This window comes from Thermosynechococcus sp. QKsg1 (assembly GCF_031586415.1).
In the GTDB taxonomy this organism is placed as follows: Bacteria; Cyanobacteriota; Cyanobacteriia; order Thermosynechococcales; family Thermosynechococcaceae; genus Thermosynechococcus.
On sequence record NZ_CP134200.1, the window covers coordinates 1,741,772 to 1,798,598 of the forward strand.

Below are 56,827 nucleotides of genomic sequence, written 5' to 3' on the forward strand. Positions count from 1 at the left end.
GCTCTCATCGCGCCACAGATATTTGCCTCAAAGCCCTAGGAATAATGATTCTCGCCTCAGTGCTGCTGTGGGTGCGATCGCTCTTTGGCATTGTCTTCATGACGTTGGTGGGGATTGCCATTCTGCTGGTGGCCTATCGCGGCAATCGCTGGCTCAAGGGCATTTCGATTCAATTCCTTGGGGTGCAGGCCTGTATTAGCACATTTCAGCAGGTGGACTACCTCTTTACCTATGCCATGCCGGGGGGGCAGCTTTCCGATACAGGGCTTCTCCAACAGTACCTCTGGCTCCCCTATTGGCTGTGGGGGGCGCTGATTTCTGTGATGACCTTGGGGTTGCTGCTGTGGAGTCTCAAGGTGGCCTATACCCGGTCTAAGTAATGCCCCAGCGGTGTCGCCAACGACTGGTGGATTCACGGTTAGCGGTTTGTTGCTCCGCTTGGCGGCGCGATCGAATCATCTCCGCACTATCCCGCAGGTGCGGATCGCGGTAGGGAATACCCGCGCGGGTTTGCAAATGTTCCTGCTCCATCAGCGACAGGGGAATAAGCTGATCGGCTTGCCAGCGAGCCACGGTTCCCTGTGCCCATTCATGGCTGTGCTGGGGGGCAACAATCGGCAGCGTCCCAAGGTGTAAACCCGCCGCCTGCAAAGCGGCACGAACGGCAGCAGCACGACAATAGGTGGCCAAATGCCCCGCAGGCGCCAAACACTGAGCCACTAGACGCAAAAATTCTACCGTCCAGAGTTGCGGACAGCGCTGCGGTGAAAAGGGATCAAGAAAAATCGCATCTGCTTGGAATCCTTGGCGAACAAGGTCTTGAATGGTTTGGCGGGCATCACCAATTAAAAGCCGTGCCTCACAGGAGGGGGTGGTCACCTGCTGTTGCTGAGCGAGTCCCTCAAGAATCCCTTGAACCGATGCTGGCCAAGGGGGCATGACCGCTAAAGCTGCTTGGGGAACGCCCAGATCCAGTTCTAGACCGATGACGGTGACCTGACAGGTGGGATTGTGCTGCCAAATAACCTCTAACGCAGCGGCTGTGTTGTAGCCCAAACCATAGCAGATGTCCAAAAGGCGCAGATGAGACGCTTGGGCTTTGCGGGGCAGATCGGTGGCGATCGCGAACTTTTCAAAGGCTTCCTGACGCGCTCCCCCAAGACTATGGAACGTTTCGCCAAACTCTGGAGAATAAAACGTAAAAGAGCCGTCTGCTGTGGGTTGGGGTTGCCACATTGAGTGCAAGGCAGCAGCTAAGTTTTGGGAATAGGCCATCACTGGGTTTGCGTGGGGGGCTCTGGTTGGGGGGCAGGTGGTCGGTTCATGGTCACAACGCCAATTCCCGTGATCAAAAGGACAATGACGATGCCGCCAACAATCAGTAACCAAGGGGGAGAGGATTTAGGGGCGGGTGCTGACTCTGGGGTAGCATTGGCTGGCAGCGATGGGGGCGTGGCATTAAATTCCGTTTCTTCTTCTGCACCTTCCTCAGCTTGGGTAATCGTTGAGGTCATGGGCACGGCCTTAATGCTGTGATAGTTGACGCTCTTCAAATACTTAATAAACTCCGCCTCGCCCATGGACACAGTGGCATAGTGCGCCTTAACGGATCCGCCAAAGTTAATTTCATCTCCATCTTTTAGCTCATGGCTTTGCACCCGCTGGCCATTCACTAGGATACCGTTGGCACTGGGCTTACCATCGGCATTCCCATCCACGACGCGATAGCGATAGCCATTTGGTGAGGGAATCCGCAGCAGCAGGGCGTGTTGCCGTGAAACCGTATGACCATGAATCACGATCGCATTGGTGACATCGCGGCCAATGGAGTAGGTTGCCGCATCTAAAGGGATCGTGCGCTTACCCGTTTCATCCTCAATGTTGAGTAGATGGTGCTCACGGTTACCACTCATGGGAACAACTTAGATTAATTGACGATTGCTAATCAATATCTTAGCCTGAGGGCTAGAATTCCCAAAGATACTACAAAAGCTAAGGGCAACAATCATCCCCTCTCAACATCAGGAACTAGAACCTAAACGTGGAGCGCAAAACTCCGACCCCTATTATTTAGATAGAACATTTATCGTTCTAAATAATCAGACTAGCACTCTGTGTCATAATGCCAAAATCAATTTATTCGCAATTTATTCGATCTGTTCGATAATGTAGAGCGATAGGTGAGGCCGATTTTCACCTACGCGGTTTCCTGAGCCACCAAAGGAAAGAGGCGCACAGGGGCTAGGGCTTGCAGTTGTTGACCGAGGCGAAAGGCTTGGGGTTCGTAAAGTGCGAGGGTCAATGTCGCAGGCAGTTGCTGGATAAAGGTGCGCGATCGCGGCAGGGGCAGACCCGTAATCTTGGTGATCAGATTGCCAATTTCTAGGGCAGCTTCCGCGTTGCGAGGATGACCGACCCAAAGCCGCCAGAGACGGCGGGGCGCCATTTTGCCCTGTTCAATGCGCCGTAGGCCATCAATGGTTGCTAAAACAATCAGGCGATCGCCCGCCGTGAGTTGCAGCGTATCACTGGGCAAAAACTGATGACTGATCTCACCGCCGAGGAACTGCTCATGGCGATTGTAGAAAATGGGGATGACTGCATAACCATAGGCCACCTCGCCAATCAACTTGCCCTCAAGGGTGTCGCCGGCAGTAACGGTGTAATCGGCAATCAGTACCGTCTGCTGATCAATTTGAAACAGACCCAACATTGTTTCGCCAAAGGCGGCACCGGCAAAGGCCTCAGCAGCAAGGGCATAGGCACAGAGGGGGCGGGCACGGGGTAGGAGATCCCGCAGATCATTAGTAAGGCTGGGATCATAGATGCCAATGACCAACCCAATGGGGGATTCCCGCTGCTCCGTGGCTTGGCGGGCAATTAGGGCTGCCTCTAGATTCAACATTTCATCAGCAGTGGTGAGAACCACACTTTTGGCGGTCTCCAAATGGGATTGGGGGAGCTTTTCTGGAATGTTGCCAAGGAGCATGGGCAGGTCTTCAAAAAGCTGAGTTTGCTCTGGGTTGTCCACCAGTAGCACGAGGGGTTGACGGAAGGCACGTAGGATTTGCACCACCTGTTGACCAATGCGATCTAAGCCAACAACAATCACGTGATCCGCCGTGGGCAGGGGGGGACGTTTCTTGAGAAAGTCAAACCGCGCTTGCAGCAGCTTTTCCGCCAAAAGTCCCAAGACACCGACAATAAAGAGGAGACTAACGATCGCCACCAAAATACAGACCACCAGCAGCCAAGGGGGAATCGGATCGTTTTCTAGCCCGCCAAAGACATCGCCAAAGCCCCCCAAAAGGAGAATAAAGCCGGCAGCAAAGGCCTTTTGCCATGTGAGTTCGGGGACGTTGTAGCGCAGCAGGATCGCGGTCACAAGCCACAGACCACTGCCCATCCAAAGGCCATTGAAGATCAACTCACGAGAGCGATCGCCATGGATCCACTGCCAGAATTGTTCTACCTGCTCAGGCAGTTGGCGCACCTGCTGAATGAGGCGCTGGATGGGATTGGGGTCAGGGATGGGCAAGGATTTCACCACTTCTACCCGTTCAATCCAAATCGGGCGATCGCCCACCTCAAAGAGTAAATCCGGTGGCCAATGGTTAAAAAGGCGGTGGGGACGAGTCGGCTGGAAGATTGAGGATTGGGAATGGCAGGCGCGAATACTAATCAGGCGTTGGTGACGGCGCTGCCAGCGGTGGGCAGGCGTACCCACGAGGGGACTCTCAGCGGTAATCGTTTGTTGCAACACCCGAAACTGCTGACCCTCAATCGTAAACGCAGCAAGGATATTTTCCTCAAGGGCTGCAAGGGCGAAGGCAGGAGCTGGTAGTTCCGTGGGATTGAGCGCCACAAAGCTCCCCAGTTTTTTCTCTAGAAGGGCGTTGAGATTATCGCGACTAGAGCGCACCACAAGATGGACATCGGGATTTAAGCGCCGAGCCACAATCGCCGTGGCAATATTGGTGGCCTCATCACTCGTAACTGCTAATAAGGTACGACAGCGATCAATCCCAGCCGCTTTCAGAACCGCCTCTTGCCGGCAATCACCGATGATCACAGGTTCACTGAGCAACTCCGTCAACTGCGGAATTTCCCACTCAATGTTGGCGTGGCGTTCAATGGCACGAATCTCTAGGGTCAAATGCTCACCTGCAAAGCGGCGCAGACTTTGGATACAAAATTGCCCCAAACTGCCAAGGCCGCAGATAATAAAGCGATCGCCCGCAGTCGTTTCGCCTATTTGAGTGGCCTGCGGTGTGGCTGAGGCAACAGACCAGGATGTCCACCAGTAGGGAAACGGTTGACGAGGCTCAGCAGCAAAAATAAGAACACTACCCCGTTGCCACTGCTGCCAAAGGGTCTTGCCCCACCTAGATAGGCGATCTAAATCTCTTGGCTCTAAAGTTGTCGATTCAACCCAGATGCTGAGGTGGCGATCGCCGATATCAATGAACCAAGTGGCCTTGCTGCCCAACAGTTGGCGCAGTTGGCGGTCAATGACATCCTCAAGGCTGGCCATAGCCTCCTAGCCAAAATGGGACAGCAACTCCTGTGGATCCAACTGACGACCAATCACCACCACACGAGTTTGGCGTGACTCTGCCGCTTGCCACGGGCGATCGTAAAACAAGTCTAACCGTTGACCCACCCCTTGCACCACCAGACGCATCGGCTTGCCCTCAATGGCCGCAAAGCCCTTAACGCGGTAAATGTCAGGTACTTGCAGCAATCGCTCGAGGGATTGACGTAGGCGTTGCAGATCCCAAGCCCCCAGCTCTAAACAAACCGCTTGAATCTCCGCGTCGTGGTCATGCTCCTCCTCAAAGTCATGATGGCTGGGTCGCTGCCCCAAATTCTCCTCCACCGCTGCATTAAATCCCAGCAGCAGATCCGCCGGCACCTGTCCTTGGTGAGCCGCCAGCAGCTTAATCCGTGGGGGCAATTGAGTGCGCAGTTCAGCGATGAGCAGCTCTGCCTGATCGGGAGTCAGTTGATCCGCCTTGCTGAGGATGACCAAGTCGGCACAGGCCAGTTGATCATTAAAGAGTTCCTCAAGGGGGGTGTCCTCATGCTCCAAGCTAGGATCAGCGGCCTTTTGGGCAAAGAGCGCCTCCAGATCAGCACTCACTTGACCAGCTGCTAAGGCAACGCCATCCACCACTGTCACCACCCCATCAACGGTTGCCGCATGGCGCACCTCCGGCCAACGAAAAGCCATCACGAGCGGCTTGGGTAAGGCGAGTCCAGAGGTTTCAATCACAATGTGATCAATCTCCTGCCGCCGTGCCAAGAGGGTCTGCATCGTTGGCAAAAATTCCTCCTGCACTGTGCAACACAGACAGCCGTTGGTGAGTTCCCAAATGCCCGCTGTGCGATCGCAACAGGACTGCAACAACTCGCCATCAATACCGACATCGCCAAACTCATTCACAATCACAGCAATGCGCCTGCCCGCTGCCTTCTGAAGCAACTGCCGAATCAGGGTCGTCTTACCACTGCCAAGAAAGCCGGTAATAATCGTGACTGGGATTTTTGCACTCATTAAAATGCCTCAATGTTGGGAAAGTCTTTGAGTTGATGAGCCGCTTCCCCACAGGTTCGCGGTGTCGGAAACACTTTTTCAGGGTTGGCCAGACGTTTGGGATCAAAGGCGCAGCGCACCTGCTGCATCGTTTCTAAATCTGCTGGGCTAAACATCTCACCCATGAAACAGGCCTTATCACTACCAATGCCATGTTCCCCAGAAATACTGCCCCCCAAGCGCACACAGAGCTTGAGAATTTCCCCCCCCAAGGCCTCCACCTCCGCAAGCGCGCCCGGTACTGCCTGATCGTAGAGAATCAAGGGATGCAGATTGCCATCCCCAGCATGGAAGACATTGGCAATGCGATAGCCACTGCGCTGACTCAGTTGTTCAATTTCCCTGAGGACGGTGGCCAGTTGACTGCGGGGAATCACCCCATCTTGGACAAAATAATTGGGACTGAGACGACCAGCAGCCGCAAAAGCCGCTTTGCGCCCTTTCCAAAGGCGGAGGCGATCTTCAGCTTCTGTAGCAACGGTTACATGGCGTGCCCCCTGTTCATAGCAAATACGTGTGACTCGCTCCTGCAAAATCGGTACTTCTGACTCCAAGCCATCGACTTCCACCAGCAAGACCGCGCCGGCATCGCGGGGGTAGCAATTGGTGGCCACCACGTCCTCAACGGCATTGATACTCAGGTTGTCCATAATTTCCATGCCAGCGGGAATGATACCGGCACGGATAATGGCGGAAACTGTTTCCCCGGCCGCTTCAATGGTGGTGAAGTCCGCCAATAGCACAGCGATTGCCTCCGCCTGTTTGAGAATGCGCAGCCGAATTTCCGTGGCAATCCCGAGAGTGCCCTCAGACCCGACAAAAACCCCCATAAGATCATAGCCGGGCATTTCTGGCGCCGCACCCCCCAGTTCAACAATCTCACCATTGGGCAACACCACCGTCAGTCCCAGCACATGATTCGTGGTCACGCCATACTTCAGGCAATGGACACCGCCGGAGTTCTCGGCGACATTGCCGCCAATGGAGCAAATAATTTGACTGGAGGGATCGGGGGCATAGTAAAACCCCTGATCGGCTACCGCTTGAGTGACCCACGCATTAATCACCCCCGGCTGCACCACCACCTGCTGATTGGCCAGATCAATGTCTAAAATCTGGTTCATGCGAGAAGTGACGATGAGAATCCCCTCGGTGTGGGGTAAGGCTCCCCCCGATAGCCCCGTCCCTGAGCCACGGGCAACAAAGGGAATCCGATAGCGATCGCACACCTTGAGGATGGCAGAGACTTGGGCAGTGGTTTGCGGTAGCACGACCAGTTTGGGTCGTTGCCGATACATGGATAGCCCATCGCACTCATACACAAGGGCTTCTGCTGCATCACTGATGACGCTCCCCTTGCCGACAATGGCTGTTAGCTCCTCTGTGACCCGCTGCCAAGGGGTAATTTGCTGTAGTGTGGACATCCCCAGTGCTCTGAAACTGCCTTCTTTTATCCTAAATTGGCTCTCCTTTGGAAAAATGGGGGCAGGGGGGATTTGACATTTCTTTACTGAATAGTTATAAAATTATATTTAGGATCACTAAGCTGAAGTAGTAACCGTTTTAAGTCTAGCTTTCAGGCTGAATGAGTCCCCTCACGCTTTACCCCATAAAGGAGTCCGCTATGCTATTTCGCCAACTCTTTGACTACGACACTTGGACCTATTCTTACCTGATTGCCGATGAAGCCACGGGTGAGGCCGCCTTGGTGGATAGCGTCCTTGAACAGGTGGATCGGGATGTGCAGTTAATTGAGCAATTGGGGTTGAAACTGCGCTACTGCCTCGAAACCCATGTCCACGCCGACCACATTACCGGGGCGGGCAAAGTCCGCGAACGCACAGGCTGCAAAACCCTTGTGCCCGAAAATGCCCATGTGGACTGCGCCGATGGCTATATTAAAGACGGTGAAGTGATTCACGTCGGTAGCATTCCGATTCAGGCGATCGCCACCTTGGGGCACACCGATAGCCACATGGCCTTCCTCGTGAATGGCACCCACCTATTGACAGGGGATTCCCTCTTTATCCGTGGCTGTGGCCGCACTGATTTCCAAAGTGGCGATGCAGGCGCAATGTACGATGCGGTAACACAGCGGCTCTTTACACTACCGGATACCACATTGGTCTATCCCGGCCATGACTATCGCGGTCACACCGTTTCCACCATTGGTGAAGAAAAACGCTTTAATCCCCGCTTTGTCGGTCGCGATCGCCAGCAGTTCATTGAGTTCATGGCCAACCTGAACCTGCCGGATCCTAAGAAAATTATGGAAGCGGTGCCCGCTAACCAACAGTGTGGCATGGTTGCCGCTGCCGTCTAGTCCTTTGACCCCTGATCGCCCCTGTCTAGCCAACCCTGAGTAACCACTGGAGAACCAACGACTATGACCACAACAACGACTGAGTCTCCCCTCATTTCTGCGGCTGAACTGCACGATGCCCTGCAACGCCAGCAGGTACTGCTCATTGATGTGCGGGAGCCAAGCGAATACAACAATGCCCACATTCCGGGAGCGCTGCTCTGTCCTTTGGCCAATGTGAAGGAACTTGAACCCCCCTGTAATTCTGACACCCCGGTGGTGCTCTACTGTGAATCTGGCCGGCGATCGCGCATGGCCTGCGAAATCCTTGCCCAGCGGGGGTTCGCAAACCTGAAAAACCTTGAAGGGGGCATTCAACGCTGGCAACAGGGGGGTTACCCGGTCAAGGGTGCCGTCCGCGCCCCCATTAGTCTGATGCGGCAGGTGCAAATTGTTGCCGGCAGTCTGATTCTCAGCGGGGTGATTCTCGGCTTTGCCGTTCATCCGGGGTTCTTCTTCCTAGCAGGTTTTGTCGGTGCTGGCTTGGTCTTTGCCGGTGTCACAGGAGTCTGTACCCTGGCGCGGCTGTTGGCGCTGCTGCCCTTCAATCGCCCACAGGTGAAATAACAGCCCTTTTCTGAAGCATGAAAAACAGAGAGATGAGATCCTCTCCTACCCTAGCTTGCAAAGTGGTGAGCGTGATAAATCTTAGTGAAAAGGGCTGTAACCCATGCTGAGCTACTGGATAGGGCATGGTCTGGCGATCGCCATCGGCTTGAGTCTGGGTCTATTGGGGGGCGGCGGTTCTGTCCTTGCCCTGCCAGTGCTGGTCTATGTCATGGGCATTGAAACCAAGGTCGCGATCCCGATGACGCTTGTGATTGTCGGCAGCGTCAGTTTACTGGCAGTGATTCCCCAGTGGCGGCGCGGCTACGTTAATTTGCGTCTAGCACTGATTTTTGGTTCCGCAACCATGATGGGTGCCTATCTCGGGGCGCGACTGGCAGCCTTGCCTTGGATTACCGATACGGTGCAACTCTTACTCTTTGCCGTTGCCATGATGGTGGCGGCTATTTTAATGATTCGGCGGCAACAGCGTCCCCCTGCCCCTGAACTCACCCCGCCGGAAAGTTCTCTTGAAAGCCAGCTTTATGCCCCCCCAGTCTGTAAGTACTGTTGGCTGTGGCTACCCACCGAAGGCATTGGTGTGGGTATTCTGACGGGGTTGGTGGGAGTGGGTGGGGGATTTGCCATTGTGCCTGCCCTTGTTTTATTGGGCAAAATTCCAATGCGGCAGGCGATCGGCACCTCCCTGTTGATTATTGCCGCCAATTCCGTGGCTGCGGTTTGGGGCTATCTGGGCACAGTGAGTTTGGATCCACGCTTGACCCTGACGCTCACCTTAGCCTCTGCGGGTGGTTCTGTTATCGGTAGCTATCTCAGTCACCGCATTTCTGCCAAGCGACTGCAGCAGGGCTTTGGTTACTTCTTAATTGGCATTGCGGCCTTTGTGATCCTGAAAACCCTACTGGCACCTCCCCAGCGCAGCAAAAGTTCCTCCCTACCGCCGAGGCACTACCTTACTGCATCGGTTCCCGCAAGACCAAGCCGCACCTAAGACTCTGTTTCAGGAGTCTCTGCAGCACTCTGCTGTTGCCCAATTTGATTGAGTAGCGAAAGAACGCGACTGCCCCGTTCCAGCGATCGATCCTCAATAAAGACGACCTCCGGTGTCCGCCGCAGGCGAATGCGTTGCCCCAATTCCCGTCGCACAAAGCCTGAAGCCGCCTTCAATCCAGCCATCGTTGAGCGGCGTACCTCGTCGGTGCTGTAGATACTGACGAAGATCTTGGCGTGCTGCAAATCACCGGAAACTTCCACATCGGTGACACTGACCATGCCCGCCCCCACGCGCTCATCGCGGATTTCATACATTAACAACTGGCTTACTTCCCGTTTGATTAATTCTGCTACCCGTGCCACCCGTCGTTCGGTCGCCATGGCGGGCCTCCTTTTCTCGGTTGTTGGCAAAGACTATCCTGCAACTCTCCTATCTTATCAAGACAGCTATCCCTCTGTTTCTGGTTGGCGGGCGATCGCTCAAGACTTTTATGGCAGCAACCGCTGGCAGTAGTGTTACAAAAGTTAACATTTCTTGCTGACGTTCTCTGCAAGTTGAGGACTGAATTTCCTGCTCTCTTGCTAGATTGCCACCCCTGCTCAAAAATGAGAAAGCTGAGAAACTAGGCAACAATCACCTTGATATTTCGTAAGAATTCCGCTATCACGTTAATATAGTTCTCCCGCAGCAAATGCTGATGGGAAGCTTAACCTACCCTTGGTGAACGCCAACAGCAACTAGGTAAAACCACCTACTAGCTCAAGCGTTAGCGAGGGATGGGTTTCTTATTTATGAAGCCAAATTAACAGGATGCTGGAGCGATCGCTCCTAAGTTTTAGAGAGCCGATCACGCCCTACCAGCAACTGTAAGGTTCTAAATCTGGCATCTATATCTGCAAGAGGATTTAATTCCATGACGATCGCAATTGGACGAGCGCCAGCAGAACGGGGATGGTTTGACATCCTCGACGACTGGCTCAAGCGTGACAGATTTGTCTTTGTCGGCTGGTCAGGCATCCTGCTGTTTCCCTGCGCCTACCTTGCCCTCGGGGGCTGGCTGACCGGTACCACCTTTGTGACCTCTTGGTACACCCACGGCCTCGCCTCCAGCTACCTCGAAGGCTGCAACTTCCTCACCGTTGCCGTTTCCACCCCCGCCAACAGCATGGGGCACTCCCTTCTTCTCCTTTGGGGTCCCGAAGCCCAAGGGGACTTCACCCGCTGGTGCCAACTCGGTGGTCTGTGGACCTTTATCGCCCTCCACGGCGCCTTTGGCCTCATTGGCTTCATGCTGCGGCAATTTGAAATTGCTCGCTTGGTGGGCATCCGTCCCTACAACGCCATTGCCTTCAGTGCCCCCATTGCCGTCTTTGTCAGCGTCTTTTTGATCTATCCCCTGGGGCAATCCAGTTGGTTCTTTGCCCCCAGCTTTGGGGTGGCTGCCATCTTCCGCTTCCTGCTGTTCTTCCAAGGGTTCCACAACTGGACTTTGAACCCCTTCCACATGATGGGGGTGGCCGGTGTGCTCGGCGGTGCCCTGTTGTGTGCCATCCACGGTGCCACAGTGGAGAACACCCTCTTCCAAGATGGCGAAGGCGCCAGCACTTTCCGTGCCTTTAGCCCCACCCAATCGGAAGAGACCTACTCGATGGTGACGGCGAACCGGTTCTGGAGCCAAATTTTTGGGATTGCCTTCTCGAACAAGCGCTGGTTGCACTTTTTCATGTTGTTTGTGCCCGTAACGGGGCTGTGGATGAGTGCGATTGGCGTGGTGGGTCTGGCGTTGAACCTGCGGTCTTACGACTTTATTTCCCAGGAGATTCGGGCCGCGGAAGACCCTGAGTTTGAGACGTTCTACACGAAGAACCTGCTCTTGAACGAGGGCATCCGCGCTTGGATGGCGCCCCAAGACCAACCCCATGAAAACTTTGTCTTCCCAGAAGAGGTACTCCCCCGTGGTAACGCTCTCTAGTAACTCGATTTTTGCCACCAATCGCGACCAAGAATCCTCCGGTTTCGCGTGGTGGGCCGGTAATGCTCGTCTGATTAATCTCTCCGGCAAACTCTTGGGTGCTCACGTCGCCCACGCTGGCCTGATCGTTTTCTGGGCCGGTGCCATGACCCTGTTCGAGTTGGCTCACTTCATTCCTGAGAAGCCAATGTACGAGCAAGGGCTGATTCTCATTCCCCACATTGCCACCCTTGGTTGGGGCGTTGGCCCTGGGGGTGAAGTCGTGGACACCTTCCCCTTCTTTGTGGTCGGGGTGGTGCACCTGATTTCCTCTGCTGTTCTCGGCTTTGGTGGGGTTTACCATGCCATTCGTGGCCCTGAAACCCTTGAGGAATACTCCTCCTTCTTTGGCTACGACTGGAAAGATAAAAACAAAATGACGACGATCCTCGGTTTCCACCTGATCGTCCTCGGTATTGGTGCCCTGCTGTTGGTGGCCAAAGCCATGTTCTTTGGTGGCCTCTATGACACTTGGGCACCCGGCGGTGGCGATGTCCGCGTCATTACCAACCCCACCCTTGACCCCACGGTGATCTTTGGCTACCTGCTGAAGTCTCCCTTTGGCGGTGAGGGCTGGATCGTCAGCGTCAACAATCTTGAGGACGTTGTCGGTGGTCACATTTGGATCGGTTTGATCTGCATTGCTGGTGGTATCTGGCACATTCTGACGACGCCCTTTGGTTGGGCACGCCGTGCCTTTATCTGGTCTGGGGAAGCCTATCTGTCCTATAGCTTGGGCGCCCTGTCCATGATGGGCTTCATTGCCACCTGCTTTGTCTGGTTCAACAACACGGTCTATCCCAGTGAATTCTATGGTCCTACGGGTCCAGAGGCCTCTCAGGCTCAGGCAATGACCTTCTTGATCCGTGACCAAAAATTGGGTGCGAACGTCGGTTCGGCTCAAGGCCCCACCGGTCTTGGTAAATACCTGATGCGCTCTCCCACGGGTGAAATCATCTTCGGTGGTGAAACAATGCGCTTCTGGGATTTCCGTGGTCCTTGGTTGGAGCCGTTGCGCGGTCCCAATGGTCTTGACCTCAACAAGATCAAAAATGACATTCAGCCTTGGCAAGAGCGTCGTGCCGCTGAGTACATGACCCATGCACCTCTGGGTTCTTTGAACTCCGTGGGTGGTGTGGCCACGGAAATCAACTCGGTGAACTTCGTGTCACCCCGCTCTTGGCTGGCTACGTCCCACTTTGTCTTGGCCTTCTTCTTCCTAGTGGGTCACCTGTGGCATGCGGGTCGTGCCCGTGCCGCGGCGGCTGGTTTCGAGAAGGGGATTGACCGTGAGTCTGAACCCGTACTCTCGATGCCGAGCCTTGATTAGAGTCACTGACTTCATCTAACTAAACTCAATCCTTCTTGGCTCCCATCTACGGATGGGGGTCTTTTTTTTAGCAGGACTCAATTGCCGAGTATTTTTAACAGTTGCTCAGCAATGCGATCGCTCGCTCCGGGGTCGCCCATGCGTTCTTTGCCATTGGCGGCAATTCGCGCAAGTAAAGTCGCATCTTCCCAAATCTGCCAAAGGGTCGGGATGGCTCCTTGAGGATCATCGAGTAGGAAAATCGAGTCTCCGAGAAGGCGTTTTTGGCGACTAGCAAACTCACGGGTAAACTGGGGGCCTGCACCCGCAAAGGTGATCACGGGTTTCCCTAAGCCCACACACTGCTCTGTGGCTGTGCCGGCGAGGGCAATGCCCCCTTCGGCCCAATGCAGAAATTCACGAAAGTGATGTGAACTTAAAATCAGTTGTTGCTGACCCAACTGCCATGCGCTGGTCTGGGGTAATGCACTGGCGATGGGTTGCCAACCCTCAAGGCTTTGCTCAAGCATCCGTAAATCAAGGCTGGGACTGACAGCGGCAAGACAGGTCAGCGGCTGATCGGCATAGGGCGCCAGTACCCGTAGGATCTGCTGCCAATTGCGGTAGGCCTCAGGGGCACGAGACCCCGGCAGTAGCACAATGGTTCTAGTCGTAAAAGGCGATTGCTCAGGGGGTGGCATCACTAAGTCCATCATGGGATTGCCACAGTAGGAGACGGCATAGCCCAGCTTCTGCAGGCTGCTGGCGGTTAACTGATCGCGGACAAAAATGCCTCGACAGCGGGGCGATCGCCACAACCATCGTTCCCAAGGCAGGTAGTCACTCCCCGCCCAGCCCATGCCCCAACGATAGGGACGCCCCGTCGGGTCATATAGGTAATAGTCAGACTTAGCAGTGCCGATAAAACTATAGGTTCCCCCTGTGCCATAGGCCAGCAGTAGAGGCACAATATCCCCCACCGCTAAGAGATGCCCTACTGAGAATCGCTGCCAACGCTGAATAGCACGAACCTGCGCCCCCAACAGTCCCAGCAGCCCTGCTCTAAGATCCCGCCATAGCTGTCGCAGATCCATGTAGATAAAGCCCCCAGAGGGGAGTATTTTTCCGGGCTGCAATACAGGAATTCCCAGCCGCGTATAGGCAGACCCTAAGCCCACCAAGGGCAACGCCATTAGGTCTAAGTGTGGGCACCGCTGCCGCAAGGCCTGCAAAATCGAGCTGGCGATCGCGTCCTCACCGTGGCCATTACTCAGGCAAAGGAGTCGCTTCATGCCTGCATCAACTCAAGGGCTGTAGTAAATCGTGACCAATCATCCGCCTGATCAATGGCCTGCCAAATGTGTTCAATCTGCGGACGAGTCAGGATAAAAAGGGGATTGGCAGCCGCTAGGGTTTGGGGAAGTGCGGCTTGTTGTAACGGCGTGGCTTGCTGAAGTAGCTCAAAATAGGTTCTTTTCCAAGCCTCTAGCAATTTCTGATCTGCTGGCGTGAGGGTTGAGCTGTTACGAAAGATATGACTGGGATCTACAGCCCACTCAGGGGAGAATTCTTGCCGCAGGCTGACAAAGAATTGGGGATAACTGATGGTGCTGCGGCTGAGAAAAGCTTGGGTCTCTGCCACTAAGGGACGGCCAATTTCTAGAGGAAGATCTGCCCAACCGAGGCGCTTGAGCATGAGTTTCAAGTAGGTGGTTTGGCAGCGATCGCCAAAGGTCTTTAGGGCAGCTTGCATTTCCTCAAGGGGCATTACTGAAGACAGAGGGATTTGCAGCTTCTCCAAATTCCAAGCACAAATTGCTGGTTGATTGCCGTAGGCGTAGCGGCCATAGTAGTCAAAGTAGGCGGCTGTAAACCCCAAATCATAGTGCTCCAAAAAGACATAGGGACCATAGTCGAAGCTCTCGCCCGTAATGGCCATATTATCGGTGTTCAAAACACCGTGGCAAAACCCCGCCACCAACCACTGCGCCGCCAGATCCGCTGTGCGTGCCACTAGCTCACGATAAAAGGCACAATCCCGTTCCTTGGGGTTTGGGATCTCTAGCAAGTGGGGGTAGTAGTAGTCAATGACGTGGTCGAGCAACCGTCGAATCAAGTCCGGTCGCCGCAGATAGTGGAGCCGCTCAAAGGTACCAAAGCGAATATGGGAACGGCCAAGGCGCACTAAGACACTCGATCGCGTCGGCGATGGCTCATCCCCTCGCCAGAGGGATTCTCCCGTTTCCACCAAGCTGAGACTGCGAAAGGTGCTCACCCCCAAGCGATGCAGCAGTTCACTGGCCAAAACCTCACGGACACCGCCTTTGAGTGTCAGGCGACCATCTCCCCCCCGCGAATAGGGTGTGGTGCCAGATCCTTTCGTGCCAAGGTCATACAGTTGACCATCCACACCGCGAAACTGACCATAGAGAAACCCTCGGCCATCCCCCAAGCGAGCATTGTATTCCCCAAATTGGTAGCCGTGGTAACGCATTGCTAAAAAAGGTTCACGCCCCTGAAACTGGCCAAAGGCCGCAATAAAGTCAGCATCAGTTACCTTGGCGGGATTCAGACCCATCAGGGGTAAGAGGGCATCATTGCGAAAACGCAGAATATGCTGCGGAAAGGTTGCCGCCTGTACCTCGTCCCAGTACTCTTCCCCTAGGGAGAGAAATGCGGGTTCGTACTCAAGGTTTTGAAAGCAATGTCGAGACATTCAGAACATTCAAAGCGGACTCAGCTATTGCGGCGTCTTGGCAGTTTCCCGTTTGGACTTTTTGGGATTGGGGGGATCCACAAGGGTACGCAAGCGCGCTTGAATTTGTTGATGGCGTTCGACCCCCTCAAAGGCAAAGGGGGTGTACCCGCGATCGCGCATCAAACCACGGATATAGCGAATGCGCTCATTGGTCGGTGGGTGGGTAGAAAACCATGGTAACGGTGGCTCCTGATGACGGTATTCCTTCTTGAGGGTGTGCATGAGGTTCAGTAGGCCATCAGCGGCATAGCCTGCCCTCGCCAGAATCCGTGTGCCCAAAATATCCGCCTCTCGCTCCATTTCTCGACTATAGCTAGTCACGAGAATCCCTGTCACATAGCCACCAGCAGGTAATAACCGCGTCAAGTTGGCAGTGGCCGTGCCTTGGGTGACCAAGCGAAAACCGTGGGAGAGCACCGCGTGGGCAATTTCGTGAGCCAGTAAGCCAGCAAGTTCTGCCTCGGTATTGGCTTTGAGAATTGCACCGGAATTGATAAAAATCTTGCCTCCTGGCAGGGCAAAGGCATTGAGATCATTATCTTTTATCACAAAAAACTCATACTCAAACTCATTGCGACCGGCCACTTTGGCGAGGCGTTGCCCCACTTCATTGACATAGGCTTGAACCTCAGGATCCTCAAGGAGCTTGACTTGGCGGCTAATTTGCTGTGCTGCTGAACGGCCTAGGGCAGATTCTCCCTGCATCATCAAGGCCATCATTTGAATTGAGTCCAAGGATAGTAAGGGATTGCCCGTGAGTGCCACACCCACCAGTCCAGTGAGGGCGCCGACAATCATGCCTTCGCGCAGTTGTCCCTGAAGGCGACGACGGAACCGTTGCATTCGCTCTGCGGCTAGTTGCTGAAATTCGGGTGTGGCGGGGTGGTCAGGATTCAGTAGGGCAAAACGTTGGGCGGCAAGGGCGGCTTCTAGCCACTGTTGCTGGCGATCGTAGAGGGTGACGAGGCTACGTTGAATATCGGGTTGATCAGGATAGAGGCTGGCGGCTTTTTCGAGATGGGCATAGGCCTCTTTGAGGGAACCCTGCTGCGCTAGAAACTCAGCAAAGCGCACTTGGCCGGGGATAAACTCTGGGAATTGCTCCACCAACAGCCGCAGGGGCACGGCTTGGGCACTGTAGAGTTGGGAACCCCCTTGAACTTCTCGCCAATAGACTTGGGCAGCGGGGGGCAGTTGACTAATTTCCAGTACGGCAGGGGGGGTGACACGGGGCGGTGGCAAATCTAGGTCAGCCTTGGCCTTTTGGTAATAGGTTTGGGCTGTGACGGTATCTCCCAATTGCCAGTGGCGATCGCCCTCCCGTAGAAGTGCTAAACGCGCCTCCTGTGCGGCTTGCTCTGCTGTCAGTTCCACTGTTGTTGGAGCCTCTGGCGAATTGTCAGTTGTTCTTAGTGCAGGTTCCACAGAGGGGGCTGCTGAATCACCCTTGATCTCAGTGCTCGTGGGTAGGGGGGCAGGGGATTCTACAGGCGGAACGACTTCTGCGGAGGGCTGGGGTGGCAGCGGCAATAGATCGACAGCAGAGCCTTCAGATTGCGGCAGGCGAGCTTGGGCAAAGGGGTCTTCTTTTATGAGAGCAATCAACTCCTCCTCTGCTACACCCGTTTGGGGTAGGGACATCTCTGCTGCTCTAACCGGTTCAAGAGCCACCCCTAAAAGAAGGACAATACCCAGCGACCAGTAGCGTAACCCATCTTGCACCATGAAACTGTCCTCAAGCCACCTGATGCTTTATAGTCTAATCACTAGGCATGGGTGAATTGGGTCGTCGTTAGAATTATATCTATTCCAATAAAGAATGAGACGCTATTCGGCACAATAATTGCGAATCACTTCATCAATAGAATTGTTTGATCCTGCATACATCCGCGCTCGCTTCAACGCACTGAAGTCGTGCTCAATCACATTCAAAGGAGTGACCTCCTGCAATTCTTGAAGGCAAGAGGCCTCAAACCTTGAAAGCCCCTAGGGCGAGATGATCGCCTGTTTGAGAAAAGGGCTGTATTATAGAAAAAATTAGCAGTGCAACAAGTCTCATGGCTACGATCAATGATATTTTGGCGGAGTTTCGAGCAGCAGCAGAGTCAAAACGGCACTTGGGCGATCGCTTTGAGCGGTTGATGCAGGCTTACTTTCGCACTGACCCTTACTATCAGGATTTATTTAGCGATGTGTGGCTGTGGTGGGAGTATCCGCAGCGGGGCAATAGTGGCGACATTGGCATTGACTTGGTGGCCAAAGAACGGATCAGTGGCGAGCTTTGGGCGATTCAGTGCAAGTTTTACCATCCTGAGCATACTCTCAGCAAAAGTGATGTGGATTCCTTTTTGGCAGCCTCGGGCAAGGCGGAATTTAGTCATCGGCTCTTGGTCTCTACCATCGATCGCTGGTCAGAGAATCTGAACAAAACTCTTGACAATCAAAAAGTCCCCGTCCATCGCCTCACGGTACACGACCTCGCCAATAGCCCCATTGATTGGGAGCAGTTTTCTAGCGACACCATACCCACAGGTAGCCAGCGGCTCCAAGATGCCAAGGGAAGCTATTCTCTCAAACGCCTTCCCCGCAAGGAATTGCGTCCCCACCAGCAAATAGCCGTTGACAATGTGATCGCAGGATTGCAAACCGCCGATCGCGGCAAGCTGATCATGGCCTGTGGCACGGGCAAAACCTTTACGGCTTTGAAAATTGCTGAGCGGATGGTGGGCAAAGGGGGACGGGTGCTTTTTCTGGTGCCCTCGATTTCGTTGCTGTCTCAGAGTTTGCGGGAGTGGACTGCCGAAGCAGAAATTCCCCTACATCCCATTGCCGTCTGCTCCGATGTGAAGGTGGGGCGGCGCACAGACAGCGAAGACCTCAAAGCCAGTGATCTACCCTTTCCTGCAACCACCGATAGCGAGAAGATTCGCAAGGGGGCAGCAGCAGCAACCAACAAGATGACGGTGATTTTCTCCACCTATCAATCGATTGAGAGCATTACTGCCGCCCAAAAGGCTGGCCTACCCCCCTTTGATTTGATCATCTGCGATGAGGCTCACCGCACCACGGGCGTGATTCTCTCTAGCCAAGAGGAATCGCAATTTACCCGCGTCCACCGTCAAGAGCACGTCCAAGGCAAGAAACGCCTCTATATGACGGCAACACCGCGCCTGTATGGCGATCGCGCCAAGAGCAAGGCATTAGAAGAAAACATCACCCTTTGCTCGATGGATGAGGAAGCCATCTATGGCAAGGAACTGCACCGCTTGGGCTTTGGTGAGGCCGTACGGGCGCACGACGATCGCTTTAATGCCATTGTCAACAAGCTGGCACTCAATCAGCAGCGACCCCCGCAAATTGATGTGATTGGGATTGGGGGTGGCCGTGAAGACAGTGAAGAAATTGACAACGACCTCACACCCGTGCAGTTAGCGTTTCACTGGCCAGAACTGGAGGAGTGGAAAGAAGCCCTCTACGCCAAGGTGGTGCATAAAGTGTGGCGATCGCCAGTATTGGGAGGACTGGGCCAAGGATGTGGCCATCCTTGCCGATCACCATCGCACGCGCATGGAGGGCATCATCGCCAAAAATTCCAGCGTTAGGGCCCAATTTGATGCCTTTGTCGCCAGTTTGCAGGAGATCATCAACCCCAGCATTACCGCAGCCGCCACCATAGAGATGCTGTCGCAGCACCTCATTACCAAACCCGTTTTTGATGCCCTCTTTGCCGACTATGCCTTTAGCCAGTACAACCCCGTTTCGGCAGCGATGGAGACGATGATTGCGGTGCTAGAGGGGCAGGCTCTCGACAAGGAAACCGCCAAGTTAGAGGACTTTTATACCAGCGTCAAGTTGCGTGCCAGCGGTATTGACAACCTACAGGGCAAGCAAAAAATTGTCATTGAGTTGTATGAGGGATTCTTTAAGCTGGCCTTTCCGAAAATGGCAGAGCGGTTGGGCATTGTCTATACCCCTGTGGAAATTGTGGACTTCATCATCCGCAGTGCCGATGCAGCGCTCCAGCAGGAATTTGGCCTCAGTCTAGCCTCAGAGAATGTGCATATCCTCGATCCTTTTACGGGGACGGGAACCTTTATTGTGCGGTTGCTCCAGAGTGGCTTGATTCCCCGCGAAGCCTTGCCCACCAAGTACAGCCGCGAACTCCACGCCAACGAAATTCTGCTACTGCCCTACTACATTGCGGCCATCAACATTGAAACCGCCTACGCTAGCCTTACAGGACACTACGCCCCCTTTAACGGCCTTTAACGGCATTGTCCTCACCGATACGTTTCAAATGTATGAACACGAGGACACCCTCAATGAAGCCTTCTTCCCTGAAAACAATCGCCGCGTTTTAGCGCAGAAACAAGAAAAGATCACCGTGATCATTGGCAATCCGCCCTATTCCGCAGGGCAAAAGAGCGAAAATGATAGTAACAAAAATCTAAAATACCAGAGACTTGATAAAAAGATTGCTGAGACTTATGCAAAATTTTCTAACGCGACTTCAAAAAGAAGTCCTTATGACTCATATATTCGTGCTATTCGCTGGGCAACGGATCGTCTAGGGGAAAAGGCGTGATTGCCTTTGTGACAAACGGCTCCTTTATTGACAGCAATGCAATGGATGGCTTGCGCAAATGTCTTGCTGATGAGTTTACCAGTGTCTATGTCTTTAATCTGCGGGGACTAAGAGGACAGAAAACTTCTGGTGAGCGAGCTAAGAAAGAGGGGGGACAAATTTTTGGTCAAGGTTGTACAAATACAGTTGCCATTACCCTGTTGATCAAGAATCCTGCCAAAACCAATCATGAAATTTACTATCACGATATTGGCTATTATCTGAGTCGGGAAGAGAAACTAAGCAAGATTGCCACCTTTGGTGACTACACAACCCTACCTTGGCAAGAGGTTACACCCAATGAGCAGTAAGATTGGATCAATGCTCGCAATCCAGAGTTTGAAAACTTTGTTTCTTTTGTCAATACAGACCCTAAAAGCATCAGTACCCGACTTAGAGTTAATTTCCAATAGCCAATGTTTTCCCCTCTATACCTATGAAAAAGTTGAAGCCACGCCACAGGGATCGTTATTTGAGAGCAACACATCAACGGGCTATCGCCAGAAAGAGAATATCAATGATGCCATCCTCAAAGTCTTTCGCGACACCTACGGGGATACCCAAATCGGTAAAGAGGATATTTTCTACTACGTTTATGGCATTTTGCACAGTCCTGACTATCGCCAACGCTACGCCAATGACCTGAAAAAGATGCTGCCGCGCATTCCCTACGTTGAAGATTTTTGGGGCTTTAGCAAGGCAGGCCGAGAGTTGGCTCACTGGCATCTCCACTATGAAACCATTGACCCCTACCCCCTCACTGAGTTGGCAGCCCCCCTGACCACTGATGCCAAAACCTTCTATCGCGTTGAAAAGATGCGCTTTGCCAAAAAAGGGCAGCAGGTGGATAAGACCACGATTATTTACAACCGTTATGTCACCCTAACGGGGATTCCTCTTCAAGCCTATGACTATGTGGTGAATGGCAAGCCTGCCATCGAGTGGGTGATGGATCACTATCAAGTCACTGTGGATAAAGACAGCCAAATTCGCAATGACCCCAACGACTGGTCAGCAGATCCCCGCTACATTATTGACTTACTGAAGCGCGTGGTGCGAGTGAGCGTCGAAACGGTCCAGATTGTCCAACAGCTTCCAAAGTTCAAGCTCCTCAGCAAAAAGGCAACTGCCCCCTAATCAGCTCCTAGGCAAAGACTGCCGTGCGATTGCCATACACCAGAATCCGATTTTGCAAATGCAGCCGTACTGCCCGTGCCAAGACCACCCGTTCTAAATCCTTGCCCTTGCGAATCAGATCCGCCACCGTATCGCGATGGCTAATGTGCACAATCGCCTGCTCAATAATCGGCCCTTCATCTAAATCCGCTGTGGCATAGTGGGCCGTGGCACCAATGATTTTTACTCCCCGCTCATAGGCACGGTGGTAGGGATTCGCCCCCGCAAAGGCAGGCAAAAATGAATGGTGAATGTTGATCACTTGGGGAAAGGCCTCAATAAATTCTGGACTGAGCACCTGCATATACTTGGCCAGCACCACCAGATCAATCTTGTAGTCCTTGAGGAGTTGCAGTTCCTTGGCTTCGGCAAGGGGCTTGGTCTCTGGTGTCACGGGGATATAGTGAAAGTCAATGCCAAACTGCTCGGCAATGGGACGCAAATGTTCATGGTTACTGATAATCAGGGGAATTTCCGCAAAGAGATCTCCCGCTCGCTGCCGCAGGAGCAAATCCCACAGGCAATGATCTTGGCGGCTCACCCAAATGGCCAAGCGATAGGGAATATCCGATGCCCGCAACTGCCAGCGCACCCCTTGCCAACTGGCAAAGACCTTTTCCCGCTGCGCATAGTTGATGAAAGTCGCGGCAATTTGATCGCGGGGGATTTCAAAGCCCTCTAGTTCCCACTCGAGGCGGGAGAGAAAAATGCCCGCAACGGCATCGGTGTGGTGGTCGGCATGGACAATGTTCCCGTTGTAGCGATAGACAAACTGCGCCAACTTGGCCACTAGCCCCCGCTGATCGGGACAGGAAATGGCGAGGGTCATCGTCGGCATAGACACACCGCAAGGCAGAGCAACCTGTATTCTACTACTGCGAATTGGCAGCGGCGCGATTTAACACCTTGGCCAGATAATGCCCTGTATAGGATTGAGGCATCAGTGCCACCGCTTCAGGGGTGCCGACGGCAACCACTTCTCCGCCGCGATCGCCCCCCTCTGGTCCAAGGTCAATAATCCAATCGGCACAGCGAATCACATCTAGATTGTGCTCAATTACCAAAATCGAGTTGCCTTTGTCCACGAGACGCTGCAACACCTCGAGGAGTTTATGCACATCGTAAAAAGATAGCCCCGTGGTGGGTTCATCAATCAAGTAGAGCGTTTTGCCCGTGGCGCGGCGCGACAGTTCAGCCGCCAATTTCAAGCGTTGGGCTTCGCCCCCAGAGAGGGTCGGTGCCGTTTGCCCTAGTTTGAGATAGCCCAAGCCCACATCCACGAGGGTTTGCAGCTTGCTCACTGCCTTGGGGATATTTTCAAAAAAGGCCAGTGCTGTCTCGGCGGTCATATCCAAGACATCAGCAATCGAGCAGCCCTTGTACTTCACTTGCAGGGTATCGCGATTGTAGCGTGCCCCCTTGCACACCTCACACTGCACATAGACATCGGGCAAAAAGTTCATTTGAATTACATTCACCCCTTGGCCAGCGCAGGCTTCACAGCGTCCGCCCTTGATATTGAAGGAAAATTGCCCTGGTTTATAGCCCCGTGCCTTGGCCTCTACGGTTTGACTAAAGACTTCACGGATAACATCAAACACCCCAATGTAGGTGGCAGGGTTCGAGCGGGGGGTGCGCCCAATGGGGGATTGGTCAATGACAATGACTTTATCAATGGCATTTAAGCCTTCAATCTCGCCAAGTCCCTTGGGCAGGGGCACATTGTGACCAAGATGGTGCTGCAGGGCAGGATAGAGGACTTCATGCATGAGGGTGGATTTCCCCGACCCCGATACCCCCGTCAGACACACCAGCTTACCGAGGGGAATTTCTACGGTGATGTTCTTGAGATTATTGCGAGATACCTGTTTGAGAATTAGGGATTGACCATTCCCCGGCCGGCGATCGCTGGGGGTTTCAATGCGCTTGCGCCCCGACAGATAAGCCCCCGTCAGGGAGTCGGGATGATTGAGAATCGCCTCTAGGCTGCCTTGAGCCACAATCTGGCCGCCGTGGATCCCCGCCCCTGGACCAATATCAACAATGTGATCGGCAGCGCGGATCGTGTCCTCATCGTGTTCGACAACAATGAGTGTATTCCCCAAATCCCGCAGGCGAAACAGCGTTTGCAGCAGGCGATCGTTATCCCGCTGATGCAAGCCAATGCTGGGTTCATCAAGGACATAGAGCACCCCCGTCAGGCCAGAGCCAATTTGAGTGGCCAAGCGAATGCGTTGGGCTTCACCACCAGAGAGGGTGGCCGCACTGCGATCCAGCGTCAGGTAATCTAGTCCCACATCCACGAGAAACTGTAATCGCGCGGTCACTTCCCGCAGGGCCAGCTCCGCAATCTGCTGTTGGCGGGCGCTCAGTTGGAGCGATCGCAGCCGTGCCAAACACTCGCGAATCGAGACACTGGTGAGATCCGTGAGGCGATATTGCCCCAAGCGCACTGCTAGGGCGGCGGGTTTTAGGCGTTGACCACCACAGGCGGGGCAGGTTTGATTGACTTGGTACTCTTCCAGCTTTTGGCGGTAGGCCTCAGAGGTGGCTTCGCGGTAATGTCGCTCCAAAATTGGGATCACCCCTTGAAATTGGCGGTAGTAGTCCCGTTTGCGATAGCGGGAATCGGCGGGGATGAGAATTGGGGTATCGGTGCCGTAGAGGATAATCTCCCGTTGCAACTCCGTGAGGCGGTACCACGGTGTATGGATGTCAAAGCCAAAGGCCTCAGCAACGCCCCAGAGGAGAGCAAGGTAGTAATCATGTTCTTTCTCGGCCCAGGGGGCGATCGCCAGATAGACCGGTAGTTCAGGATTGGGGACAATCAACTCCGGGCTAAATTTGCGCAAATAGCCCAAGCCATGGCACTCTGGACAGGCACCGTAGGGGGAGTTAAAGGAAAACAGCCGCGGCGATAGCTCATCCATCACTGCCCCATGCTCCGGACAGGCAAAATTTTCGGAAAATAGGAGGGTTTGACCCTCAGCCTCACCCTCGCGGGGTACCACACTGACCATTGCTGTGCCGTTGGCATGGTGCAACGCCGTTCGCAGCGAGTCCGCTAAGCGTTCCTCAATCCCCGGCTTCAGCACAAGGCGATCGACAACAATTTCAATCGTGTGGGCATGGTTTTTATCCAGTTCAATGGCATCACTGAGGTCGCGCACCTCGCCATCAATCCGAACCCGCACAAAACCTTCACTGGCTAGACTCGCTAGCAGCTTCTTGTGGGTGCCCTTCTTGCCCTTGACAATGGGTGCTAAGACTTGAAAGCGGGTCTGAGGGGGCAACTGCATCACCTGATCCACCATTTCATCAATGGCTTGGGGGCGAATCGAGCGATCGCAATGGGGGCAATGGGGTTCACCCGCACGGCCATAGAGCAGCCGCAGGTAGTCATAGATTTCCGTGACTGTGCCCACCGTCGAGCGAGGATTGTGGGAAGTGGACTTTTGATCAATGGAAATCGCTGGACTCAGCCCCTCAATGGCATCCACATCCGGCTTATCCAACTGGCCGAGGAATTGCCGCGCATAGGCACTGAGGGACTCCACATAGCGGCGTTGCCCTTCAGCAAAAATCGTGTCAAAGGCCAGAGAGGACTTACCGGAACCAGAAACCCCTGTCATCACAATCAGGCGATCGCGGGGCAGATCGAGGTCAATGTTTTTCAGATTATGCTGCCGTGCACCCCGAACCCGAATTTCACCCGTAGGCACTGGATCGCCCATGCTGCAAACTGCGAATGTTAAAAAACGTTACTTGAGGGTTATTATAGCAACGCTGCCAGACCCGTTTGGCACCATCCAATAAAAAAGCGGGGTGTGGTTTCCCCGCTGTGAGTGTGACTTAGGTTACTTGCGGTGAACCCAGTGAGTCTGAGGGATTCACCGCTGGATTGGGCTTAGTAGTCGAAGTCACCGCCCATGCCGGCACTGGCACCCGCAGGATTGTTGTCCTTGGGTTCGGGTTTGTCAACGATGATGCACTCGGTGGTCAGCACCATACCGGCAATAGAGGCCGCATTTTGCAGAGCCGAGCGGGTGACTTTGGCAGGGTCAACGATACCAGCATCGAACATGTTGACATATTCATCTTTGGCGGCATCATAACCCACATCGAAGGGTTTTTCTTTGACCCGTTCGACAATGATGGCACCGTTTTGACCCGCGTTTTCAGCGATGCGACGCAGGGGAGCGCTAAGGGCACGCTCAACAATGTTGGCACCAATCAGTTCTTCACCCGTCAGGTGCTCAGCCGCCCAGTTGCTCAACTCAGGCGCCAAGTGCACCAAGGTGGTACCGCCACCGGGAACGATCCCCTCTTCCACAGCGGCTTTGGTGGCGTTAATCGCATCTTCCAGACGGAGTTTGCGATCTTTCATTTCGGTTTCAGTGGCAGCACCAACTTTAATCACCGCCACACCACCAGCGAGTTTGGCTAACCGCTCCTGCAGTTTTTCTTTGTCGTAGCTGGAGTCGGTTTCTTCGATTTGGCGACGGATTTGCTCGCAGCGAGCTTTGACGGCTTTTTCATTGCCTTCGGCCACAATCGTGGTGTGATCTTTGGTGATGGTGATGCGGCGAGCTTTACCGAGCATATCTAGCTTGGCATTTTCCAGCTTCAGACCGGCATCTTCGGTGATCACTTGACCCGCTGTGAGGACGGCAATATCTTCGAGCATTGCTTTACGGCGATCGCCAAAGCCGGGAGCTTTCACCGCAGCCACATTCAAGACACCGCGCAGACGGTTGACCACGAGGGTCGCCAAGGCTTCTTTCTCGATGTCTTCAGCAATGATCACCAGCGGTTTACCGGCGCGAGCCACTTGTTCGAGGATCGGCACCAGATCTTGCACTAAGGTAATTTTCTTGTCGGTGATCAGCACGAAGGGTTCATCAAGCACCGCTTCCATGCGCTCGGTGTCGGTGGCAAAGTAGGGGGAGATGTAGCCCTTGTCAAAGCGCATCCCCTCAGTGACCTCGAGTTCGGTGGTCATGGATTTGCCTTCTTCGAGGGAGATCACGCCTTCTTTGCCCACTTTGTCCATGGCATCGGCAATCATCCGACCCACTTCTTCATCGTTACCGGCAGAGATCGCTGCCACTTGGGCAATGGCTTTGGAATCTTCCACCGGACGGGCATGTTCAGCAATTTTTTCGACAAGGAAGTGGGTGGCTTTGTCAATCCCGCGTTTCAGGGCAATGGGGTTAGCACCGGCAGCCACGTTGCGCAGCCCCTCTTTCACCATGGCATGGGCAAGAACCGTTGCCGTAGTTGTACCGTCACCGGCAGCATCATTGGTTTTCGAGGCGGCTTGGCGGATCAGCGCCACACCGGTGTTTTCAATGTGATCTTCCAGTTCAATTTCCTTGGCGATCGTCACCCCGTCGTTGACAATTTGGGGAGCGCCAAATTTTTTCTCCAGAACCACGTTCCGCCCTTTGGGACCAAGGGTCACGGCCACGGATTCAGCCAAGATGTCCATCCCTTTTTCGAGGGCACGACGAGCATTTTCGTTGTAGATAATGCGCTTCGCCATAGGTGTTTCCTACCTCAATCGTTCAACAGTGATGAAAAATCGCACAGAAATGAAGGAGTGTCAGCGACTTAGCCAACAATGGCCAAGATGTCTTTTTCCGAGAGGAGAACGTAGTCTTCGCCCGCTAGTTTCACTTCAGTACCGGCATATTTGGAGTACAGCACTTTGTCCCCCACTTTCACATCCATGGGCTGACGCTTGCCGTCTTCAGTGAGTTTGCCAGGACCAACGGCGGTCACTTCGCCCACTTGGGGTTTTTCACGGGCGTTGTCGGGCAGGAGGATGCCCCCTGCGGTACGTTCTTCACTTTCGCTGACTTTGACAAAAATGCGATCGCCCAAAGGCTTCACAGTTGAAACGCTTAGAGATACGGCTGCCATAGCGTACTGTTCTCCCAATTGTAAGAGTATGGATTGATAGCACTCACTGCACGGCTCATCGCGCAGTTTCTGGGGGGCAAGAGCATCACTTGCAATTGTTTAGCACTCTCACCCTTCGAGTGCTAATGTAGCGAGAGAGGGTTGGCGATCGCAACTCCTGTTGCAGTACGGTTTTCCGAACGGAACTTTAGCTCTTTAGTCCCGTTGTGGCAATGCCGCGAATCAGTTGCCGCTGACCCAAGATAAACAAAATCATCACCGGCACAGTGGCAATCACCGCCGCCGCCATCATCAACGGCCAATCATTGGTGAACTGCTCCTGAAAATTGGCCAAGGAAAGCTGCACCGTGATCAGCTCTGGCTTGGTGGTAAAGACCAAGGGCTTAAAGAGATCATTCCACTCCCCAATGAAGGTGAAGATAAAGAGTGTGACCAAGGCCGGTCGGCTCAGGGGCAAGAGAATATGCCAGAGCACTTGCCAGCGATTGGCTCCATCCAAGAGGGCGGCCTCCTCAAGGGCAACGGGCAATGTGAGAAAAAACTGCCGCATCAAAAAGACGCCAAAGCCATTGGCCGCCGTCGGCAAGATCAAGGCGCCATAGGTATTGATCAGATGACCCGCCTTGAGGATGAGGAAAATTGGGATTACCAAAAGTTGAAATGGGATCACTAGGGTTGCCAGCATCAGCAGCAACATCGTCTGTTGCCCCGGAAACGAAAGTCGCGCAAGGGCGTAACCCGCTAGGGCTGAGGTCACCAACTGGAGCGCCGTTACCGCCAAAGCCACAAACGTTGAGTTGGCAAAGGCCAAGATAAAGTGTCCCTGCTGCCATGCTGCCTGATAGCTCTGCCATGTCCAGCCTTGGGGTGGCAACAATTGGGTAGGTAGGGTTCCCGGTGGCCAGCCCGACGTACAGAGCACCACCAGTAGGGGGCTGAGAACCAGCAACGCCCCCAGTGTCAATACTAGGGTCAACCCCAAGGAGTGACCCCTGCCCAAGAGCCGTTTCAGCCCATCCACAACCTTCCGCTCCCCAAACAAAACCCTGCGCCCTTCGGAAAGCCAGCCTCTTGGCGAGGGCTGCATGTCCAATTCTCCCTCATCCCTGCTTTAACTGCCAGTGAGGTACATTCTCCTTCCCCCTTTCATAGAGATTTATCTGCCCCACTCAGGGGGTTGGGAGGGCGCTTGAGGACATCCTTGCAATCAAGATTTTGCTCAAGACGCTATCAAGGGAGCACTATACCACCCTTTGCGTCTCGCAAGAGAGTGTTTGACCACCCTCCTGAGGACTTGCTTATTCAAAGTGCTGCAGGCACAGAGACCGATTCCAAGACAAAGCTTTGAGTTTCCTCCCCAAGTTTGCATAGGAGACAAGCTGTGCCAGTTAGAGAAGTTGCAATTGTCCACCCTTGTGGAGTGTCCAGTAATGACTCATCTGTACAACCCAAATCCTGCTGTTATTTACCGCTGGGTGATGAGTTCTTGCCTTGTTGGTTTAGGATGTGCAACCCTGCACTTAGCTCCTGTAACTGCCCAAATTGCCGTCTATGAAGGGCGGCGTGTCACCGGGGATGTTACCATGACACTTCCCGACGGCAGCACCTACAAAGGGGAATTGCTCAATGGTCGTTTTAATGGCCAAGGTATCCTCACAATGGCCAATGGCAACCGCTATGAAGGGGAATTTCGCAATGGACGCTACCACGGTCAGGGGGTGCTCACCTATGCCGATGGGGGACGCTACGAAGGGGGTTTTGTGGATGGCATCTTCAATGGCAAGGGCACTCTCCAACTGGCCAATGGTCAACGCTACGAGGGCACGTTTCTCAATGGTCAATACCATGGGGAGGGGGTGCTCACCTTTCCCGACGGTACCCGCTATGAGGGGCAGTTTCTAGCGGGCAAGTATCATGGAACTGGAACGCTCTCCTTCGGAGATGGCACAAGCTATGCCGGACAGTTTCGCAATGGCTTATTTGAAGGACAGGGGGTCTTTACGCTACCGGATGGCTCCCGCATTGTGGCCACATGGCGCAATGGTCGCCGCGAACCCCGCTAATCTGCTTCAATCAGGCTGTGAGTGATCCGCTGACGGCGGCGCTAAGTCCCTACGCCCGCTTTGGGGTGCGCCTTGGCCTTGAACCCATCCAAGCGCTGCTGAGTGCTTTGGGGTCTCCCCAGTTACAGGTGCCCTTGATCCACGTTGCGGGGACAAATGGCAAAGGGTCGGTGTGTGCCTATTTGGATAGTGTTTTGCGGGCGGCGGGCTATCGCACGGGACGTTATACTTCACCCCATCTGTTGAGTTGGTGTGAGCGCATTTGTGTCGATGGTGAACCCATTGCCCCTGAGGTCTTTTTGACCTTGATTCAACACATTAAAGCGGTACTGCCACAGGTGGCTTATCCCCCCAGTCAGTTTGAAGTGATCACGGCGGCGGCATGGTTGTATTTTGCCCAGCAGCGGGTGGATGTGGCGGTGATAGAGGTGGGCTTGGGGGGGCGCTTGGATGCCACCAATGTATGTCAGCCCCCTTTGGTGAGTGTGATTACCTCCATCGGTTGGGATCATTGGCAGCGGTTGGGCAATACCTTGGGGGCGATCGCTGGCGAAAAAGCAGGTATTCTCAAGCCGGGCGTGCCAGCCGTCATTGGCCCTGTTCCCCCCGAGGCAGAGGCGGTGATTGCGCAGCGTTTGGAAGCTTTGGGGTGCCCAGCGATCTGGCCAGAACCAGCCCAGTGGTGTGCAAAGCGGCCGGGATGGGCGATTTGGAGGGGGATGGAGTACCCCTTGCCCTTGGCTGGAGAAATGCAGTTGGTCAATTCAGCGATCGCGATCGCCACGCTACAACAGTTACAATCTCAAGGCTGGCAGATTTCCCGAGAAGCGATTCAACAGGGAATGGCGCAAACCCGCTGGCCGGGACGACTGCAATGGTTACAGTGGCAAGGGCGCAAACTGCTCATTGATGGTGCCCACAATGCTCCTGCCGCCGCCTACCTACGGCAATACGTGGATCAACTGGGCTGGACAGAGGTGACATGGGTGGTGGGGATGCTCGCCAATAAGGATCATGAGGGGATTCTCAAACATCTCCTGCGAGGGGGCGATCGCCTGTGGTTGGTACCCGTACCGGATCACGCTAGCGCTGACTTAGAGGACTTGAAGGCACTTGCCTACACCTGTTGCCCTGAGTTAGGGGAATGCCGTCTTTTTAAGGAGGTGACTGAGGCACTCGATAGGGCAGGCGATCGCTGTGTGGTCTGTGGCTCCCTTTACTTAATTGCTGGCGTTTTGGGGGCGATCGCAAGCAAAGGTTCTCAAGCAACTAGACTTTGACGCTCATCCCGCTAACGCTAGGCGTATAGCAGGAGATTCCCCGTTCACAGAGTCTTGACTAGATGACCCGAAAGTCATCCCCGCCAGAACCTCTCTAGGGGCACTCATGCCAACGGATTGATAAGGAGACACTTATTTCTACGGCACAGAGCCAAACGATTTCCTCAAAGCCCATGCCCATGACTTTGTGCCCCAAGGGCAAATTCTCTCCCTCGCCGAAGGGGAAGGGCGTAATGCCGTCTATCTTGCTCAAGAACGGGGAGTTTCCATTACTACCTATCACTGCGATCTGCGGGATGTTGACCTTGGTGAAAATGCGTGGGATGGGATTATTGTTATTTTTTGCCATCTGCCACCGGAGCGGAACGGTAAAATCAAGGTAACGTTGTCCTATTGCTATGCCGCCGCGACGCACCCGTAGCCAAGTCATTATTCTCGATGCCCTTAGAGCCAGTGGCCGAGCGCTCTCGGCACAGGAACTATTTTTGGAACTACGGCAGCGGCAAACTCCCCTAGGACTAGCAACGGTCTATCGCACCCTCGATAGTCTGCGCATCAATGGTGAGGTGCAAGCACGGGCGTTGCCCAGTGGCGAATTGGTCTATAGCCTCGTGCAGCAGGATCAACACTACCTCACCTGTTTGCACTGTGGGGCATCGATTCAGATTAACTGCTGCCCAGTCCAGCACTTAGAAGCTGAGCTACAACAGTCCTACCATTTTGAGATTTTCTACCATACCCTTGAGTTTTTCGGTCTTTGTGCCAAGTGCCAAGTGATGGCGCAGCGCTGAAGCGGTATTCTGGATCAGGCGCGTCTTCGGAAAGTGGTGTGATTGAATTTGCCAACTGTACCTGGACACGGGCGATCGCCCAAGGCTGGGAAAATCCCTATCGCGTTCGCTATGCCAGCAATTTAGACGATGGCCCTTGGCATGGCATGCCCCTTGGTGGCTTTGGCGCGGGCTGTATTGGTCGTTCCTCGGCCGGGGACTTTAACCTTTGGCACCTTGATGGCGGTGAGCACCTCTTTGGCACCCTGCCCGCCTGTCAATTTAGTCTTTTTGAGCGGGGAGAGCAAACCCAAGCCTACGCCCTAGGGACTCCCCCTAACGATGGCCGCCTCAGCACTTGGCAATGGTATCCGGCTGGCAAAGGTATCTACGCTGCCCGCTATCCCCGCAGTTGGTTTGTCTATGAGGGGGTCTTTAGCGCCCAGATCACCTGCGAACAGTTTTCACCGATTCTGCCCCACAACTACCAAGAAACCAGTTACCCCGTGGCGGTGTTTCTGTGGACGTTTAGCAATCCCACGGATCAGCCCCTCACCCTCAGCTTGATGTTCTCGTGGCAAAATACCGTCGGTTGGTTTCGCAATACCACCCCTTCCTCTGCTATTGAAATCCGCGATGATGGCAGCCCCGTCTATACCTACACGCCCCCTTGGGGTCAAAGTGACGGCAATTTTAATGAACTGATTCAAACAGAGTCCTACCAAGGTTGGCGACTGCGCCGTACGCCCCACCCGAACCCACCCCAAGAAGGCGATGGTGAATGGGCAGCATTGGTTCCCACAGGCCTTGGTGAGTTTTTTGGCTGTAGTCGCTGGCAGCCAGAGGGGGATGGGGCACAACTGTGGCAATCATTTTCGGGGGATGGTTCCCTACCAATTGTCAATGATCCAACCCCAGCGGCAGCGGGAGAACAGGTGGCCGCCGCCTTTGCGGTGCGCTTTGCCTTGGCACCTAGGGAAACAAAACAAATTCCCGTGGTCTTGGCGTGGGACTTTCCTGTGACTGAGTTTGGCAAGGGCGTGATCTATTACCGTCGCTACACGGATTTTTGCGATCGCAGTGGCACCAATGCTATCACCCTTGCCGCCCGTGGCCTAGAGCATTACAAGGAATGGCAACAGCAGATTCGCACTTGGCAAGCGCCAATTCTCACCCACCCCGATTGGCCCGACTGGTTCAAGATGGCACTGTGTAATGAGCTATACGTCCTCAGTAGTGGTGGAACGCTTTGGAGTGCCGCCAGCGATCGCGACCCCGTGGGGCAGTTCGCCGTTCTAGAATGCCTTGACTACCGCTGGTATGAAAGTCTGGATGTGCGGCTCTATGGCTCCTTTGCCCTGCTGCAACTGTGGCCAGAACTGGAAAAATCCGTAATGCGTGCCTTTGCGCGGGCGATTCCCACCGCTGATCCCACCCGGAGAATCATTGGCTACTTCTATCGCGGCGACCCCGAAACCGCCTACAAAGCGCCTCGTAAACTGGCCAATGCCGTGCCCCACGATCTCGGTGCGCCCAATGAGCATCCTTGGGAAAGGACGAACTACACTGCTTATCAGGACTGCAATCTTTGGAAGGATTTAGCTTCTGACTTTGTCCTTTTGGTCTATCGCGACTTTTTGTTTACTGGGCAGACGGATCTCGACTTTGCCCGTGAGTGCTGGCCGGCTGTGGTGGCCGCCTTGGCCTATTTGAAACAATTTGACCACGATGGCGATGGCCTGCCAGAAAATGGCGGTGCCCCGGATCAAACCTACGATGACTGGAAGCTACAGGGGGTCAGTGCCTACTGTGGTGGCTTGTGGTTGGCAGCCCTCGAGGCAGCGATCGCCCTCGGCACGATTCTCCAACAACCGCAGGTGGAGACCTACCGCCAGTGGCTCAAGCAAGCTCGCCCCCGCTACCATCAACTGCTGTGGAATGGCGAGTACTACCGTCTTGATACCGGCAGTGGTTCCGATGTGATCATGGCGGATCAACTGTGTGGCCAGTTCTATGCCCAACTCTTGGGTTTGGCGGATATTGTGCCCCCAGACTGTTGCGATCGCGCCCTGCGGAAAATTTACGACACCTGTTTTCTCGAATTTCACAATGGCCAGTTGGGTGCCGCCAATGGTCTTTTGCCCAATGGTCAACCCGAAAACCCCCACGCTACCCATCCCCTTGAAGTCTGGACAGGGATTAACTTTGGCTTGGCCGCCTTTTTGTGGCTGCGGGGTATGACCCGCGAAGCATGGCATTTAGCCGAAGTAGTTGTCCGCCAAGTCTACGATAATGGTCTGCAATTTCGTACACCGGAGGCGATTACGGCCAATGGTACCTTCCGTGCCTGTATGTATCTACGCCCCATGGCTATCTGGGCACTGGCTCTCGTCAGTCAGGGATCACGATCCACCTAAAAATTTTGTAATCTATTTTACATTGTTTCAATTTGTGAAGCCGCGACAATGGTGACCAATGGGCTGCCCGTCTATGATAGTGGGTAGCGCGTCAACAGCCACTTCTTTAGATAACCTATGGATAACCTCAGCCAACGTTACCTACGTCTGTGCCAAGCCTATAGCCAACTGGCAGAACGCTATACCAAACTCGATATTGACCACATGACGCTGCGGGAAAAGCTCGTCCCCTTTTTGATGGCCTTCAAATATTACAAGCAGATGAGTGAGCAACTCGTTGCTGAAAAAGAAGCCCTGCAGCGGGAACTCAACGACCTGCGCGATCGCTACCAGTTGCTCGTGAGTCAAAACGGCAATGCCCCCATCAATGAAGAACTGCTCAGTGCCCTTGCTGAAGCAGAGGAGCAGATGGGACTCATTGAAGAAACCCTCAAAGAACAGGAGGCTGACCCGGATCCCAACCTGCTTCCCATTGAAAAGCAATTGCTGGAAGAATATACAAAGGGGAGTGGTGATTTTCAAGCGCTGCTTCCACAATCGTCGAGTCACTCCGGGGTTACTGCCTAGATGCTCTGGCCAGCCAGTGAAGAATTTGCTGCCCTCTGTCGTACCCAATTAGAACTCGTTGTTAACAGCTTGGGTGCCTCTTCACTGGCGGTCTATCTGAGTGAAACCCTTAACGACTCCCCCTCATGGTCTCCCGTTGCTGTCTATCCAGAGGCGGCACCCCCCCTGAGCTTACCGTTTCCCCCGACCCTACCACCGCCAACGCAAGCAGCAGAGACCCCGTTAAGCCATCGCCCTCAACAGGTCGTCTCGTCCTTGGCCAATCAACTGATCCTGCCCCTGATGTACCAAAATTGGGTCTTGGGGGTACTGGTGGCGCAGCGGCAACACCGTCCTTGGCTGGCGGCAGAGCAGGCACAATTGCAACAGGTGGCGCAAACACTGGCGATCGCCTGCGTCTTGGATCAACGGCAACAATGGCTCAGCCACTCCCCTGCTAGCACACTGGATCAGCAGCAACAGCGCTTTGATGACCTGCTCCATCAACTGCGCAATCCCGTGGCCGCCATTCGCACCTTTGTCAAGCTCCTGCTCAAACGGTTGGAACCCGATCACCAGGGGCGCCCCCTCGCCGAAGGCATTGCCAAGGAAACAGAGCGGCTCATGGCATTGTTGGAGGACTATCGCCAACAGGGCAACGATATTCCCGTCCTCACGGGCAGCCAGCCCCTACCCCTTGCGGGTAAACCCCTCGATCTAGTTGAAACCCTCTCGCCGCTGATCACCGCCGCCCAAGCCCGTGCGGAAATGGAAGGCAAAACCTTTGTGGTCGAAATGCCACCCCAACTCCCCCCGATCTGGCTAGAGGAACGGGTGCTGCCGGAGGTGGTGGGGAATCTGCTAGACAATGCCTTTAAGTACACCCCCAAAGGCGGCACGATTGGTCTGCACTTGACCCCCACAGCTGCAGGTTTAGAGTTAACGGTTTGGGATACCGGCTGTGGAATTCCTCTGGAGGTGCAGCCGCGCCTCTTTGAACGGGGCTACCGCGGGATTCAAGCCGACAGTGGGATTGAGGGCAGTGGCCTTGGCTTAGCAATTGCTCAAGATCTGCTGCGTCCCTATGGTCTCAGTCTGCGGGTCACCAGTCCCTACGAGGGCGATCGCGGTACGGCCTTTACGTTGACAATTCCCTTGCCAATGAAGGTGGAACGATGAGTGCTCTGAAACAGCGCCTCGCCAAAATCAGCAGTCAGGGGCATCAATTCCTTGTGGCGATCTTTGCCCTACCCCTATTGATCTCCGCCACAACGGGAATCGCCCATCGTCTTGGACGCAGTTGGTTTGGGCTATCTAAAGACTTTGGGCGGGCGATGATGACCCTTCATGAAGGCCGCTATCTGGGGGAATGGGGCGTGCCGCTCTATGTGTTGGTCATTGGTTTAGGCTTGCTGGGAATCATTGCCACGGGTTTGGGTCTCCTGTGGGGGCGATCGCTGCCGGCGCAGTGGTCAGCACGGCGGCTGCATCATCTTTTGGCTGCCATTGCAGCATTGCCCTTGCTCGTGAGTGCCACGACGGGAATGGCCTATCGCCTTGGCCGCAACTGGTTTGGCCTCTCCAAAGAACAGGCGGCGATTTTCCTGAGCCTGCATCAGGGAACCTATTGGGGCGAGGTGGGGCGTCCCTTCTATGTTCTTTTGGTGGGTCTGAGTTTGCTGACACTTCTGGCCACGGGACTCTCGATGCTGACTCTCCTGCGACGGCTGCCCCACTGGCGTCCTAGGGTGACCCCGGAGACCTAGCTGCGAAATGTTACAAACTATGAGCAGGCGTTGCCAAAGGTAAGCGCCTATGGAGTAATAAATACAGCACTTGATCGCGACTGTTATTCCACAAAGGAGTTGTTCATGGCGCTGACCGATACCCAAGTTTACGTTGCCCTTGTGATTGCGCTGCTGCCTGCGGTGTTGGCATTTCGGCTGTCCACTGAGTTGTACAAGTAGTTGCACCTGTTATCGCTAACTGGCTGCATAACGTCATTTCTCCAAACTAAAATTTATCAGGCGGTTCCCGATGTTGTTGCTAAGACAGGGGGGCTGCTTTTTTCTTTTTATACTGATAGACAACTCGCCGTTCATGGTTTAGTCATGGTTCACTCTCCTCGAAAAATTCCTGCGATCGCTTGGGAAGCGGGTGCCAAAATTGCAGTGAATCTGATCCTGCTCGCCTTTGCCCTAGGGGCGATCGCCAAGCTGGTGCCCTATCAACTCAGTCAACTGCAAAAGCTCCATGCCCTCGAAGCAGAAGTGGCGCAGCTGGAGGCACGAGTTAAGGAATTGCAACTGGAACAGGAGCGCGATCGCCAACCCCAAGCACGGCAGCGCATTGCCCAAGAGGAGGCCAATTTAATTGCTGCCAATCAGCGGCGGATCATCTGGGTACAACCTAAAAACCCCAAGCAAGAACCGGACTAAGCCCAGCCTACAACAAGGCCAAGACTAAACCACAGACACCACAGAGGGCAGCACTGAGGGACGCATAGGTCATTTTCCGTTTTTGCCGCTTGTACTGCTGGCTAAGTTGATCCTCAACACTCAAGGAAATGATGAATTTTTGTCCCCGCTTTTGTGGCTTTTGCAGGCGGAGTATCCCCCCCTGATCCGAGGCCATGCCCACCACTGAAACAGGTTGCCCCAAGGGCAGCACCCACTCCTGATAGCGATAACCCAGCGTCGTCGTGCTACCAAACCGCCAATTCAATGACAAGAACCCCAAGGAGAAGGCAAAGGAATGGGGTTTATCCGCAGGCCGCAGTTCGTCTAAGACCTGCAGTGCTTCAATCTCAGCGCCGAGGGGGTTTACCTCAATTTCCCCCTGATGATCTCGCAGAAAAAATAGGGTTGACTGCTCATGGCGGCCAATAATTTCCGACTGGCGTTCTCGACGATTGTGGCGATCGCTCCCCTCTTTTTCATACTCACGGCTGATGATTGTTTTGTAATAAACACAGGGAATACGCTTCACTTCCGAGAGCAAGGGTTGAGACGTGGTGACTTGGCCAACCACCTGCACGTACTCGCGCCAACTGCCGCTACCGATTTCCTGAGCCACCTGTTGCTGGCATTGCTGTAACTCACGAATAGAGCTAGGGTTGGCCACCTTCATTGCCTTTAACTTCAGCCGATAATAGCCCTCAAGGGCAAAGAGAAAGGCCGACCCCGTTAAGCAAAGGTGAGCAATAACCCCCATGACTGGCGCTCAATTCCTCTCTGATGGTTTTAGAGAGAACTGTCTTAACTCAAGGATAATAAACCAATGGTGAGGCCAAAGAGACCATCAACAACGAGTGTACTCAAGACAGCGCCCATAAATCCCCACACGGGCAAGACAGCGGGATAGCCACGGCGAATCTGAGATTCAAAGAGGGGCAATAGACCAATGAGGAGTAAACTCAGGCTCAAGAGAACCCCCCACACCTGGCCACTAAAGGTTTGGGCTTGGGCGATCGCCTGCCCCAGCATCTCCTGAACGGAGATCAAATCTCCTTCGAGGTACATAATCGCACGCCAATGGGGAATCACATCAATGAGGTAAAAGTAGGCATCGGTGATGGCCGTGCCCAGAAAAGACCCCAAAAAAAAGAACACCCCCACCAGTTGCTGCCGCTGCCGTAGGTGCCAGAGCATGAGCGGAATGGGGAGCGCCTCAATGGGCAAATGCCACAGGGGTTCCCAGCGCAACCACCCCCAGTAGAGCGACCCTGCCCCCCAGCACCAGCTAAATCCATAGAGCATCTCCCCCCAATAGCGGCAGTGGGATTGACGCTGGAGATAGAAACTGAGGCCTAGAAGCAGCGGCGTCAGAGCCAAACTCAGCCAAGGCTGTGTCCGCACGAGGGGCGCTTCAATAAACACGGGAACCGACACCAAGAAGGCAGCAAAGCCAAAAAGGAACCAAGCCAGACGTGAGCCAAGGCGCAGCGCAGGAAAAACCGAGGGGGACGTAAGAGCAGTCAAGGGAATATCAGGAATTGTTAACTTTTATTTCTTTCCTTTAAGGTATCACAGGCTGGAACGTCGTGGTCGGGGCGATCGCCGAGGGGCTTTTGAACGCGCTTTGCGCCGCAGTGTTTCTGATAGATCAATAAAGGCATCCCGCTGCAAAATGGGGTAGGTGCCAATCCAGAGGCGATGGCGGGGCAGGAAAACTTCAGAAATCAGTTCAATCTCTGCCAGATCAGGACGACGGGAGAGAACCAGCATTTCCGCTGCATCGCCGGGGCGAATCCCTCGATGTTGACGCAGTAACTTGGCCTGCACTCTGGTTTCAAAGCCGGTTTTATCACCAATCTCCAGATTCAAGCAGCGTTCACGGTTCTCGATAATCACCAGTTGCCCCTTGTCGTTCACCGTCTCCTCTTTGCCCACCAATTCTTCGGTGACATAGACATCCAAGACGCGCCCGCGCCAAAAACCCCCATAGGGAAACCGCCGATGGCGACGATTGCGAAATGAGGCCAACACTGCCGGTGCCCAGAGCCAATAGAGACCTGCAATCAGACCCAAAACCAGTTGGGTGCTATCCCCTAAAAAATTCAAACCAAAAGCAACAATGGCCACCGCTACCACAGAGAAGGTTAAGCGTCGTAGAAAGTCCTGAAGTTTGCCCCAAACATAGCGATACTGGGAACCCGTGGCCACCAGTGGCACCAATTGACGGACTTTTTCTTGGGTGAGGGGAATGAGCACAACCAGTTAGGGCGTAGGCGTTGTCTCCAGTGTATTCGTGGCGGGACGAGGCGGCTGGCGATCGCGCCACCAAGCAAGGAGGGTACTGGCAATAAAAATACTGGAGTAGGCTCCCGTCGTGAAACCAATGATCAGCGCTAGGGCAAAGTAGCGCAGCGTGTCGCCGCCAAAGATGAAGATGGTAATCAATGGCAGCAGGGTCGTTAGGGTGGTATTAATCGAGCGGCCAAGGGTTTGCACCACTGCCTGATCCACCACCTCTTTAATGCCGAGATCAGGGTAGAGCTTCAGGGTTTCTCGCACGCGATCGTAGATGACCACCGTATCGTTCACAGAAAAGCCAATGATGGTGAGCAGCGCCACAATGAAGAGACTGTCAATTTCCACCCCTGCCACGAGTCCCAAAATGGCAAACACCCCCGTGGTCACCAACACATCGTGGACAAGGGCGACAAGGGCAAAACAGGCGTAGTCAAACTGAAAACGCAGCGTGAGATAGATCGTAATGCCAATAAACGACACCAAGAGCGCCAGCAACCCCGATCGCAGGATTTCTTCGCCAAGGGTAGGGCCAACGGTCTCAATCTGCGTTTTCTGGGGGTCAAAGTCACCAATTTTCTGCGTGAGGGCAGCACTGAGGCGAGTGCGCTGATCCACATCGAGGGGTACCGTCCGAATACTCACCCCGTACTGATCAATAATTTGCAGACTGCTGTTGCCTAGGCCTTGCTGATTAAGCACTTGACGCACCACATCAATATCAATCGGCTGAGAACAGGTCTGCATAGCGCTACAGGCCAGTTCAAATTGCAGCCGTGTGCCACCGATAAAATCCAAGCCCAAGCGCAGGGGACTTCCTAGGGATACCCAAGAGATGGCCATTGCCACAAGGCCACTGAGAATGACTACTAGGGATAAACCCCACCAGAGCGATCGCTGGCGATTGACACTAAAGCTCATCGAAAGCTCTCCAGTTTTGGACAGAACCAATTGGGCTTACGTAGACTGGGAATGCTAATGGCGTAAAACAAGAACGTGCGACTACAGGTGAGAGCCGTAAACATACTAATGCCAATGCCGATGGCAAGGGTCACAGCAAAACCGCGCACAAACCCTGTCCCCAAGGCAAAGAGGGCAGCACAGGCAATCAAGGTGGTGACATTGCTATCGAGAATACTGGCAAAGGCGCGATCGAACCCCGATTCAACGGCACGGTAGAGGGTTTTGCCTGCCCGTAACTCCTCGCGGGTGCGCTCAAAAATCAGCACATTGGCATCCACCGCCATACCAATACTGAGAATAAAGCCCGCAATCCCCGGCAGTGTCAGCGTCACCCCAAACAGCAGAAACGCTGCATAGGTAAAGATGGCGTAGAGAATCAGGGCAATGTCGGCAATCAATCCCGGCAGGCGGTAGTAGGCCACCATAAAGATCAGCACCAGCACCAAGCCCGCCAAACCGGCATAGAGGCTATCGCGAATGCTATCTTGACCCAGCGAAGCCCCCACCGTGCGGTTTTCCACCACCTCGAGGGGAACGGGCAGCGCCCCCCCTTGTAACTGAATGGCTAAATCATTGGCAGTTTGGGCAGTGAAGCCACCGGAAATCTCTGCACTGCCGCCAACAATCCCTGTTTCTGCATATTCCACCGCCACCGTTGGCGCACTAATCAGGCGATCGTCAAGAAAAATCCCCAGACTGCGCCCCGTGCCAGCAATCTCCTTGGTCAGTTGGGCAAAAAGTTCAGCCCCTTGGCTGTCAAAACGGACAATCACACTCCAGTTCGGGGATCCCGGAGCGACGGGACTGGCAAAGGCTTCCCTGAGCATTGCGCCTGTCAAATCCGAGGGCGTGAAGAGGCGGGCGATCGCCTGCTGGCTTTTTTCAAGGGATTCACGGTTTTTGGCCAGCTTTGCCTCAATCTCCTTCAGGGCATCAGGATGATTGGCATTTTGAGCCTGCTCCGCTAAGAGTTGCGCCTGTTCCAAGAGCAGTTGCGACTGAAGTTGCCGCTCAATTTGCAATTGAGCCTCTGTGCCCGGCTTCTGGGCGGCAAAGAGCAGTTGTGCCGTCCCCTTGAGAATCCGTTCCGCCTGCTGAGGATCGGTGACCCCCGGCAATTGCACCAAGAGCTTGTCATCCCCAGCAGTTTGCACCACAGCTTCGGCAACACCCAAGCCATCAATCCGCCGTTGCACCACCCCTTGCACTGCCGCCAGCACTTGGGGCGTAATTTGGGGCACCTTATCCGTTGTTTGCACCTGCAACGTCAGTTGGGCACCCCCCCGCAGATCTAAGCCCAGTCGAGCCGGTGTGCGCACAATGACCCACGTGGCGGCCATCAGCAACACCAAAATGGCAATCAGCCAGCCGCGATATTTTCCCATGGTTAAACCTGTCCCTGCACCAGCTTCTGCACGGCCGCTACAATTTGGGGCGGTTGCACAATTGTGAGATTCTCTAGGGTACCGTTGTAGGGGGTGGGAATATCTTGGGAGGAAAGGCGGATCACAGGGGCATCCAGTTCGTCAAAGTAGCGTTCCATGATCGAGGCTGAGAGTTCAGCACCAATGCCCCCCGTCTTCATACACTCTTCGACAATCACCACGCGATGGGTTTTGCGAATCGAGGCACCAATTGTCTCAAAGTCCAAAGGCTTTAGGGAAATCAGGTCAATCACTTCGGGGTCGTAGCCCTCTTTTTCAAGGGTTTTCACCGCTTGCAGCACATGGTGGCGCATCCGCGAGTAGGTCAAAATGGTAACATCTTCGCCACTGCGGACTATCTCAGCTTTATTGAGGGGCAGCAGGTATTCCTCTTCGGGGAGGTCTTCCTTGAGGTTGTACAGGAGCACATGCTCAAAGAACAGCACTGGGTTGGGATCGCGAATCGCCGATTTGAGCAAGCCCTTGGCGTTGTAGGGGGTTGAGCAGGCAACAATTTTTAATCCGGGGACTGCTTGAAAGTAGGCTTCAAGACGTTGCGAGTGCTCTGCCCCCAATTGCCGGCCAACACCGCCGGGACCGCGAATCACAATCGGGATTTTGAAGTTGCCGCCAGAGGTGTAGCGCAGCATGCCAGCATTGTTGGCGATTTGATTGAAGGCCAAGAGCAAAAAGCCCATGTTCATGCCCTCGACAATGGGACGCAAGCCGGTCATTGCTGCCCCGATCGCCATGCCGGTAAAGCTATTTTCAGCAATGGGGGTATCCAATAGACGCAGTTCACCATACTTTTTGTAGAGGTCTTTGGTGACTTTGTAGGAGCCGCCATAATGTCCCACATCTTCCCCCAGCACAAACACTGTGGGGTCACGCTCCATTTCTTCATCAATGGCAGCACGAAGGGCATTAAACATGAAGGTCTCGGCCATGGTTGCGCGGCATACACTCATTAAGGACTATTTCCTAGGGTAGTTGAAACTGCACCGCTTGCGATCATGCTTATCAGACTCATCATTAAACGCAATCTATTCTCAACTCCCCCTAAAACCTATTGAGCATAGACTAGAGATCAAGGGCACATTTACCGCCTAATGATTTTCGGAGTACCAAACATGACCACCTTGGCGCGATCGCTCCCCGCTGATACTCGCAGCTTTCAAACCATTCAAACCCACTTGCAGCAGGATCATGTCATTATTCTGCCCATGGCCACGGTCTATAGCTTTGTCGTCAACGGCACGAGTCCAAGGGCGATCGCAAAGCTGCGTCGTCTCAAGCACTTTAGTACGGAACAGCCCTTAGCCATTCTCACCCGGGGCGATCGCGCGGCTGAAGTGGCAGACCTCTCCCAAGAGGCAAAAACCATGCTGGCTCACTTTCCCTACCCCGTCACTATGATTGTCAAGGGCAAGCCCCACCTAGACCCACAAATTATGCAGGGTTTTGATTGTGTCTATCTCGCTTGTCCCGATCGCTTTATCTACGATCTCGTGGGTGCCTTGCCCTTCTTTTTGGTGGCAGCAACGGTGAAAGTGGGGACGGAACTCATTGTCAGCTTTGAGGACGCCCAAAAATACTATGGCGAGCAAGTGCCGCTGATTGTGGATGGGGGGCGCTGTGCCTATGGACGGCGGGGAACCCTCGTGGACTTCACCCTTGAATACCCAACCATTATGAACTTTGGCCCTGTGTCTGTGGATGACTTGCGACCAATATTGCCCAACATTATTTTGCCGTCACATTTAATGAAATAGATATAATGATTGAGCATTTTCGCGTTAGGGGGGAGTCACGATTTCTCAGCATTGCCAGTCCCTACTGATTACGGGTGTGGATACCGGTGTGGGCAAAACGATGATCACGCGGGCACTGTGGTCTTACGCCCATCGCTATCGTCCCCAAGAACGCTGGGGCATTCTCAAACCAATGCAGAGCGGTACTGCGGTCGAAATCGGAGACGGTGACTACTACTGCCAAACTCTGCCCCTGCAACAAACCGCCAGTGAAGTGTGTCCCCTCAGTTTTGCAGCACCCCTTGCGCCTCCCATTGCCGCCGAGTTGGAGCAGCGCACGATTGATCTAGCCCCTGTGTGGCAGACTTACCAGCAGCTTCAGGAGCGGTTTGATTACCTTTTAGTGGAAGGGATTGGCGGTCTAGGGTCGCCCATGACTTGGGAGTGGACGGTGGCGGACTTGGCAGCCGCTTGGAAGTTGCCGATTGTCTTGGTGGCAACGGTGCGCTTGGGGGCGATCGCCCAAATTGTGGCCAATATTGCCCTTGCACGGCAGTACAAGCTGGACATTCGCGGTCTGATTCTCAACTGTGTCACCCCCTGTAGCGACACGGATATTGCACAGTGGACACCACCAGAATTTCTCAGCCGTTTTACCCAAGTGCCCGTGCTGGGGGTGCTGCCCTGTGGTCAACACTCCAATGAGGAGTTGGCGGAAATGGTCGCCGAATGGCCGCTGCATCTGCTTTGGCGTTGAGGACTGTGAGGCAAGAAATCATTTTGCGGCCGATCAAAGCGCATAATAAAAGTGACTTAGATTAATTGACACAACAGATCGCTGAACTGACCTATGCTAAAGCTCTATGGCGGTGCCAAATCCCGCGCCAGTATTGTTCGCTGGTATTTAGAAGAATTGGGAATTCCCTATGAATTTGTGCTGATGGATCTACAAGCCGGGGAGCAACATCAGCCCGACTTTCTCAAACTCAACCCCATGGGTAAAGTGCCCGTGATTGTTGATGGCGATATCGTGCTCTGGGAATCGGGAGCCATTTTGCTCTATCTTGCCCAAGTCCACGGTGAATTACCCAAGGATGCGGCTGCCGCTGCTCAAGTTTATCAGTGGGTGCTGTTTGCCAATTCCACCTTGACACAGGCAATGTTTCCGCCTGAAACGCGCGATCGCCAGCTGCCGCGACTCCTCAAAGGCATTGAGACCGCCCTCATGGGGCAGTCCTACATTCTCGGCAATCACTTTTCCGTTGCCGATGTTGCCCTCGGGTCAGTGCTGGCCTATCTACAGATGCTTTTTCAAGTGGATTTGAGTCCCTATCCTGCGGTGGCAAATTATGTGGCACGTCTCCAACAACGACCCGCATTCCAGAAGGGCTTAATGGGAGTTGGCGCATGAATGTCATCTTTCGCGAAGTGGATCCCTTTGATTTGTGGATTTGGGTGGAATTTGCCGCACCGCCTTCATCCGTTGAGCAGCAGTACCTTGAGGAAGTCTTTAACTCGTGGTTTTTCCTCGGGAAGCTGGGGGGATTCAACGCTGAGAATCTGCAAGTCCAGGAAACGGGGTTAGACCTCAGTTACTTAGAGTACGATCGCGCCCAAGCCGACAGTTCGATGATGGCCGTGATGCACAATATGGGCGAGTTTGAATACAACGATCGCTGGGCACGCTGCTGGTTTGACTTGGGCACCAGTGACGCTCTGGCCTTGGATGTTCTGATTAATGCCCTCAATCAGTTTAGTGAGGACTATGTGCCCTTAAAAACGCTAGTGATTGGCGGTGATAATCCCGAATGGCCGATCGCCACCAGTGAACAGCGGGAAATGATTGAACAATCGGCGTGGAACTAAATGCGCGGCGTCTTGCCCTCGATGCCCTAGAACGGGTGGCCAAGGGAGCCTATGCCGATGTGGCACTTCATCAGGTGTTGCAGCAGCGGTCTCTCAAGGAAGGCGATCGCGCCCTGATCACTGAACTGGTCTATGGGACTATCCGCCAACAGCGCACCCTAGATACCCTTGTTCAGGGGTTTTGTCAGCAACTGCCGCCCTTGAAGGTACAGTTAGTGTTGCGCCTTGGCCTCTACCAACTGCGCTATCTGGATCGCGTTCCCCCCCATGCTGCCGTGGACACCAGTGTTGAACTGGTCAAAGAGATGGGTTTAGGCGGCTTTGCCAAACTGGTGAATGGGGTCTTGCGCCGTTACAGCCGCTCCACGACCGATCCCCTTGAGGCTCTCATTGCTCCCCTGCCCTTGGTCTCCCAACTGGGGTGTCGCTATAGCTTTCCCGATGAGCTGATTGCATCTTGGTTGGAGCGTTTAGGACAAGAGGAATGCATTGCCCTCTGTCAGTGGTTTAATCAACCCCCTCGCCTCGATCTACGCCTCAATCCATTGCGGACAACGACTAACCAACTGATTGCTGACTTTGAGGCAGCAGGTTATAGCCTGAAACCGATTCCCGACTTGCCCCAAGGACTCGTCCTGCCCCACTGTGGCCAAGCTATGCCGGCACTCCCCGGCTATGTTGAAGGTCACTGGTCGGTTCAGGATCGGGCAGCGCAGTGGGTCAGTCATTTGCTGGCTCCGCAGCCCGGTGAGGTTGTCATTGATGCCTGTGCAGCACCGGGGGGCAAAACCACGCATATTGCTGAGTTGATGGCCGATCAAGGCCGCGTCATTGCCTGCGATCGCACCCCCAGTCGCCTGCGGAAGTTGGCGCAAAATCGCAATCGCCTCGGCCTGAAGAGTATTGAAATTCACACCCTTGATAGTTCAACAGCAGGGGATTTTGCAGCGATGGGCGATCGCGTTCTTTTAGATGTGCCCTGCTCCGGTACAGGTACCCTCCACCGCCATGCCGATAGCCGCTGGCAACCCCTGAGAACACGCTTGGCTGAACTAGTGCCCCTGCAAGCTCAACTCTTAGCCAATGTTTGCCAGTGGGTGAAACCCCAAGGTCTGCTTGTCTATGCCACCTGTAGTCTAGAGCCAGCCGAAAATGAAGCCCAGATTCAGCACTTTCTGGCTCACCATCGCCAGTGGTACATTGAACCACCCCCCGCAGACTTTCCCCTAAAAGCAGCTCCCGCAGGCTGGATCACCGTCTGGCCGCAACGGCACGATATGGATGGCTTTTTTATGGTGCGGTTGCGACGCGGTAGCTAAGCCCCAAAGCCACCAGAATTAAAATACCTACCCCCATCAGGCCAGCGATTGGGTTGCCATTGATGCCGGTTAGCCACTCTGGCGCTACCCCCGTATAGCTCACCAATTTGCCCACGTTGACACCAAAATAAGCCCAGACCAAGCCACCGTGGAGTCCCATGGGAAAGCCCAATCGTCCGCTAAAGATCCATTTACTCAAACCAAGAATCCAGCCCAACAGTGCCAAGCCGAAAAACTGCGGCCATGTGGCCAAAATGACCTCCAAGGGATGCAGATAGTGCAACGCGGCAAAGATCAGGCCATTGAGCACCAAGGCAAACCATGGTTGGTACTCTAGCTCTAGCTCCTGCAACAGCCAGCCGCGAAACAACAATTCCTCAGCAAAGCCCACAGCAACACCGGTGAGGACGCCATCCAACAGCAGCAGCCCAAAGCGATCCGGTAGCCCCTGCCAGCTTACCCAGCCCAAAAGTCCTTCGATGAGAAATAGCAGGGCAACCAAAAACACCCCCGCCAGCCAGCCGATCAGGGCATCCCGCCCAAAGTTCCACCCCCCCTTAAGGCCATAAAACACTAGGGGCGATCGCTGTTGGTATACCCGCCGTCCCCAGACTCGCAGCAAGAGAATAAAGATGAGGTACAACAGCCCCATATTGACAAAGCTGGCAGCACCGCCCTTACCCCAAAGAAAATAGATACTCAGGCCGATGGGCAGCCACAGCAGCACCAGCGTTAGGGCAAAACTAAAGATGCGAATCCAGAAGGGGCGGCGGATCATTTGCCGCCAAAACTGAGCGAAAAGTGGCTTATTCAGTCGGTTCAATGGTACTCGTCAGCCCTGCCATTTTCAGGCCTTCACAATAAAATTCAGCATGCTCAAGGGCACAGGTGATCACCAAGGCCACCCCCGTCATGTGCGCCTCCATCATGATATCCACGGCTTGGGGTTGGGTGAGGCTCGGCACAGTCTTCAGCAATACCTCCACCACATACTCCATGGAATTGACATTGTCATTGTGAAGGAGCACACGATAGCGGGGCGCCAACTTGCGAACGGTTGCTGGTTTTTCAATGGTTTGCACTGACATTGTTGGCCATGCCTCCATTCAGTGGACATTCAGTATCAGGAATTCAACAAATATGCTTAAGATTTTAGCAAACCAATCAAACTTGACCACTCACCGATTCTGGACGCAACAGCGGAAAAGCAATCACATCGCGAATACTGGGCGAATCCGTCAGCAACATCACCAAGCGGTCAATACCAATCCCTAGGCCTCCTGTGGGTGGCATTCCATGCTCTAGAGCTGTGAGGAAATCTTCATCAACACTGTGGGCTTCCAAATCCCCAGCCGCTTTGCGCCGTGCCTGTTCCTCCAAGCGTTGCCGTTGATCCAATGGATCCGTTAACTCCGAAAAACTATTGGCGTGTTCGCGACCAACGATAAATAATTCAAATCGCTCCACCAGTCCCGGTTGGCTGCGGTGGGGCTTGGCCAAGGGGGAAATCTCCACAGGATAGTCAAGAACAAAGGTGGGTTGAATCAATGTCGGTTCAACAGTCTGCTCAAACACTTCGTTAAGCACTCGGCCAATCGTGTCACAGGCGTCTAAGTCTTTTACCCCTGCTTTTTGGGCTGCTTTCTTCGCCGCTGCTAGATCGCACAATTGGCGAAAATCAATCCCAGTGGCTTGCAACACTGCATCGTGCATGGTCACCCGTCGCCATGGGGGCGTCAGATCAATCGTTTCCCCTTGATAAGTCATCTTGAGCGTACCCAACACCTCCATCGCTGCTGTGGTGATGATTGCCTCCGTCAGCGTCATCATATCGTTGTAGTCGGCGTAGGCCTGATAGACCTCAATGGACGTAAATTCAGGGTTGTGCTTGGTTGAGATGCCCTCATTGCGAAAGATGCGCCCCAGTTCATAGACCTTCTCAAAGCCACCGACAATCAGGCGCTTCAGGTGCAGTTCTGTGGCAATGCGCAAATAAAGCTGCATCTCCAGCGTGTTGTGATAGGTAATGAAAGGACGCGCCTCGGCTCCCCCGGCTTCCGTCTGTAGCACCGGCGTTTCAATTTCAATAAAGCCCTGCTCATTGAGGTAGCGACGAATGGCGGCAGTAATCAGTGCTCGCTTGCGGAAGGTATCGCGGACGTGGGGGTTGACGATGAGATCCACATAGCGCTGGCGATAGCGTTTTTCCACATCCGTGAGGCCGTGCCATTTATCCGGCAGGGGCAACAATGACTTCGTGAGCATGGTGTAGGATTCCACCACAACCGAGAGTTCACCCTTTTCTGTGCGCTTGAGGGTGCCCACAGCGCCAAGGATATCGCCGACATCCGTCAGGTGTTTCAAATCGGCAAAGGCGGCTTCCCCCATGCCTTGGCTAATGGTTTGCTTATCGAGGTAAAGCTGAATTGTGCCGCTGTCGTCCTGAAGTGTAAAAAAGGCCAGCTTGCCAAAGACGCGCCGCGCCATAATCCGACCGGCGACACTGACGCGATCGCCCACCGCTTCGCCAGCGGCCAAGTGAGCATATTTTTCTTGCAGAACTGCTGCAGTATGGGTGCGCTCCCAACGATAGGCATAGGGGTTCATGCCCTGTGCTTGCAGTGTTTTGGCTTTCTCAATCCGTGTTGCCCGAATTTCGGCTCCCGTTGCCCCCACGTCGGCCATATTGGTAGAAACTCTCCACGATTAGCAAACCTTAACCTTCTCATTGTACGCTCTGGAATCGGTACCAACGCTGCTAAAGGGGAATCGAGTACAGTGGAAGTTAGTGTGACCAATGAACAAGAACAAACGGCCATGCCCCCCGCGAAGTCCCCTCGCCGTAAAACTCCCGAACCCATTGATCTGCATGATCCGCAGTACTACTTCAACCGCTCCCTCAGTTGGCTGGAATTTAATAAGCGGGTACTCCACGAGGCCTATGACCCCCGCACACCGCTCCTAGAGCGGCTGAAATTTATGGCCATTTTCAGTTCCAACTTAGATGAATTTTTCATGGTGCGGGTGGCGGGCTTGAAGCAGCAAGTGGAAAGTGGCATTGTTCAAGGGGGAGCCGATGGCATGCCCCCAGCGGAGCAATTACAAGCAGTGCGGCAATATCTGCTACCAATCGTTACGGAGCAACACCGCTATTTCGACCAAGAATTGCGTGCTCTCTTGGCCAAGGAAGCGATTTTTCTCACCCGCTTTAATGAGTTGACCCCTGAGCAGCAGGCCTACCTCAACGACTACTTCCAAGCGCAAGTTTTTCCGGTGCTCACCCCCTTAGCAGTCGATCCGGCGCACCCCTTTCCCTACATTTCTAGCCTCAGCCTCAACCTTGCGGTTCTGATCCGTGATCCCGAATCTGGCCAAGAGCGACTGGCACGGGTAAAGGTACCGAATCGGTTTCCGCGCTTTGTTGCCCTGCCCCAACATTTGCACTCGCCCCAAGGTGCCCATTGGCTAGGCGTTCCCCTCGAAGAAATTATTGCCCACAACCTCAGTGCCCTCTTTCCGGGGATGGAGATTCAGGCCTACTTTGCCTTTCGCATTACCCGTAGTGCTGACCTCGAACTAGAAACGGACAAGGCGGATGATTTACTGATTGCCATTGAGCAGGAAATTCGTAAACGGCGCTTCGGCTCTGTGGTGCGTCTAGAGGTGCAGCGGGGCATTCCACCGCTTCTGAGGCAAACCCTGATGGAAGAGATGGATCTCGAGGAGATTGATGTCTATGAACTCGATGGTCTGTTGTGCTTGAATGATTTGTTTGCCTTTATGGGATTGCCCTTGCCCCAGTTCAAGGATCCGGAGTGGCAACCCCAAGTTCCCTCCAGTTTCCAGCGGGTAGAGGAACGGGAATCGATGTTTGACACCAGCAGCGAAATTACCACCCTCGGCACTGACTATTGGGAAGCCGTGGCCAACGAACTCTTCAGTCTCATTCGCGAGGGGGATATTATCGTTCACCATCCCTACCATTCCTTTGCAGCAACAGTACAGCGCTTTATTACCTTGGCGGCCCATGATCCACAGGTACTGGCGATTAAGATGACCCTCTATCGCACATCGGGTGACTCGCCGATTGTCAGTGCCCTGATTAAAGCCGCAGAGAATGGCAAACAGGTGGCGGTTTTGGTGGAACTGAAGGCGCGCTTTGACGAGGAGAACAATATCCTCTGGGCACGGAAGCTGGAAAAAGTGGGCGTCCACGTGGTCTATGGCGTACCGGGTCTAAAGACTCACACAAAAACGGTTTTGGTTGTGCGCCAAGAGGCGGGGCAAATTCGTCGCTATGTCCACATTGGCACAGGCAATTACAATCCCAAAACTGCTGGCCTCTATGAGGACTTGGGGCTGTTTTCCTGCCGTGACGAGTTAGGAGCGGATCTCTCGGAACTCTTTAATGTGCTCACGGGCTATTCCCGCCAACGGGATTATCGCCAGCTTCTCGTTGCCCCGGTCACAATGCGCGATCGCACGCTGCAATTGATTTACCGTGAGATTGAACACGCCCGCAATGGTCAACCGGGGCGGATTATTGCCAAGATGAATGCGATCACAGATACGCAGGTGATTCGTGCCCTCTATGAGGCGTCCCAAGCAGGGGTAGAAATTGATCTGATCATTCGTGGCATGTGCTGTCTACGACCGGGGGTACCGGGGGTGAGCGATCGCATTCGGGTGATTAGTATCATTGGCCGCTTTTTGGAGCACTCACGGATTTTTTACTTTGGCAACAATGGCGAGCCAGAGTACTACATTGGCAGTGCCGACTGGCGATCGCGCAACTTAGACCGCCGCGTAGAAGCCATTACCCCCATTCAAGATCCAACCATTCAACTGGAACTCAAAGAGCTGCTTGAAATTATGTTGGCAGACAATCGCCAAGCGTGGGAGCTGCAACCCGATGGCACCTACCAGCAACGACAGCCAGCCCCCGGTGAACCCGAACGCGGTACCCACAGTGTTTTAATGGCACGTACCCTCAAGGAAGTAGAAGGGAGCCGCTAGTTAGCGCCTGCATACCCTTGCGCCATGGCTCGGAAGTCTGGACTCGTTTGCAGGAGTTCTTGGTAGCTCCCGACAGCCGCCACTTGGCCATTGGCCATTAGGTACAGGCGATCGCACGCCATGACAGTGCTGAGGCGGTGGGCAATCATGATAATGGTTTTTGCACCACTGAGGGCTTGAATGGCATCCATCACTCCCGCTTCCGTTTGATTGTCAAGAGCCGCTGTTGCTTCATCCATAATGAGCACTGAGGGGTTGTGGTAAAGGGCGCGGGCAATGCCAATTCGCTGGCGCTGTCCTCCCGAAAGGCGCACCCCCCGTTCACCGACAACAGTGTCTAGGCCTTTTGGCAGGGTATGGACAAAGGTGGCTAACTGAGCTGCCTCTACCGCAGCCCACAGGGCGGTTTCATCAATGGCCTCTGCCGGTAAGCCAAAGGCAATGTTGTGGCGCAGCGTGTCATCGGAAAGATAAATGGTTTGGGGAATATAGCCAATCTGCCGTTGCCACTGCGGTAGGTTGTGGTAAATGCTCTCACCATCCACCCGAATATCCCCTTGAGAAGGTTCTAGGAGTCCCAAAATTAGATCGACAATCGTGGTTTTCCCTGCCCCTGAAGATCCGACAAAGCCAACCATTTCCCCCTGTTTAATTGTGAGAGAAACCCCACAGAGGGCTGGCCGAGGGGCATTGGGATAGGTGTAGTGCAGATCAATTAGTTCGAGGCGATCCTGAAAAATTGGTGCTGCTGCTGCAGCAGAGGTAGAGGGAGCCTGCAACATTCTGGCTTCTAAAAGATCGTCATACAACAAATCGACAGAAGCAGAATAGTAAATAACGGAGTTAAGGTTGTTGGTTAAGCGAGTTGCCGATGGCAACAGACGAAACGCTGCAGCTGCAAATAGAGAAATTAGCGGCAGAACTTGTGCCACGTTGCCCCGCTGAAGCAAGTTGAGGATAACAATAAGAATAATTGTGAGAACGGCTAATGTTTCAAAATAAGCACGGGGTAACTGCTGAATAAACTGCAAAACTAAGTTTGCTTTGCGGTCTTCAATCATGTTTTCAGCATAGGTCTTCAGGAATTGCTGCTCGCGACCTAGGACTTTCGCTTCTTTGATGCCGCCCAAACTCTCACTAATACTTTGGATCGATTTTTGAGCATAATCAATGCGACGTTGACCCACTTCCTTGAGCTTATGGCGAAAGGCTTGAAAGAAAAGCAAGGATAGGGTTGAGATTAGAGCAATAACCAAGATTGAGATGAGAGGGTTACTCCAAATAATGACTGAAAATATGGCAAAAACAATTAGAGATTCAGAAAAAATAACCAATAAAGGCAGGAGATACAAATTAAAAACATTATTTATTTCAGTATTTACATTCTGGATTAGTTTAGCAGTATTGTTTTGCAGGTGAAATGTGTAGGGTTTGTAGAGATAGGATTGCAATAATAAACTTGAGAACTTGCGGTACTTACTGTTCAGAAACTCCAACTGAAGATAGGTGCTCAAGGCAATAAACAGGTTCTTGCCCACATATAAAAGCCCTAGGGCAGCACTGAGGATCAATAGCCACTGGGATTGCTCTGCAGGGGTTAGAGGAACCTCTCGCCAAAATAGGAGGGCGTTTAAGCGTTCCGGTTTTTCGACGACAGCAATAAAGGGCAGCACCAAACCCACCCCCAAGGCTTCCCAAAGGCTGCCAATGAGCATTAAGACACCAATACCTGCCAGTTGCCAGCGATCGCCCCGATCCAGTAGTCGCCAAATTTTGCCAAGGGAGCGCAGTGCAGGGTGCTTTAACATTCCGTTTTAGAGGTAACAACGCCTTGATCTTAGGCTACTTATGCCCAAGTCGTGCTTCCCAAATCTGGCGGAATATCTTGCCAGCGACCTTGACCGACCGCCCGAACCGCTTCCCGCAAATCCACTGCTTTGGTATAAAGTGCCTTACCGACGATCGCCCCCGATAACCCTTGGGGACTGAGGGCAAAGAGACTGAGAATATCCGTGAGGGAACCCACGCCACCCGATGCAATGACCGGGCGATCAGTTGCCGCCAATAACTGCCGCAGGGCTGGAATATTCGGCCCTTGGAGGGTGCCATCCCGCTGAATGTCGGTGTAAACAAACCCTGCTACCCCCATTGCTGCCATTTTTTGGGCAAGATCGGTGGCCAAGATCGTTGAGGTGTCTAGCCAGCCCCGCGTTGCCACATAGCCATCGCGAGCATCCAGCCCTACCCAAATGCGTCCGGGGTATTCTGCGGCCAAACTGGCCACTAGCTCTGGATCCTCAAGAGCCACGGTACCCAAAATGGCACGATTGACGCCTTGGAGAAAGAGATCAGCCACTGCTTGGCGCGATCGCAAGCCACCCCCCACCTGCACAGGAATTTCAAGGGAGGCGACGATCTTGGCAATCAGATCATAATTTCGCGGTTCGCCCGTTTTGGCTGCATCTAGGTCAACGACATGCAAGCGGGGAGCACCCAACCGCTGCCAGTAGAGGGCAACTTTTAGAGGATCATCATGAAAAACCTTGACCTTACCATAGTCCCCTTGCACTAGGCGCACACATTTGCCGTCAAGTAAATCAATGGCGGGGATAACATCCATTGGCGTCAGAAATCCTTATTGAAAAATTGAAAATTTGAGCGTAACTCCCATCCTAGCAGTCACAAGGGGTGAAGCGCATCGGAGGATTGCTAACATAGTCCCCTCCGTTCCTGAATTGACAAGAGCCACCCATCGAAGGCCGCGCCCTGTCTAAATTCCTGTGGCGATCGCGTGATTATGCAACAGATTTAATAGGATTCCGTTTGAACATGTCCCCCATATCCTCGCGCAGCAGGTGGGGAAACCTTCATAGGCGGACAGAAAATTCAGGCTCATTTCCTCGAGCCTTGGGAATTTGAGTGCTGCTCACCAGTCAAGGTAAGCTAACAAACAAAGGATTTGCTTGGGGTACAAGGACATGGCTGTTGCTGCCGCCATTATTCTCTTGTTGTTGAGTGGCTGGGTGAATGACCATCCGTGGGGATGGCTGCTGATTCTTGGTCTAGGGTTGGGCTATTGGTACTGGCGGCGATCGCCCGCTGCGCCAAACCCAGCTCCCCCTCAACCTTCTCTGCATCCTCAATTACTGGAAAAGCAACTGGCAGACACGCGGAGCCTTTTGCAGGAACTTCCGATAGAGCGCCAAGCCTCCCTACAATCAGCCCACAGCCAACTCCAACAGCGGTTAGATAGCCCAACGGTTGAGGTCTGTGTTCTCGGGCAATCGGCCTATGCTCTCAATCGGGTGTACGATGCCGTCGCTACCCTACCCCTCGATAGCTGTACGTTTCAGCAGCAAACATTGGCAACGGTGCCCCAAGCAGACTTAGTGCTTTTGACCGTAACGGGTGCCCTTACCGCCAGTGAGTTTGAGATGCTGCGGGTATTGCAAGCAAGCCATTATCACGTTCTTGTGGTGTGGTATCCAGAAATGGTGCAGGAGCGCGATCGCCCGAAGGGCGCGCTTTGCGATCGCGTAGCCGTGCATTTACAGCAGCAACTGCAACAACTCCAGATTGGACAAGATCAACTCATTCCCTTTACACCCCACAATCCCCAAGAACTCACCTCCGCAGTGCTGCACTGTCTCACCCAAGAGCGAGCGAATCTGGTCTTAGCCGGCACCTATCGCCGTGCCCAACAACTCCATCAACAGGCGCAATCCGCCCTCAACCAGTATCGCCAAGAACGAGCCACCCCGATCATTGAGCGCTACCAATGGCTGGCAGCAGCGGCAACGGCAGTGAATCCTCTTCCGCTTCTGGATCTCGTCATGGCCGGGGGGCTATTGGTGCGCCTCACGTGGGATCTCGGTCAAATCTACCAACGCTCCTTTCGCTTGGCGGATGCTGAACCCCTTGCCAAGGAGCTATTGCGGCTAATGGTGCAGTTGGGGGCTGTGGAACTGGGTACGCAATCCCTAGGACAGTGGCTCAAGGGCAATTCCCTCACCTATTTGGCAGGGAGCTGTTTACAGGGGGCAACGGCAGCCTATGTGTTGCGCTTGAGTGGCTTGAGTTTGATCCATTACTTTGAGACCGCTCCCCAAGTAAAATCTCTGCCCTTGGTGACTCGATTGCAGCAAAGCCTTCAGTGGGCACAGCAACAGGTGGGACGCTCTCCCTTGCAAACCCTAGGACAGTCTCTTGGCTTGCCGTCGGCCTAGCCAGTGACGCAGGAGTTGAGCGGCAAAAAGCACAACAAATGCGGGGTTGTTTATCAGATAGCGTTGCCAGAGGCGGCGGGGTTCTTGCAGGAGTCGAAAGAGCCACTCCAGACCGATCGCCATCATCCAGCGAGGCGCTTGCGCTACAACGCCACTGTGAAAATTAAAGGCTGCTCCCACACCCACCAAGACAATGGGCAGAAAAGGGCTTTGGCGAGCCATCCACTCCTCCTGCTTGGGACAGCCAAGGCTGACAAAAACCAGATCAGCACCGCTATCAAGAATGCGCTGGCGATCGCTGGCCTCCTCCTCAGGGGTCAAGGGACGAAAGGGAGGCGCGTAGGCACCCACTAACTGCATCTTGGGAAAGCGCTCTCGCAGATTTCGTTGCAGCCGCTCTAACACGAGGGGTTCACTGCCATAGAGGAAAATACGCCAGCCTTCCTCTTGGGCGCGATCGCACAACGCCAGCATCAAATCAGGACCATAGACCCGCTCTGCTTGCGGAAAGCCCAACAGCTGTAAGCCCCACACCAAGGGCATGCCGTCAGAGGTCACCAGTTGGGCACCATTCACCACCCGTTGAAAGGGCGATCGCCACACCCCTGTCATGACCACATGGACATTGGCCGCCACCACATAGCCCCCCTTACCTTGATTAATCCATTCAGCTATAAGATCACAGGCTTGGCTGTAGGTGGTGACATCAATCCGTGTCCCTAAAATGTGCGCCGACTCCACGCTGGGGCTACTCCGCATGTTTCACTTGATTCCAGCGTAGGACATTGGTTGCAGAACCGAAGTGAACATCCGACAATGCAAAGCAGATGTCATGTTGTGCCCTGCAGAATGAATTTAGAAGAGTGCTATCGCCTTCTGGAGTTGCCACAAGGGGCGTCCTTAGCTCAAGTGAAATCCGCCTACCGACGGCTAGCACGACGCTATCATCCCGATGTCAACCCTGGCGATCGCACTGCCCATGAGAAGTTTATTCTCCTCCAACAGGCCTATGAAAAATTAGTACGAGGACTGCCCACCTTTCGGCCTACCCCTGTTAAATCAGAACCCCAATCTCGCCCACCGCAGCCACCGCCGCCTCTTTCCGCCTTTGAA

The 56,827-nt window shown here is 53.9% G+C and carries 55 protein-coding genes and 2 pseudogenes (2 of these 57 cut by a window edge); 30 read left to right on the top strand and 27 right to left on the bottom strand.

Going from position 1 to position 56,827, the window contains the following annotated elements; all coding sequences use genetic code 11:
* Positions 1-380, top strand: the 3' portion of a protein-coding gene (locus RHP47_RS08570; protein WP_149820000.1) for a M50 family metallopeptidase. 364 nt of this gene lie to the left of the window's left edge; only the last 380 of its 744 coding nucleotides appear in the window; its start codon lies off the left edge, out of view; it ends in the stop codon at positions 378-380.
* On the opposite strand, the gene RHP47_RS08575 is transcribed toward RHP47_RS08570, so the two are convergent.
* The 5 genes from RHP47_RS08575 to RHP47_RS08595 form a co-directional block, all read right to left on the bottom strand.
* A complete protein-coding gene (locus RHP47_RS08575; protein WP_286649531.1) occupies positions 373-1,275 on the bottom strand; it encodes a tRNA (5-methylaminomethyl-2-thiouridine)(34)-methyltransferase MnmD in 903 nt (300 codons plus the stop codon). The two genes, RHP47_RS08570 and RHP47_RS08575, sit on opposite strands and share 8 nt — an antisense overlap.
* Entirely contained in the window at positions 1,275-1,913 is a 639-nt protein-coding gene (locus tag RHP47_RS08580; protein WP_149820004.1) for an FHA domain-containing protein, read from the bottom strand. Before RHP47_RS08580 ends, RHP47_RS08575 begins: the two co-directional genes overlap by 1 nt.
* 284 nt (positions 1,914-2,197) lie before the next feature.
* Positions 2,198-4,534, bottom strand: a complete 2,337-nt coding sequence (locus RHP47_RS08585) for an NAD-binding protein (protein ID WP_310840245.1) — start codon at positions 4,532-4,534, stop codon at positions 2,198-2,200.
* A gap of 6 nt (positions 4,535-4,540) precedes the next feature.
* Positions 4,541-5,557 carry a cobalamin biosynthesis protein CobW gene (gene cobW / locus RHP47_RS08590; protein ID WP_286649534.1) on the bottom strand — a complete coding sequence of 339 codons (1,017 nt, stop codon included), beginning with the start codon at positions 5,555-5,557 and terminating at the stop codon, positions 4,541-4,543.
* On the bottom strand, positions 5,557-7,020 hold the full coding sequence (locus RHP47_RS08595) for an FAD-linked oxidase C-terminal domain-containing protein (protein ID WP_149820010.1): 1,464 nt from the start codon (positions 7,018-7,020) through the stop codon (positions 5,557-5,559). The genes cobW and RHP47_RS08595 overlap by 1 nt, the downstream gene beginning before the upstream one ends.
* A gap of 200 nt (positions 7,021-7,220) precedes the next feature.
* Between RHP47_RS08595 and RHP47_RS08600 the strand changes: the two genes are divergently transcribed.
* The 3 genes from RHP47_RS08600 (at position 7,221) to RHP47_RS08610 (ending at position 9,516) form a co-directional block, all read left to right on the top strand.
* Entirely contained in the window at positions 7,221-7,919 is a 699-nt protein-coding gene (locus RHP47_RS08600; RefSeq protein WP_024124642.1) for an MBL fold metallo-hydrolase, read from the top strand.
* Between the two features lie 63 nt (positions 7,920-7,982).
* Entirely contained in the window at positions 7,983-8,525 is a 543-nt protein-coding gene (locus RHP47_RS08605) for a rhodanese-like domain-containing protein (RefSeq protein WP_149820012.1), read from the top strand.
* A gap of 103 nt (positions 8,526-8,628) precedes the next feature.
* Positions 8,629-9,516 (top strand): sulfite exporter TauE/SafE family protein, encoded by an 888-nt coding sequence (locus RHP47_RS08610; RefSeq protein ID WP_149820014.1) that lies wholly within the window; start codon positions 8,629-8,631, stop codon positions 9,514-9,516.
* On the opposite strand, the gene rbfA is transcribed toward RHP47_RS08610, so the two are convergent.
* Complete coding sequence (rbfA, locus tag RHP47_RS08615) at positions 9,513-9,899, bottom strand: 30S ribosome-binding factor RbfA (RefSeq protein WP_286625378.1); 387 nt, start codon at positions 9,897-9,899, stop codon at positions 9,513-9,515. The genes RHP47_RS08610 and rbfA overlap by 4 nt on opposite strands.
* Between rbfA and RHP47_RS08620 the strand changes: the two genes are divergently transcribed.
* From RHP47_RS08620 to psbC, 3 genes are all read left to right on the top strand, one after another.
* Positions 9,898-10,032: a hypothetical protein gene (locus RHP47_RS08620; RefSeq protein WP_255451641.1), complete on the top strand. Its 135-nt coding sequence runs from the start codon at positions 9,898-9,900 to the stop codon at positions 10,030-10,032. The two genes, rbfA and RHP47_RS08620, sit on opposite strands and share 2 nt — an antisense overlap.
* A 400-nt stretch (positions 10,033-10,432) precedes the next feature.
* Complete coding sequence (gene psbD / locus RHP47_RS08625) at positions 10,433-11,491, top strand: photosystem II D2 protein (photosystem q(a) protein) (protein ID WP_149818344.1); 1,059 nt, start codon at positions 10,433-10,435, stop codon at positions 11,489-11,491.
* Positions 11,475-12,860, top strand: coding sequence for a photosystem II reaction center protein CP43 (psbC, locus tag RHP47_RS08630; protein WP_190278038.1), 1,386 nt, complete (start codon positions 11,475-11,477; stop codon positions 12,858-12,860). Before psbD ends, psbC begins: the two co-directional genes overlap by 17 nt.
* A 77-nt stretch (positions 12,861-12,937) precedes the next feature.
* Here psbC and RHP47_RS08635 read toward each other — a convergent pair whose 3' ends face one another.
* The 4 genes and pseudogenes from RHP47_RS08635 to RHP47_RS13105 form a co-directional block, all read right to left on the bottom strand.
* A complete protein-coding gene (locus RHP47_RS08635; protein ID WP_310840249.1) occupies positions 12,938-14,131 on the bottom strand; it encodes a lipid-A-disaccharide synthase-related protein in 1,194 nt (397 codons plus the stop codon).
* Entirely contained in the window at positions 14,128-15,555 is a 1,428-nt protein-coding gene (locus RHP47_RS08640; protein ID WP_149820022.1) for a YdiU family protein, read from the bottom strand. Before RHP47_RS08640 ends, RHP47_RS08635 begins: the two co-directional genes overlap by 4 nt.
* Before the next feature lie 24 nt (positions 15,556-15,579).
* Positions 15,580-17,322 (bottom strand): M48 family metalloprotease, encoded by a 1,743-nt coding sequence (locus RHP47_RS08645; RefSeq protein WP_310840250.1) that lies wholly within the window; start codon positions 17,320-17,322, stop codon positions 15,580-15,582.
* A 102-nt stretch (positions 17,323-17,424) separates the two neighbouring features.
* Positions 17,425-17,529, bottom strand: a pseudogene (locus RHP47_RS13105) (IS630 family transposase); the annotation flags it as partial.
* A gap of 125 nt (positions 17,530-17,654) precedes the next feature.
* Here RHP47_RS13105 and RHP47_RS08650 point away from each other — a divergent pair.
* From RHP47_RS08650 to RHP47_RS08670, 5 genes are read left to right on the top strand one after another with little or no spacing between them, the layout of a single operon-like run.
* The gene (locus RHP47_RS08650; protein WP_310840252.1) at positions 17,655-19,199 is read left to right on the top strand and encodes a DEAD/DEAH box helicase family protein; all 1,545 of its coding nucleotides are present in this window, start codon (positions 17,655-17,657) and stop codon (positions 19,197-19,199) included.
* Positions 19,132-19,866 (top strand): hypothetical protein, encoded by a 735-nt coding sequence (locus tag RHP47_RS08655; RefSeq protein ID WP_310840253.1) that lies wholly within the window; start codon positions 19,132-19,134, stop codon positions 19,864-19,866. The genes RHP47_RS08650 and RHP47_RS08655 overlap by 68 nt, the downstream gene beginning before the upstream one ends.
* Before the next feature lie 28 nt (positions 19,867-19,894).
* On the top strand, positions 19,895-20,182 hold the full coding sequence (locus tag RHP47_RS08660) for an Eco57I restriction-modification methylase domain-containing protein (RefSeq protein ID WP_310840255.1): 288 nt from the start codon (positions 19,895-19,897) through the stop codon (positions 20,180-20,182).
* Positions 20,179-20,532, top strand: a complete 354-nt coding sequence (locus RHP47_RS08665; RefSeq protein WP_226971929.1) for a hypothetical protein — start codon at positions 20,179-20,181, stop codon at positions 20,530-20,532. The genes RHP47_RS08660 and RHP47_RS08665 overlap by 4 nt, the downstream gene beginning before the upstream one ends.
* Before the next feature lie 46 nt (positions 20,533-20,578).
* On the top strand, positions 20,579-21,358 hold the full coding sequence (locus RHP47_RS08670; RefSeq protein ID WP_286668621.1) for a type ISP restriction/modification enzyme: 780 nt from the start codon (positions 20,579-20,581) through the stop codon (positions 21,356-21,358).
* A 7-nt stretch (positions 21,359-21,365) separates the two neighbouring features.
* Here RHP47_RS08670 and purU read toward each other — a convergent pair whose 3' ends face one another.
* From purU to RHP47_RS08695, 5 genes are all read right to left on the bottom strand, one after another.
* Positions 21,366-22,241 carry a formyltetrahydrofolate deformylase gene (gene purU, locus RHP47_RS08675; RefSeq protein WP_315863438.1) on the bottom strand — a complete coding sequence of 292 codons (876 nt, stop codon included), beginning with the start codon at positions 22,239-22,241 and terminating at the stop codon, positions 21,366-21,368.
* Between the two features lie 28 nt (positions 22,242-22,269).
* Positions 22,270-25,131, bottom strand: a complete 2,862-nt coding sequence (uvrA, locus tag RHP47_RS08680) for an excinuclease ABC subunit UvrA (RefSeq protein WP_310840258.1) — start codon at positions 25,129-25,131, stop codon at positions 22,270-22,272.
* 173 nt (positions 25,132-25,304) lie between these two features.
* Positions 25,305-26,942: a chaperonin GroEL gene (gene groL, locus RHP47_RS08685; protein ID WP_149820028.1), complete on the bottom strand. Its 1,638-nt coding sequence runs from the start codon at positions 26,940-26,942 to the stop codon at positions 25,305-25,307.
* 68 nt (positions 26,943-27,010) lie between these two features.
* Positions 27,011-27,322: a co-chaperone GroES gene (gene groES / locus RHP47_RS08690; RefSeq protein ID WP_149820030.1), complete on the bottom strand. Its 312-nt coding sequence runs from the start codon at positions 27,320-27,322 to the stop codon at positions 27,011-27,013.
* Between the two features lie 187 nt (positions 27,323-27,509).
* Positions 27,510-28,334: a carbohydrate ABC transporter permease gene (locus RHP47_RS08695; protein ID WP_226972052.1), complete on the bottom strand. Its 825-nt coding sequence runs from the start codon at positions 28,332-28,334 to the stop codon at positions 27,510-27,512.
* Positions 28,335-28,752: 418 nt separating this feature from the next.
* Between RHP47_RS08695 and RHP47_RS08700 the strand changes: the two genes are divergently transcribed.
* The 10 genes and pseudogenes from RHP47_RS08700 (at position 28,753) to RHP47_RS08745 (ending at position 36,836) form a co-directional block, all read left to right on the top strand.
* Complete coding sequence (locus tag RHP47_RS08700) at positions 28,753-29,385, top strand: MORN repeat-containing protein (protein WP_206201218.1); 633 nt, start codon at positions 28,753-28,755, stop codon at positions 29,383-29,385.
* Entirely contained in the window at positions 29,355-30,665 is a 1,311-nt protein-coding gene (locus RHP47_RS08705; RefSeq protein WP_149820034.1) for a folylpolyglutamate synthase/dihydrofolate synthase family protein, read from the top strand. The genes RHP47_RS08700 and RHP47_RS08705 overlap by 31 nt, the downstream gene beginning before the upstream one ends.
* A gap of 133 nt (positions 30,666-30,798) precedes the next feature.
* A pseudogene (locus tag RHP47_RS08710) lies at positions 30,799-31,020 on the top strand (SAM-dependent methyltransferase); the annotation flags it as partial.
* A gap of 43 nt (positions 31,021-31,063) precedes the next feature.
* The gene (locus RHP47_RS08715) at positions 31,064-31,456 is read left to right on the top strand and encodes a Fur family transcriptional regulator (RefSeq protein ID WP_149820036.1); all 393 of its coding nucleotides are present in this window, start codon (positions 31,064-31,066) and stop codon (positions 31,454-31,456) included.
* 38 nt (positions 31,457-31,494) lie between these two features.
* On the top strand, positions 31,495-33,852 hold the full coding sequence (locus tag RHP47_RS08720; RefSeq protein WP_286625391.1) for a GH116 family glycosyl hydrolase: 2,358 nt from the start codon (positions 31,495-31,497) through the stop codon (positions 33,850-33,852).
* A gap of 117 nt (positions 33,853-33,969) precedes the next feature.
* Positions 33,970-34,419 carry a hypothetical protein gene (locus RHP47_RS08725; RefSeq protein ID WP_149820040.1) on the top strand — a complete coding sequence of 150 codons (450 nt, stop codon included), beginning with the start codon at positions 33,970-33,972 and terminating at the stop codon, positions 34,417-34,419.
* A complete protein-coding gene (locus tag RHP47_RS08730) occupies positions 34,420-35,577 on the top strand; it encodes a HAMP domain-containing sensor histidine kinase (protein WP_149820042.1) in 1,158 nt (385 codons plus the stop codon).
* The gene (locus RHP47_RS08735) at positions 35,574-36,164 is read left to right on the top strand and encodes a PepSY domain-containing protein (RefSeq protein WP_149820044.1); all 591 of its coding nucleotides are present in this window, start codon (positions 35,574-35,576) and stop codon (positions 36,162-36,164) included. The genes RHP47_RS08730 and RHP47_RS08735 overlap by 4 nt, the downstream gene beginning before the upstream one ends.
* A 105-nt stretch (positions 36,165-36,269) precedes the next feature.
* On the top strand, positions 36,270-36,365 hold the full coding sequence (gene psaM / locus RHP47_RS08740) for a photosystem I reaction center subunit XII (RefSeq protein WP_011056052.1): 96 nt from the start codon (positions 36,270-36,272) through the stop codon (positions 36,363-36,365).
* A 144-nt stretch (positions 36,366-36,509) separates the two neighbouring features.
* Positions 36,510-36,836 (top strand): hypothetical protein, encoded by a 327-nt coding sequence (locus RHP47_RS08745; protein ID WP_149820046.1) that lies wholly within the window; start codon positions 36,510-36,512, stop codon positions 36,834-36,836.
* Between the two features lie 7 nt (positions 36,837-36,843).
* Here the strand turns inward: RHP47_RS08745 and RHP47_RS08750 are convergent, their stop codons facing one another.
* From RHP47_RS08750 to RHP47_RS08775, 6 genes are read right to left on the bottom strand one after another with little or no spacing between them, the layout of a single operon-like run.
* A complete protein-coding gene (locus tag RHP47_RS08750; protein ID WP_310840260.1) occupies positions 36,844-37,611 on the bottom strand; it encodes an E3 ubiquitin ligase family protein in 768 nt (255 codons plus the stop codon).
* Positions 37,612-37,655: 44 nt separating this feature from the next.
* A complete protein-coding gene (locus RHP47_RS08755) occupies positions 37,656-38,378 on the bottom strand; it encodes a DUF3120 domain-containing protein (RefSeq protein ID WP_286625395.1) in 723 nt (240 codons plus the stop codon).
* 45 nt (positions 38,379-38,423) lie between these two features.
* Entirely contained in the window at positions 38,424-39,110 is a 687-nt protein-coding gene (locus tag RHP47_RS08760) for a phosphate ABC transporter permease (RefSeq protein ID WP_149820050.1), read from the bottom strand.
* A gap of 6 nt (positions 39,111-39,116) precedes the next feature.
* On the bottom strand, positions 39,117-40,070 hold the full coding sequence (gene secF / locus RHP47_RS08765; RefSeq protein ID WP_149820052.1) for a protein translocase subunit SecF: 954 nt from the start codon (positions 40,068-40,070) through the stop codon (positions 39,117-39,119).
* Positions 40,067-41,497, bottom strand: coding sequence for a protein translocase subunit SecD (gene secD, locus RHP47_RS08770; protein WP_286649546.1), 1,431 nt, complete (start codon positions 41,495-41,497; stop codon positions 40,067-40,069). The genes secF and secD overlap by 4 nt, the downstream gene beginning before the upstream one ends.
* 2 nt (positions 41,498-41,499) lie before the next feature.
* The gene (locus tag RHP47_RS08775) at positions 41,500-42,483 is read right to left on the bottom strand and encodes an alpha-ketoacid dehydrogenase subunit beta (protein ID WP_286649997.1); all 984 of its coding nucleotides are present in this window, start codon (positions 42,481-42,483) and stop codon (positions 41,500-41,502) included.
* A gap of 183 nt (positions 42,484-42,666) precedes the next feature.
* On the opposite strand from RHP47_RS08775, the gene RHP47_RS08780 reads away from it, so the two are divergent.
* The 5 genes from RHP47_RS08780 to RHP47_RS08800 all read left to right on the top strand — a co-directional run bounded on the left by RHP47_RS08780 (position 42,667) and on the right by RHP47_RS08800 (position 46,472).
* The gene (locus RHP47_RS08780; RefSeq protein WP_302679327.1) at positions 42,667-43,308 is read left to right on the top strand and encodes an L-threonylcarbamoyladenylate synthase; all 642 of its coding nucleotides are present in this window, start codon (positions 42,667-42,669) and stop codon (positions 43,306-43,308) included.
* A gap of 100 nt (positions 43,309-43,408) precedes the next feature.
* Entirely contained in the window at positions 43,409-44,044 is a 636-nt protein-coding gene (bioD, locus tag RHP47_RS08785; RefSeq protein ID WP_302679328.1) for a dethiobiotin synthase, read from the top strand.
* Between the two features lie 93 nt (positions 44,045-44,137).
* Positions 44,138-44,698, top strand: coding sequence for a glutathione S-transferase family protein (locus tag RHP47_RS08790; RefSeq protein ID WP_149820060.1), 561 nt, complete (start codon positions 44,138-44,140; stop codon positions 44,696-44,698).
* Positions 44,695-45,153 carry a DUF3531 family protein gene (locus tag RHP47_RS08795; RefSeq protein ID WP_149820062.1) on the top strand — a complete coding sequence of 153 codons (459 nt, stop codon included), beginning with the start codon at positions 44,695-44,697 and terminating at the stop codon, positions 45,151-45,153. The genes RHP47_RS08790 and RHP47_RS08795 overlap by 4 nt, the downstream gene beginning before the upstream one ends.
* The gene (locus RHP47_RS08800) at positions 45,144-46,472 is read left to right on the top strand and encodes a 16S rRNA (cytosine(967)-C(5))-methyltransferase (protein ID WP_310840261.1); all 1,329 of its coding nucleotides are present in this window, start codon (positions 45,144-45,146) and stop codon (positions 46,470-46,472) included. The genes RHP47_RS08795 and RHP47_RS08800 overlap by 10 nt, the downstream gene beginning before the upstream one ends.
* Here the strand turns inward: RHP47_RS08800 and RHP47_RS08805 are convergent.
* From RHP47_RS08805 to lysS, 3 genes are all read right to left on the bottom strand, one after another.
* Entirely contained in the window at positions 46,444-47,250 is an 807-nt protein-coding gene (locus RHP47_RS08805) for a type II CAAX endopeptidase family protein (protein WP_310840262.1), read from the bottom strand. The genes RHP47_RS08800 and RHP47_RS08805 overlap by 29 nt on opposite strands.
* Positions 47,251-47,278: 28 nt before the next feature.
* Positions 47,279-47,560 (bottom strand): ATP-dependent Clp protease adapter ClpS, encoded by a 282-nt coding sequence (gene clpS, locus RHP47_RS08810; protein WP_149820068.1) that lies wholly within the window; start codon positions 47,558-47,560, stop codon positions 47,279-47,281.
* 76 nt (positions 47,561-47,636) lie between these two features.
* Positions 47,637-49,157 (bottom strand): lysine--tRNA ligase, encoded by a 1,521-nt coding sequence (lysS, locus tag RHP47_RS08815; protein WP_310840264.1) that lies wholly within the window; start codon positions 49,155-49,157, stop codon positions 47,637-47,639.
* 132 nt (positions 49,158-49,289) lie between these two features.
* On the opposite strand from lysS, the gene ppk1 reads away from it, so the two are divergent.
* Positions 49,290-51,488: a polyphosphate kinase 1 gene (gene ppk1, locus RHP47_RS08820; RefSeq protein WP_190278333.1), complete on the top strand. Its 2,199-nt coding sequence runs from the start codon at positions 49,290-49,292 to the stop codon at positions 51,486-51,488.
* Here the strand turns inward: ppk1 and RHP47_RS08825 are convergent.
* Entirely contained in the window at positions 51,485-53,296 is a 1,812-nt protein-coding gene (locus RHP47_RS08825) for an ABC transporter ATP-binding protein (RefSeq protein ID WP_310840265.1), read from the bottom strand. The two genes, ppk1 and RHP47_RS08825, sit on opposite strands and share 4 nt — an antisense overlap.
* Positions 53,297-53,334: 38 nt before the next feature.
* Complete coding sequence (gene hisA / locus RHP47_RS08830; protein WP_149820076.1) at positions 53,335-54,108, bottom strand: 1-(5-phosphoribosyl)-5-[(5-phosphoribosylamino)methylideneamino]imidazole-4-carboxamide isomerase; 774 nt, start codon at positions 54,106-54,108, stop codon at positions 53,335-53,337.
* A 358-nt stretch (positions 54,109-54,466) separates the two neighbouring features.
* On the opposite strand from hisA, the gene RHP47_RS08835 reads away from it, so the two are divergent.
* A complete protein-coding gene (locus RHP47_RS08835; RefSeq protein ID WP_310840266.1) occupies positions 54,467-55,714 on the top strand; it encodes a YcjF family protein in 1,248 nt (415 codons plus the stop codon).
* On the opposite strand, the gene RHP47_RS08840 is transcribed toward RHP47_RS08835, so the two are convergent.
* Entirely contained in the window at positions 55,682-56,455 is a 774-nt protein-coding gene (locus RHP47_RS08840) for a WecB/TagA/CpsF family glycosyltransferase (RefSeq protein WP_302676718.1), read from the bottom strand. The two genes, RHP47_RS08835 and RHP47_RS08840, sit on opposite strands and share 33 nt — an antisense overlap.
* Before the next feature lie 108 nt (positions 56,456-56,563).
* Between RHP47_RS08840 and RHP47_RS08845 the strand changes: the two genes are divergently transcribed.
* Positions 56,564-56,827 carry the start of a J domain-containing protein gene (locus RHP47_RS08845; protein ID WP_302676719.1) on the top strand. The gene runs 303 nt beyond the window's last position, so only the first 264 of its 567 coding nucleotides appear in the window; the start codon lies at positions 56,564-56,566; its stop codon lies off the right edge, out of view.

What these genes read in the sequence shown, in the direction of transcription:
- ppk1 (WP_190278333.1), top strand. Translation starts at nt 49,290, where the DNA reads ATGCCCCCCGCGAAGTCCCCTCGCCGTAAAACTCCCGAACCCATTGAT.
- RHP47_RS08730 (WP_149820042.1), top strand. Translation starts at nt 34,420, where the DNA reads ATGCTCTGGCCAGCCAGTGAAGAATTTGCTGCCCTCTGTCGTACCCAA.
- RHP47_RS08835 (WP_310840266.1), top strand. Translation starts at nt 54,467, where the DNA reads ATGGCTGTTGCTGCCGCCATTATTCTCTTGTTGTTGAGTGGCTGGGTG.
- RHP47_RS08735 (WP_149820044.1), top strand. Translation starts at nt 35,574, where the DNA reads ATGAGTGCTCTGAAACAGCGCCTCGCCAAAATCAGCAGTCAGGGGCAT.
- RHP47_RS08725 (WP_149820040.1), top strand. Translation starts at nt 33,970, where the DNA reads ATGGATAACCTCAGCCAACGTTACCTACGTCTGTGCCAAGCCTATAGC.
- RHP47_RS08635 (WP_310840249.1), bottom strand. Translation starts at nt 14,131, where the DNA reads ATGAAGCGACTCCTTTGCCTGAGTAATGGCCACGGTGAGGACGCGATC.
- RHP47_RS08745 (WP_149820046.1), top strand. Translation starts at nt 36,510, where the DNA reads ATGGTTCACTCTCCTCGAAAAATTCCTGCGATCGCTTGGGAAGCGGGT.
- psbD (WP_149818344.1), top strand. Translation starts at nt 10,433, where the DNA reads ATGACGATCGCAATTGGACGAGCGCCAGCAGAACGGGGATGGTTTGAC.
- RHP47_RS08585 (WP_310840245.1), bottom strand. Translation starts at nt 4,534, where the DNA reads ATGGCCAGCCTTGAGGATGTCATTGACCGCCAACTGCGCCAACTGTTG.
- RHP47_RS08795 (WP_149820062.1), top strand. Translation starts at nt 44,695, where the DNA reads ATGAATGTCATCTTTCGCGAAGTGGATCCCTTTGATTTGTGGATTTGG.
- RHP47_RS08825 (WP_310840265.1), bottom strand. Translation starts at nt 53,296, where the DNA reads ATGTTAAAGCACCCTGCACTGCGCTCCCTTGGCAAAATTTGGCGACTA.
- RHP47_RS08640 (WP_149820022.1), bottom strand. Translation starts at nt 15,555, where the DNA reads ATGTCTCGACATTGCTTTCAAAACCTTGAGTACGAACCCGCATTTCTC.
- RHP47_RS08620 (WP_255451641.1), top strand. Translation starts at nt 9,898, where the DNA reads ATGGCGGGCCTCCTTTTCTCGGTTGTTGGCAAAGACTATCCTGCAACT.
- lysS (WP_310840264.1), bottom strand. Translation starts at nt 49,157, where the DNA reads ATGGCCGACGTGGGGGCAACGGGAGCCGAAATTCGGGCAACACGGATT.
- RHP47_RS08780 (WP_302679327.1), top strand. Translation starts at nt 42,667, where the DNA reads ATGACCACCTTGGCGCGATCGCTCCCCGCTGATACTCGCAGCTTTCAA.
- RHP47_RS08805 (WP_310840262.1), bottom strand. Translation starts at nt 47,250, where the DNA reads ATGATCCGCCGCCCCTTCTGGATTCGCATCTTTAGTTTTGCCCTAACG.
- RHP47_RS08700 (WP_206201218.1), top strand. Translation starts at nt 28,753, where the DNA reads ATGACTCATCTGTACAACCCAAATCCTGCTGTTATTTACCGCTGGGTG.
- RHP47_RS08575 (WP_286649531.1), bottom strand. Translation starts at nt 1,275, where the DNA reads ATGGCCTATTCCCAAAACTTAGCTGCTGCCTTGCACTCAATGTGGCAA.
- RHP47_RS08790 (WP_149820060.1), top strand. Translation starts at nt 44,138, where the DNA reads ATGCTAAAGCTCTATGGCGGTGCCAAATCCCGCGCCAGTATTGTTCGC.
- RHP47_RS08645 (WP_310840250.1), bottom strand. Translation starts at nt 17,322, where the DNA reads ATGGTGCAAGATGGGTTACGCTACTGGTCGCTGGGTATTGTCCTTCTT.
- RHP47_RS08610 (WP_149820014.1), top strand. Translation starts at nt 8,629, where the DNA reads ATGCTGAGCTACTGGATAGGGCATGGTCTGGCGATCGCCATCGGCTTG.
- RHP47_RS08595 (WP_149820010.1), bottom strand. Translation starts at nt 7,020, where the DNA reads ATGTCCACACTACAGCAAATTACCCCTTGGCAGCGGGTCACAGAGGAG.
- clpS (WP_149820068.1), bottom strand. Translation starts at nt 47,560, where the DNA reads ATGTCAGTGCAAACCATTGAAAAACCAGCAACCGTTCGCAAGTTGGCG.
- groES (WP_149820030.1), bottom strand. Translation starts at nt 27,322, where the DNA reads ATGGCAGCCGTATCTCTAAGCGTTTCAACTGTGAAGCCTTTGGGCGAT.
- secD (WP_286649546.1), bottom strand. Translation starts at nt 41,497, where the DNA reads ATGGGAAAATATCGCGGCTGGCTGATTGCCATTTTGGTGTTGCTGATG.
- RHP47_RS08650 (WP_310840252.1), top strand. Translation starts at nt 17,655, where the DNA reads ATGGCTACGATCAATGATATTTTGGCGGAGTTTCGAGCAGCAGCAGAG.
- psaM (WP_011056052.1), top strand. Translation starts at nt 36,270, where the DNA reads ATGGCGCTGACCGATACCCAAGTTTACGTTGCCCTTGTGATTGCGCTG.
- RHP47_RS08715 (WP_149820036.1), top strand. Translation starts at nt 31,064, where the DNA reads ATGCCGCCGCGACGCACCCGTAGCCAAGTCATTATTCTCGATGCCCTT.
- RHP47_RS08705 (WP_149820034.1), top strand. Translation starts at nt 29,355, where the DNA reads ATGGCGCAATGGTCGCCGCGAACCCCGCTAATCTGCTTCAATCAGGCT.
- rbfA (WP_286625378.1), bottom strand. Translation starts at nt 9,899, where the DNA reads ATGGCGACCGAACGACGGGTGGCACGGGTAGCAGAATTAATCAAACGG.
- RHP47_RS08660 (WP_310840255.1), top strand. Translation starts at nt 19,895, where the DNA reads ATGTATGAACACGAGGACACCCTCAATGAAGCCTTCTTCCCTGAAAAC.
- cobW (WP_286649534.1), bottom strand. Translation starts at nt 5,557, where the DNA reads ATGAGTGCAAAAATCCCAGTCACGATTATTACCGGCTTTCTTGGCAGT.
- RHP47_RS08605 (WP_149820012.1), top strand. Translation starts at nt 7,983, where the DNA reads ATGACCACAACAACGACTGAGTCTCCCCTCATTTCTGCGGCTGAACTG.
- bioD (WP_302679328.1), top strand. Translation starts at nt 43,409, where the DNA reads ATGATCACGCGGGCACTGTGGTCTTACGCCCATCGCTATCGTCCCCAA.
- RHP47_RS08580 (WP_149820004.1), bottom strand. Translation starts at nt 1,913, where the DNA reads ATGAGTGGTAACCGTGAGCACCATCTACTCAACATTGAGGATGAAACG.
- hisA (WP_149820076.1), bottom strand. Translation starts at nt 54,108, where the DNA reads ATGGATGTTATCCCCGCCATTGATTTACTTGACGGCAAATGTGTGCGC.
- uvrA (WP_310840258.1), bottom strand. Translation starts at nt 25,131, where the DNA reads ATGGGCGATCCAGTGCCTACGGGTGAAATTCGGGTTCGGGGTGCACGG.
- RHP47_RS08750 (WP_310840260.1), bottom strand. Translation starts at nt 37,611, where the DNA reads ATGGGGGTTATTGCTCACCTTTGCTTAACGGGGTCGGCCTTTCTCTTT.
- groL (WP_149820028.1), bottom strand. Translation starts at nt 26,942, where the DNA reads ATGGCGAAGCGCATTATCTACAACGAAAATGCTCGTCGTGCCCTCGAA.
- secF (WP_149820052.1), bottom strand. Translation starts at nt 40,070, where the DNA reads ATGAGCTTTAGTGTCAATCGCCAGCGATCGCTCTGGTGGGGTTTATCC.
- RHP47_RS08775 (WP_286649997.1), bottom strand. Translation starts at nt 42,483, where the DNA reads ATGGCCGAGACCTTCATGTTTAATGCCCTTCGTGCTGCCATTGATGAA.
- RHP47_RS08600 (WP_024124642.1), top strand. Translation starts at nt 7,221, where the DNA reads ATGCTATTTCGCCAACTCTTTGACTACGACACTTGGACCTATTCTTAC.